Genomic DNA, 53,637 nt, shown 5'->3' on the forward strand with positions numbered 1-53,637 from the left:
GGACACCAGACCATACCTTTTCAAAACTCTTTCCCGTTTTGCGAGTGCAAATGTATAACTCTTTTTTAATTCGGCAAGACTTATTTAAAAATAATTTTACAAAAAATTAAATTTAAGATTTATCGGTTTAAATTTCAGATATTTACAAAAACAAAAAAATCTATCTATGTCTTGGCATTTTATCGTAATGGCTGTTTTATATATGCTTGCTGGAATCTATCATTTTATAAACCCTAAGTTTTACACCCGTATCATGCCCAGATTCCTTCCTTATCATAAAACATTGGTTTTATTATCAGGAATAGCTGAAATTGTTTTAGGCATTGGTTTGTTTTTTACAGCAACTCAGAAACTTGCCCTTTACGGAATAATATTTATGCTATTTATTTTCTTTATAGTACATGTAAACATGTTGACTTCTAAAAAAGCTGGCTTAGGGATACCAAAATGGGTCTTAACATTAAGACTTCTATTACAGTTTGTGCTAATCTATTGGGCGTATAGTTACCTCTAAAATGATTTCATTTGAAATTAAAATTTCAAGAAATAATAAAGTAATTATATTTGCGAAAACTTTTTGATGGATAAATCTGCTTTAATTACAAACGACGCTATTGTTTTTGGAATTCTAATGCTTTTATTGGCATTGGTTTTCTTCACCTCATCTCAAAAATCTGGGTTTTGGTATAAATTCTACAAAATCATACCTGCTTTATTGATGTGCTATTTACTTCCTGCTATTCTAAGCACTTTGGGAGTTTTTAATGCGGAAGAATCACAATTATACTTTGTAGCAAGTAGGTATTTGCTTCCTGCATCGTTAGTTTTGATGACACTTAGCATCGACTTAAAAGCAGTTTACAACCTTGGGCCAAAAGCCCTAATAATGTTTTTTACAGGAACCGTAGGAATTATTATTGGTGGACCTTTAGCCATATTATTGATTTCTGTTTTTTCTCCTGAAACAGTTGGTGGTGCTGGTCCAGATGCAATATGGAGAGGTCTTGCTACACTCGCTGGAAGTTGGATTGGTGGCGGAGCTAATCAAGCAGCGATGCTGGAAATTTTTAAATACAACCCTGAAAAATACGGCGGAATGGTATTCGTTGATATCGTAGTTGCTAATATTTGGATGGCCATTATTTTAATGGGTATTGACAAAACCAATAAAATAGACAAATGGCTTAAAGCAGATTCTTCTGCCATATCAGAATTAAAACAAAAAGTAATCAACTTTACAGAAAGTATTACCAAAAACCCAACTTTATCCGATTACATGGTGATGCTAGGACTGGCTTTTGGTGCCGTAGGGATTGCTCATTTTAGTGCCGATGAAATCTCTCTATTTTTACAAAATAACTTTGAGATTTTTAACGACAAGAGCTCTGCTTTTTCATCTTTCACCTCTACTTTCTTCTGGATGATTACCATTGCAACCTTTATCGGAATTATCCTTTCGTTTACAAAAGCCAGAAATTATGAAGGTGCTGGCGCAAGTAAAATAGGTAGTATATTTATCTATATTTTGGTCGCTACTATTGGTATGAAAATGGACTTATTAATGATTTTTGACAATCCTGGTTTAATTGCAATTGGTTTGGTCTGGATGAGCATTCATGCAATTTTATTAATAGTGGTTGCCAAACTCATCAAAGCTCCTTACTTTTTCTTAGCAGTTGGCAGCCAAGCGAACGTTGGTGGAGCCGCTTCTGCACCAGTTGTTGCAGCAGCTTTTCACCCGTCATTGGCGACGGTTGGCGTGCTATTAGCCGTTTTGGGTTATGTGGTCGGAACTTGGGCCGCTTATCTTTGTGCCGTTTTAATGGAAATGGCTTCTTAAAAATTCAATTTAAAATGAAAAAAATACTTGTCGCAATAGCGATTTTCTCGGTGGTTGCTTGTCAACATAAAGAAGTAAATCTTACCGTTTCCGGAAATATCAAAGGTTTGAAAAAAGGAAAACTTTTCCTTCAAAAAGTGGTCGATACAGCTTTGGTAGACATAGACTCTATTGATGTTTATGGCGATGAAAACTATACGTTAGAAGCCTATATCAAAGAGCCCGAACTCATGTTTTTATACCTCGACAAAATAGATGGTCAGCGCAATGACGATGTGATTAGCTTTTTCGCTGAAAGCGGAATGATGACCATCAACTCTAAAGTTGATAATTTTACACAAAACGCTAAAATCACAGGGTCAAAAAATCAAGAGCTTTTAGAAGAATACACTAAAATGATGAGACGCTTTAACGATGCAAATCTCGATTTGTTTAAGGAAAATTTCGATGCTCAGAAATCTGGTAGTGAAGATAGTATTTTAGCGGTTGAAAAAAAGTACGAAAACAACCTTCGTCGCAAGTATTTATATTCGGTAAATTTTGCGATCCAGCACAAAGACAAAGAAGTTGCCCCTTTTATTATTCTTTCGGAAGTTTTTGATGCAAACATCAAATATTTAGATACCGTTTATAAATCTTTAGATAAGAACATTCAGAAATCTAAATACGGTAAAGAATTAAAAGATTTAATAAAAGAGCAGAAAAAGCTCCATAAATTAGACGAAAAAGTAAGTGAATAAAAAAAGCTCGGAAAATTTCCGAGCTTTTTTGTTTATAGGATAAAGTGATCTTACTTCACTTCTTCGAAATCGACGTCTTCGACATCATTTCCTTCTTTGCTATCTCCTGAAGATTGACCTGCATCTTGCCCATTTGCTCCTGCTTGTTGTGCATCGGCTTGAGCTTTATACATTTCTTCAGAAACTGTTTTCCAAGTTTCGTTTAGCTTTTCCAAAGCTGGTTCAATCTTTTCTATTTCCTTGGTTTCGTATGCTTTTTTCAATTCTTCTAAAGCATCTTCTACTGGTTTTTTCTTATCGTCAGAAAGCTTATCTCCAAACTCTTTTAGTTGCTTTTCGGTTTGGAAAATCATCGCATCAGCTTCATTAAGCTTATCAACTTTTTCTTTTGCTTTTTTATCTGCGTCTGCATTTGCTTCCGCTTCAGCTTTCATTTTGTTGATTTCTTCTTCGGTTAAACCGGAAGAAGCTTCAATTCTGATATCCTGGGATTTTCCTGTTGCTTTGTCTGTAGCGCTTACTTTAATGATTCCGTTGGCATCGATATCAAAAGTCACTTCAATTTGCGGCGTTCCTCTTTGTGCTGGCGGAATACCATCTAAGTGGAATCTACCAATCGTTTTGTTATCTGCCGCCATCGGACGTTCTCCTTGCAACACGTGTATTTCTACCGAAGGCTGATTGTCTGCCGCTGTCGAGAAAATCTGTGATTTCTTGGTAGGAATTGTTGTATTTGCTTCAATCAGTTTGGTATTTACACCACCCATGGTTTCAATTCCTAACGAAAGTGGTGTTACATCCAACAACAATACATCTTTAACATCACCGGTTAAAACACCCCCTTGAATTGCAGCTCCAAGCGAAACTACCTCATCTGGATTTACACCTTTACTCGGTTTTTTATTGAAGAATTTCTCTACCGCTTCTTGCACTGCAGGAATACGTGTAGAACCTCCTACTAAAATCACCTCGTCGATATCACTTTTACTCAATCCGGCAGCTTTTAGTGCTTTTTCACAAGGAGCAATCGTTCTTTTTACCAAATCAGCTATCAATTGCTCAAATTTTGCTCTTGATAAAGAACGCACCAAGTGTTTTGGCCCTGTTGCCGTCGCTGTGATATACGGCAAGTTAATTTCTGTATTGGTAGAAGATGACAACTCGATTTTTGCTTTTTCAGCAGCTTCTTTTAGACGTTGTAAAGCTAAAGGATCTTTTCTTAAATCGATATCCTCTTCTCCTTTAAACTCTTCTGCTAACCAATCGATGATTTTCTCATCGACATCGTCACCACCCAAATGCGTATCACCATCGGTAGCTAAAACTTCAAACACACCATCTCCTAATTCTAAGATAGAAACGTCGTGTGTACCACCACCAAAGTCAAACACGACAATCTTTTGGTCTTGACTTTTCTTATCCAAACCATAAGCCAAAGCTGCTGCAGTTGGCTCGTTGATAATTCTTCTTACCTTCAAACCAGCAATTTCACCAGCTTCTTTGGTTGCTTGACGCTGAGAATCGTTAAAATATGCAGGAACGGTAATCACCGCCTCTGTCACATCTTGACCTAAATAATCTTCTGCTGTTTTCTTCATTTTCTGAAGAATCATTGCCGAAATTTCTTGTGGTGTATATAAACGTCCATCGATATCTACTCTTGGCGTGTCGTTGTCTCCTTTTACCACTTTGTAAGCAACTCTACCTGCTTCTCTTTCAGATTCAGAGAATTTGTTCCCCATAAATCTTTTGATAGACGAAATCGTCTTTTGCGGATTGGTTACTGCTTGTCTTTTTGCAGGATCACCAACTTTCATTTCGCCACCTTCTACAAATGCTACTACAGAAGGCGTTGTGCGTTTTCCTTCGGCGTTTGGAATTACTACAGGCTCGTTTCCTTCCATCACAGAAACACAAGAGTTGGTTGTTCCTAAATCTATACCTATAATCTTACTCATAATTTATATTTTGTTTTTATTTTTTTATTTTCGATTAGAAATAGTCAATGATTGTGCCAGTAGAATGAATATGACAGGTTGTCAGAATTATTTACGAAAAATAAATTATGTCTTGTAGAGATATCCCGATTTTTCTTAGATATTTGTGTAAAATTGCTTCTGTATGGATAATAAAGAAATGATTAGTGTTTTTGATATGCTCAAAATTGGAGTTGGGCCTTCCAGTTCGCATACTTTAGGACCTTGGAAAGCTGCTTTACGATGGATTGACGAGCTCAAAGGTACTAGTCGTTTTGAGACGATTGTTGGTTTAAAAGTAGACCTTTACGGTTCGCTTTCCCTTACAGGAAAAGGTCACGCCACCGATATTGCTTCAGTATTAGGCCTGTGCGGTTTTGACCCTGTTACGTTTGATGTTTCGATTATCGACAGTACAATAGATTACATTAAAAACGAAAATAAACTTCACCTCAATCAAGAAAAGGAGGTCAAGTTTGATTTTCAAGAAGATATTACCTTCCATAAAAAGTTTTTACCTTTTCATCCGAATGGAATTAAATTTAAAGCACTGTTAAATGACGGAAAAACCACCTCTTCTACTTTCTATTCTATTGGTGGTGGTTTTGTGGTAAAAGAAGAAAGAAAAAATGCCAAAAAGAAAAACAAAGCTTTTCAATCGTTTCCTTACAGCATAGAAAAAGCAACTGATTTGGTAGAATTTTGTTTGGAAAACGATAAATCGATTCCCGAAATAGTCCTGGAAAATGAACGAACACTTCGCACCGATGAAGAAATCGATAACGGACTCAAAGCTATTTGGCAAGTTATGTTAGAATCGGCTTACGAAGGTTGTCACACTGATGGTATTTTACCTGGTGGGCTGAAAGTACAACGCCGCGCCAAAGGAATGCATGATAACTTAATGGCAAATAGCCAACAAGCTTATAATAACCCTGAAGAATGGATTGACGCCATCAGGAATACGGAAGTAAAATTTAGACAGATTTTAAAGTGGGTAAGTTGTTTTGGTATAAGTGTAAACGAAGTGAATGCCGCTTTAGGAAGAGTAGTTACCGCTCCAACTAACGGAAGCGCAGGAACAGTTCCTGCGGTGATGTTGTATTATATGACCATCGAAAATCACAATGCGGGTTTTAAAGAGCTTAAAGAGTTTATGCTTGTTGCCGGAATTATAGGAAGTCTCTTTAAAAAAGGGGCTACGATTTCTGCTGCGATGGGAGGTTGCCAAGCAGAAATAGGAGTTTCTTCTGCTATGGCTGCCGGCGGATTAGCCCATTTGTTAGGCGGTTCTGTAGAGCAAATTTTAGTTGCTAGCGAAATCGCCATGGAACACCATTTAGGTTTAACCTGTGACCCTATTGCTGGTTTGGTGCAGGTACCTTGTATCGAAAGAAATGCGATGGGAGCTATCAAGGCCATCAATGCTGCAGAAATAGCTTTAGAAACTGACGTTACTAAAGTTAAAGTCCCTTTGGATAAAGTTATTGAAACCATGTGGGAAACTGCTAAAGACATGAACACCAAGTACAAAGAAACTTCTGAAGGCGGCTTAGCTGTTCAAGTGAATATGAGTGATTGCTAAATTAGTCAAATCTTTAATACCTCTTTGCCTCCTCCCAAAAAATATCCATTTCTGTGAGGGTCATTTCACTTAGTGGCTTATTGATTTCTTGTGATTTTTGCTCTAAATACTGAAAACGTTTGATGAACTTTTTGTTGGTTTTCTCTAAAGCATTTTCTGGATTGACTTTTAAGAATCGAGCGTAGTTGATCATGCTGAACAATACATCGCCAAACTCATTTTCGATATTTTCTTGATGACCGTTTTTTATTTCGGCATCTAATTCTAAAAGCTCTTCTTTTACTTTTTCAAAAACTTGGTGTGGCTCTTCCCAATCAAAACCAACGCCAGCCACTTTATCTTGTATCCTATTGGCTTTTACCATTGCCGGTAGTGATCTCGGCACACCCTGCAATACACTTTTCTTCCCTTCTTTGAGTTTTAACTTTTCCCAATTTTGTTTCACTTCTTCTTCATCAGCCACAACCACATCGCCATAAATGTGCGGATGCCTATCTATGAGTTTGTCACAAATACTATTGGCAACATCTGCTACATCAAAATTTTGGGTTTCGCTTCCTATTTTGGCATAAAACACAATGTGCAACAACAAATCTCCCAATTCTTTTTTCACTTCTTCTAAGTCATTATCAAGAATGGCATCTCCCAGTTCGTAGGTTTCTTCTATGGTAAGATGACGTAAACTTTGTAAGGTTTGCTTTCTGTCCCACGGGCATTTTTCCCGCAATTCATCCATAATGGTAAGTAAGCGATCAAAAGCTTGTAATTGTTGCTGGCGAGTATTCATAAATTTATGATTTTGACACCACAAAGGTAATGGCTTTGTATAAAAAAATCCGAAACTCTAGTCTCGGATTTTTGTTTTATTTCGCTTTAAGTGGAATTATTTACCTAACATATCTTCTTTGAGGTCATCGTCGGCTGGTTTTGGACAAAACCAAATTCCGAAAAGTGCTTTTTTAAACTCCATCCCTTCGATCACACCTTCTTCTTTACCATTTTTATAAGCAACGGTCCCTCTACCTGGTTGATAAGTGATATCAAATACGTCTCCCTTTTTTATTTCTTCTTCAAAAAACGCCAGGAACTTGTTGAGTTCATTTCGAATTGGTTCAATATTGCCCTTGGTAGATTTCTCTAATCCTTCCAATACGGCATCTGTCATCTTTTCGCTGGTCACCATACCTGATACAATTTGTAAACGAACTGCCATGGCCTGATCGCTGTTTATCACTTCATCTGCGTTTGAAGTTTTTGTGGTTAAATACAAGCCTGCAGCGTATAAGTCTATCCAAAACTTTTCGCGCATTCCTGCTCCGTTCAAATCCATTTTGTGCTTTCCGAAAGTTAATGAATTTGGTAAAGTAACGTCACCTACTTTAGTCTGCCCGTAGGAAAAAGGTATCATTCCTATCAAGGCAATCATCATTGCTAATTTTTTCATAATCTTCATAATTTGATGTTCTAAGATATTAATTTTTTTGTTTCAATCGATATAAGGTTGCATTTAATTCAAACCCCAACAGTAAAATATTTGCATTTAACCAAATATATAACAAGAATATTAAAAGTGCCCCTATCGATCCGTAAAGCTCGTTGTACTGACTGAAATTTTCGATGTAAATCGAAAATAAAAACGAAGTCAATAAAATCAATAATGTCGTAAATATTGCTCCTACAGAAAAATATCTCGATTCTTTCCCTTCTTTTGTTCCAAAATAGTATAAAACACAAACCGAATTGAATATCATCATAATAAAAACGACATATCTTCCTATGTTCACCCATGTTATAGTATCAGAAAATATGCCAATATTTTTTAGGTCTTCTATGATATAGGTAAAATAGAAAATGAGGATAACCGAAACGAAGAGCATTGCCGTAATAATGAGTGACACACCAAGTGCTACTAAATATTGCCGTATGATAGATCTGTTGATGTATGTGTGGTAAGAAAACTCAAAGCCTGTGAAAATTGCATTTACTCCATTTGCCATCAAAAACATCGATAAGAAAAACACAAAAGAAAGTAAGCCCGCTCTTGGTGTAGCAACGATATCTCTAAAAATCCCTCCAATATATGAGGTCTGTGGTGGCAAAAAAGATTCAATAAAAAGCATGACTTTTAACTGAAAGTCATCGATAAACCAAACGAATGGAATCAGGTTAAGCATAAATAACAAAAACGGAAAAATCGCTACAAAAAAACTATAGGCAATCGAACTCGCTCTTGTAGAAAATGTGCCTTCGACAATTCCTACGGCATATAATTTGATCAAATCGAAAAAAGACAAACCTTCTAAACCTGGTAGCTTCCAGCTTTGTGCTTTTTGTCTTAATTTGACTAAAAAGCGTTTAAAAGAAGTTTTATTTTTTCTGGTTTTAGCCATTAATCAACCGCTTTTAGGCTTAAATCTAAATTGGAAACCGAATGTGTTAAAGCACCACTCGAGATATAATCTACCCCGCATTCTGCATAACTCCTTGCTCTTTCTAAAGTGATTCCTCCACTCGATTCGGTTTGACATTGGTTACCAATAAGCTTTACTGCTTCCCGTGTTTGTTCAGGTGTAAAATTATCGATTAGGATTCTGTGAATGCCATCACTTTGCAGTATTTCCCTAATTTCATCAAGATTTCTAGCTTCTACAATTATTTTTAAATCTAAATTGTTTTCCTTCAAATAATTTTGAGTTTTTTCAATCGCTTTAGTAATTCCACCGGCAAAATCGATATGGTTATCTTTGAGCATCACCATATCATAGAGCGCAAAACGATGGTTTTCGCCTCCTCCTATTTTTACTGCCCATTTTTCTAGAGCTCTAATTCCAGGAGTGGTTTTACGAGTATCCAGCACTTTGGTTTTGGTACCTTCCAACAATTTAGCAAATTCGTTAGCCTTGGTAGCAATTGCACTCATACGTTGCATGGCATTGAGTACCAACCGCTCTGCTTTTAAAATCGATTGGCTACTTCCCGAAACATAAAAAACGATATCGCCATACTTTACGGTATCACCTTCGTTGAGCAAGGTTTCTACCTGTAAATTTTTATCCACGTAAGTGAAGACTTTTTGGGCAAATTCTATCCCAGCGATGATGCCCGCTTCTTTTACGAGTAGTTTTGCTTTTCCCTTCGCTTCCGCTGGAATGCAAGCCAACGAACTGTGATCCCCATCGCCCACATCTTCACGAATGGCATTTTGTATGATTATTTTTATTTCTTTATCGAATTGTTCTTGAGTAATCATTATTTTCGTATATATTTCTTACACTAAAGTATAATTTTTATAGAAATATCAGTCAATTTATTTACAATTCATGCAAATCAAACTCCTTGCTGTCGGTAAAACAGACCATAAAGCCTTAAAAAGCCTGATTGAAGATTACGTAAAACGTCTTTCGCACTATTGTCGTTTTGAGTTTGAAATTTTACCTGACCTCAAAAACACCAAAAATCTCGATCAAAACACCCAAAAAATAAAAGAAGGCGAATTGATTTTAAGCAAAATCAACACGTCTTCTACCCTGATTCTATTAGACGAAAAAGGAAAAAGTTTTACTTCCGTGAAATTTTCTCAATTTATCCAAAAACAACTCAACACGGGGATGAAAGAGCTCGTTTTTGTCATTGGCGGACCTTACGGTTTTTCAGAAGTAGTTTACCAACGTGCCAAGCAAAAAATCGCTTTAAGCGAAATGACCTTTTCGCACCAGATGATTCGCCTCTTTTTTGTCGAACAATTATACCGCGCTTTTACCATTTTAAAAAACGAACCTTATCACCATGAATAAAATCAAACTGGTCTTTGCAACCCATAATCTTAATAAACTTAAAGAAATCAAATCATTGCTTCCTGCAAATTTTGAAGTGATGTCACTCGAAGATATCAATTGTCACGAAGATATCGCCGAAACCGAAAATACCATAGAAGGAAATGCCTTACTCAAAGCCAACTACATCAAAGAAAATTATGGTTATGACTGTTTTGCCGATGATTCTGGGTTAGAAATTGACGCGCTTAACGGTGAACCAGGCGTTTATTCTGCTCGGTATGCCGGTGAACCAAAAAACGACCAAGCCAATATCGATAAGGTTTTGCAAAAATTAGCCAACGAAAGAAACACCCGAGCCAATTTTAAAACCGTGATTGCCTATGTGACCAATAAAGAGCAACAACTCTTTACGGGAATTTGTGAAGGGAATATCATCAAAAACCAAAAAGGGGAAAACGGTTTTGGCTACGACCCTATTTTTGTGCCAGAAGGAGAAAACAAAACCTTTGCGGAAATGACACTGGAAGAAAAAAACCAATTTAGTCATCGGAAAAAAGCTTTTGCTAAATTTCTTAACCACTTTAAAAAATAACTTTTTGAGGTAAAAATAATAAGTGATTAATTATCACGCTATCAACAAACTATTACGTACCTTTGCCGACTTATTTTAAAGATATATGAATAATTTTGAGCAGTTAGGTTTAAGTCCTAAATTATTAAACGCTATTTTAGATTTAGGATTTGAAAATCCGAGTGAGGTACAGCAACAAGCCATCCCCATTTTGTTAGAAAACGAAACCGATTTGGTGGCACTTGCCCAAACCGGAACTGGAAAAACCGCTGCCTTTGGTTTTCCGATTATCCAGAAGATAGATACCGAAAGTAAACAAACCCAAGCCCTTATTTTATCGCCTACGCGCGAACTTTGCTTGCAAATCACCAACGAACTGCAACTTTACGGAAAGTATGAGAAATCGTTGAATGTAGTGGCGGTTTACGGTGGCGCAAGCATTACCGAACAAGAAAGACAAATCAAACGAGGTGCGCAAATTATTGTCGCTACTCCAGGAAGAATGAAAGATATGTTGGGTCGTAAAATGATAAACATTAGCGAAATCAAGTATTGTGTGCTCGATGAAGCCGACGAAATGTTGAATATGGGTTTTTACGAAGATATTACCGATATTCTTTCACATTCCAACAAAAACAAAAAAACATGGCTCTTTTCTGCAACAATGCCCAAAGAAGTGGCGTCTATTGCTAAAGAGTTTATGAAAAAACCTATCGAAATTACGGTAGGCTCAAAAAATGAAGGTTCTAAAAATGTTGTTCACGAATATTATACGGTCAATGGCCGAGATCGCTACAACGCTTTAAAACGTTTGGCAGATGCGCATCCCGATATTTTTTCGGTGATTTTTTGTCGCACCAAAAGAGACACCCAAAAAGTGGCCGAAAAACTCATCGAAGACGGTTATAACGCAAGTGCTTTGCATGGTGATTTAAGCCAAAACCAACGTGATTTGGTGATGAAAAGTTTTAGAACACGCCAAATACAAATGTTGGTAGCTACCGATGTCGCTGCCCGCGGAATTGATGTCGATGATATTACCCACGTGATCAATTACCAGTTGCCTGACGAAGTAGAAACCTACACACACCGAAGCGGAAGAACGGGAAGAGCTGGAAAACACGGGATTTCGATGGTCATCATTACCAAAAGTGAACAGCGAAAAATAAAACAGATCGAAAAAATCATCAATAAATCTTTTACACAAAAAGAAATTCCGAGTGGTGAAGAGATCTGTCAGGTACAATTATTGCATTTAGCAAAAAGCATCAAAAACACTGAAGTCAATCATGATATCGATCAATACCTTCCGCAGATTGAAAATATGTTGGAGGATTTCGATAAAGAGGAATTGATTAAAAAATTGTTTAGTGTAGAATTTACAAGGTTTCACAACTATTATAAAGGAGCCAACAAAATTGAAAGTTCTTCGCATTCTGGCGATTATAGTGATGATAGCGGAAGCACAAGATTCTTTATCAATGTAGGTTCTAAAGACGGCTTTAGCTGGATGAGCTTAAAAGATTTGCTTAAGGCAGAACTGGATTTAGGTCGTGATGCTGTAAATAAAGTAGATGTCAAAGCAAGTTTTTCGTTTTTTAATGTCGATGAAAGCCAAACCGATAAAGTTTTAAAAGTATTTGAAGATTACGAATACCAAGGAAGACAGGTAAATGTAGAGGTAACCAAAGGTAAAACTGGCGGTGGCTCGAGAAAAAGAAGAGACAGAAAAAAAGGCGGAAGAAAATCCAACGAAAGTTTTAAAACCAAGTCTAACGCAAAGAGAAGAGACTCTAACAAAGGAAAAAGTAGCAGAAAGGCGAATATCAAGAGTTCGATTAACCGCCGTAAAAAGAAAAAATAATATCTTTAAACCCTTGAGCATTGCCCCAAATGAAGAAATTTTTAGTCAGCTTTTTTATTTTTTTCATCGGATTTGCAGCTTTTTCGCAAGAAGAAGAGCTGCAAACCATCAAGGGTTTTGTCTTGAATGCAGCTAATGATTTGCCCTTGAAAGATGTGCATATCGTCAACCTCAACACCGTTAAAGGAACGGTTTCTGGAGAAAAAGGGAATTTTGAATTGCAAGCGAGAATCAATGATACCTTATATTTTTCTTACCTGGGGTTTAAATCGATACAAGTACGGGTAACCAATGACTGGACCAAGTATGGTGATGTGAAGGTTAAAATGACCGAAATCGGAATTGCGCTCGAAGAAGTAGTGGTCACTCCGCTAAAGCTTACGGGCTACCTTGAAATTGACGCCAAAAACATTCCGATTTACGACAACTCGCGTTACAGCATTTCTGGGTTGGATATTGGCGTAGAAGCAGGTGACAGAAAACCCGGAGCTTTCTCCAGAACGATGTCTGCTATTTTTAATCCGGTTGATTTGTTGTACAATACTTTTGGAAAAAAACCTCGGCAGATGAAAAAACTGCGCCAGATGAAAGAGGATGATGAAATTAGAAATCTGCTTCAGCAAAAGTATAACCGAGAAACTCTAGTGGCTGTTTTACAAGTTGATAAAGTAGATTTGGATGAGATTTTATCGAAATGCAACTACTCCAAACAGTTTATACAAACCGCCAACGATTTACAGATTTTGGATGCGTTGAGTAGCTGTTATGAAGAATATCGGGTACTGAATAGGGATTGAGTTTAAATTGTTATAAATATAAAAACGTTTTCCTTTTACAGAATTTGTAATTTTCTATATTGTTTTTAAATAAACTTCTTCAAAAATTGGATCTTCTACTACTCTGTCCATCATGACATTTATCTCTTTAATCGTCTTTAATTTATTTTTTATTACTCCTAAAGACTTTCCTTTTGTGCTAATAATGTTTACCAGAAAACCCACTACAGGTCCTGCTACAACCGTCAATAAACTTTTCTCTCCTTTTACATCAGCAATGTAATACTCTAGTTCCGTTTTAGTAATACTAGGATACTCTAATATTTTCTTTTGAATAAAATCTGAATTTCTCTCTTCAGCTAGAACTGCCAACATTTTCAAATTTCTTCCGTGTATTTTTAAGAATTCATCTACATTATGAAGAGATTCGATATTCTCAATCATGTTTGTAATTAAAAATAACGACTTACGCAATATTATAGTTTTTGTATTTTTCATAAAATAAATGTTTAAGAAAATAAAAAGGCTCAAAATCCTAATAAGAAATTTCAAGCCTTTTCTCAATCAATAAATTATGTAAATTTTAATTTTCACAAAGTGTCAAGGTAAAATTCCCGTTTATAGAACTACCTTGTTGCCCTTCAGCAATCACTCGTCCGCTTACTGTTGTATCTGTACTCGAAAGAATTTCTAGTTTACCGCAAGTAGCCAATTCTACTTCTGTTGTAGTCCCTACTACACTATTAAAATTAAGGGTCTGACTACCGCTTACATCCGAAAAGTTTACAGTTTGCGGGTCAAGGTTTGGTAATCTAAACAATATCTTTTTGTTTCCTTCTTCAAACTCAGGGAAAAAACAACTACCTCCTGTTTGCTCAAAAATAAAGATTTGGCAATAGTACTCTTCAAATTGATAGGTGTAAGCACCTCCTTGAACTGTAAAGTCTTCACCCCTAAAATTTCCCTCAGCAGTTTGATCTGCAATAGTTCCACAATTTGACTGTTGACCTCCATCATCATCGGAAGTATCATCAGAACTACAAGCTGAGACTAAAAAACATACAAGCGTAATAAGGTAAAAAGTTTTAAGTGTTTCATTTTATTTATGTTAAAAGTTAATTTTGGGCAATATAGGTAAAATCATAAAAACAAGAAGTTCATTTTAAATGATTAATCTTTCTCCAAAAACCGCTTAATAATCTTATCACTACTTTTTATTGAGTTTCTTGCCCATTGGTAACGTGTTTTGAGTAATTCTTTTTCAGAAAGTTTCCAATCTATCGTTGATTTTTTCAGTTTTGTGGTCACCGATTGCAGTATAATCGCTGCACAGACAGAAATGTTTAAACTTTCGGTAAAACCTACCATGGGTATTTTTAAAAATTCGTCGGCTTCGTCAAAAACTTCTTCCGAAAGTCCCTCACTCTCTTTTCCAAAGAAAAAAGCAGCAGGTTTTGTCACATCAAAATCCTCGATAAACTGTGCGTTCTCATGAGGTGTTGTTGCCACAATACGATAGCCTTTTTGCTTTAAGGTTTTGATGCTGTCCTTTACAGTATGGTAACGATTGATTGTCACCCATTTCTGCGAACCCATCGCAATTTCACGGTCTATTTTACGCAAGTTTCTTTCTTCGATGATATGAACATTTTGTATCCCAAATACATCACAACTTCTAATAACTGCACTTGTATTATGCAATTGGTAAACATCTTCGGTAGCAACCGTAAAATGATTGGTGCGTTCTGCCAAAACTTTTTTGAATAATGTTCTTCGTCTATCGGTCAAGTACGACTCTAAATAATTTAGTAGTTCTAAATTTACCATAAACCAAAAATAATAATTAAGTTTATTTTCTAAACAGAATTTATAGTAAACCCAAATTTGTGCATAGAAAAAAATTTATTAAAAATAGCTTATTAGGAACTCTTGGTTTGGGGTTAATTTCTAGTGTTTACTCATGGCAAATAGAACCATTCTGGTTAGAGTTTGTTAAGCTTAAAATGCCTGTCAAAAATCTTCCAGATCATTTAGTAGGTAAAACCTTAATGCAGATTAGTGATATTCACATAGGAAACAGGTTTGATTATCAATACATCATAGATTCATTTAAAAGAGCCCAACAGCTCAATCCAGATTTTGTGGTTTATACGGGTGATTATATAAGTTATGAAGATAAAGCACAACTTAGCCAATTATCAGAAGTTTTAAAATATGCTGTACGCGGTAAATTAGGAACACTAGGCATTTTAGGCAATCACGATTACGGGCACAATTGGTCTCAACAAGAAGTAGCAAATAAAATAACAGAACTATTAGAAGAAGCTGGAATAACTGTTTTGAATAACAAGCAAGAACAAATAAACGGATTAAACATTATAGGATTTGATGATTATTGGGGATTAAATTTTAAGCCTGAAAAAGTGATGAAAGATTATGATGAAACCAAAGCCAATATTGTTCTATGTCACAATCCTGATGTTTGTGATATAGATGTTTGGAAAAATCATAAAGGTTGGATTTTGTCTGGACATACCCATGGCGGACAGTTTAAATCTCCTTTTTTACCTCCACCAATTGTCCCTGTGAAAAATAAAAAATACACTTCAGGAATTATTAATTTAGAGGATGGAAGAACGCTTTATATCAATCGTGCTTTAGGTCACTTGTGGCAAGTAAGGTTTAACGTGAGGCCTGAAATCACTATTTTCGAATTACAAAAACAAGATTTCGTTTAATTTATGAAAAACATTGTGGTATTAACCGGAGCAGGAATTAGTGCTGAAAGCGGACTCAAAACTTTTCGTGACGAAAACGGACTTTGGGAAGGTCACGATATTTACGAAGTGGCTTCGCCTCAAGGTTTTGAGCAAAACCCAACTTTGGTACTCGATTTCTATAACCAACGCAGACGACAACTACTCGAAGTAAAACCCAATGCAGCACATTTGGCACTTCAACAACTGGAAGAAAAATACAACGTACATACTATCACGCAAAACGTAGATGATTTACACGAACGTGCGGGCAGCAAAAATGTAATTCATCTGCATGGTGAGCTACTAAAAGCAAGAAGTACTGCAAATGAAAACTCGGTTATAGATTGGAAAGAAGATATTATGCTTGGTGATTTATGTGCAAATCAGCATCAATTAAGACCACATATCGTTTGGTTTGGTGAAGCAGTTCCGATGCTACCCATCGCTGCAGAAATTGTTGAAAAAGCCGATATTTTATTGATTATAGGCACTTCGATGCAAGTTTACCCCGCGGCTGGGTTGGTCGATTTCGCTTCACGCCAATGCCAAATCTATTTTATCGACCCAAAACCTGCCATGCAAAGTAATCATCAGGTAAAAGTGATTGCCGAAAAAGCAACAATTGGCGTTCCTGCTTTAGTTGAAGAATTATTGAGTCATGAATAAACAAGAACACATCGAAGCTTTACTTCGCATCAACACCAACAAAACCAATCGACACCTATTCGCCCAAAAACTTTATGAAAATGAATCTTTAATCAAGAAAACTTTAGAAATTGCGAAAGCAGGCAATGCCCAACTTGCACCAAAAGCTGCTAGAGCTATTGAAATACTGGCTTTAAAAGAACTGATTGTTATTTTTCCTCATCTCGATGAGGTAATTGAAATTGCAAAAGACGCCAAATTTGATGGTGTCATTAGACCATTGGCAAAAATCTTTGAAGTGGTGATGATCGCTCATCACAAGCACACACTTGAGTTTCCATTAAATGAAATTCAAAAAGAAAAAATGACCAACATTTGTTTTGATTGGATGATTACTGACCAAAAAATAGCTCCTCAAGCTCACGCCATGCAAACTTTATATCTCCTCGGAAAAGAATTTGCTTGGATTCATCCAGAACTAAAAGAAATCCTAGAGCGTAATTTTTTCCACGGAAGTGCTGGTTATAAAGCACGCGCCAAAAAGATTATAAATAAAATATCTTAAGGTTTTTTTGAAAAAGTGATAAGCCGTATCTTTGCCGTTTAATTTTGAAAACAAAATTTATGACTGCTTTACAGGCAATTTCCCCTATAGACGGAAGGTATCACAGCAAAACCAAAAAATTGGCAAATTATTTTAGCGAAGAAGCTTTAATAAAATATCGCGTAAAAGTTGAAATCGAGTATTTTATCGCATTGATTAAACATGATTTACCGCAACTTAAAAATATAGATTCCAATATTTTCAATCAGTTACGAGCCATATACCAAGACTTCTCGACAGATGATGCTTTGGCAGTAAAAGAAACCGAAAAAGTAACCAATCACGACGTTAAGGCGGTTGAATATTTTATCAAGGAAAAGTTTGATGCTCTAGGTTTAGATGAGTCGAAAGAGTTTATCCATTTTGGATTGACCTCACAAGACATCAACAACACGGCAGTTCCGTTAAGTTTAAAAGAAGCCCTAGAGGAAGTTTACTACCCAGAAATTCAAAACTTAATTGATAAGTTAAAAGAACTTGCCGAAAACTGGAAAGATATTCCGATGTTGGCAAGAACTCACGGTCAGCCCGCTTCTCCTACTCGACTAGGTAAAGAAATTGAGGTTTTCGTAGTTCGTATCGAAGAACAGTTACAAATTTTAAAAAATACACCCGCTGCCGCTAAATTTGGTGGTGCGACAGGTAATTTTAATGCGCACAAAGTGGCTTACCCTGACAGAGACTGGAAGGCATTTGGTACCACTTTCGTGGAAAAGGATTTGGGTTTAAAACATTCTTTCCCAACCACACAAATCGAACATTACGATTATATGGCTGCTTGTTTTGATGCTCTAAAACGCATCAATACCATCTTAATAGACCTTAACCGTGATTTTTGGAGTTATATTTCTATCGATTATTTCAAACAGAAAATCAAAGAAGGAGAAATAGGTTCATCAGCAATGCCACATAAAGTCAACCCGATAGATTTTGAAAACTCAGAAGGAAATCTGGGTATTGCCAATGCTATTTTTGAACATCTTTCTGCCAAATTGCCCATAAGCCGTTTACAACGAGACTTGACCGACAGTACGGTTTTGAGGAATATTGGAGTTCCCATCGGCCATACTATAATTGGTCTAACTTCTACCTTAAAAGGCTTAAACAAATTATTGCTTAACGAAAGTAAATTACACCAAGACCTCGAAGATAATTGGGCAGTAGTTGCCGAAGCGATCCAAACGATCTTAAGAAGAGAAGGCTACCCAAAGCCTTATGAAGCTCTAAAAGGTCTCACACGTACCAACGAAAAAATAACCGCTGTAAGTATCGCAGATTTTATTGAAACTTTAGACGTCAATGAAGACATCAAAAAAGAATTGAAAGTAATTACCCCGCAAAACTATACGGGGATCTAGAAAACAAAAAGGAGGCTGGAAAATTCAACCTCCTTTTTTATTTAAACAATTCGAAAAAAATTACTGTTTTATAAGCTTAACTGTTTTGTAGTTTCCTTCTACTTTTATTTGTGCCAAATAAACACTACTCGAAAGTTGAGCTAAATCTACTACCATTTCAGAAGACTGATTTCCTGGGAAACTCATAATTCTTTTTCCCTGTAAATTAAAGAAGGTGAGTTGCTCGATAGTATTTTCACTGGTTTTTACATAAAACCGATTGTTATTGGTATAATAAACTAAGTTTGAAAATACTTGGCTATCTGTAATTAAACTTTGAGTAGTAAATTCCCAAACTGGAGCTGTATTGCCTAAAGTTGTTTGTGAACTTTTTGGAATTACTTGCCAGTAATAAGTCGTATTGGCATTTACTTGAACCGTAAAAGTTGTTGCAGTAATATCTGCCTGAACCAGATTTAATTGTGAAAGAGATGCTCCCATCATCAAATCAAACATTTCATCATCTATACAATAATTTGAGCCTGATTCCCAAGACAAATCAACTTCCAGATTTGAACCATTTGCATTTACAATCACATTGTTTTCTTGATCTGTTGGAATTGGGTTAATAGCCGATAATAATTCTGGTACATCTATGATCAAGTTGACCGGAACAATATTTTCGCAACCTGCGTAGGTATCTTTCAGTTTTACATAAATGGTTTGCGTGTAAGCCACCACATTGGTATACATGGTGGGTAAAGCATTAACTTCTGCTTGTGCATCTGCCATTGTTTCAAAGTAATATACATCTATCATCGGATAATTAGCAGTGATTTGTGCTGTAGGAATGCTTAAGTCAAATTGGTAAAAACCATCGCCATCATCATCACAAACTTCTACCTCAATAGGAGTAGCAATATTAAACATTGGATGTATTCCAAAATTTAAGGCTACCAAATCATAGCAATTTGCGATAGGACTTATTCCTAGAGCTATATAGTTGTAATCTAATCGCGCATAAGCTAAACTTGGTGCGCTTGCAGGTGTATAACTAGTTGGGTTTGCGATCAGAAAGTTAGGGTCTTCATTTTCTGCACCACTTTGATCTGTATAATATGTTATGCTATAGTCTCCTTGGTTTGCTATAGGTATATTAGCCAGTATTTCTATCTCCTTAGCCGTTAGATCGTATACCGCTGGTGAACTTGTCGAACATGTAAAAACCGTTGTAGGGCATGCGGCCACTGGGCAGTTTTTAAATGCTTCTGTGTTTAAATTCACATTTAAACTTCCATTTATAGAGTTACACTGTTTAGAAAATTCGGCTTCTGCCTCTATAAAAATAGTACCATAGGCATTGGGAATATCTCCTTGACTGAGCGTTACGCAAAAACTTCCTGGTGAGGTAACAACTACATTATTTGTACTGTAGGTAACATTGTTAGTAGAAGTAAAATTAAGTGCAATATTTTGTAAGGTAGCTCCAGTAGGGACAGTATAAGTTCCACAAACAGTTAATGGATAAGTAGGATTTACTACAGACGCTATTGTAGAGCAATTCAATCCAGTACCAATAGGACTAAGTAATGAACAATTTTCATAAGAACTACCTGCTTGTGTCACTGCATCTAAATTTACGTCCCCAAAAACTGTATTTGTACAACTACTTGAGTTATCTTCTCCTACATATAGATTATCCATATACAAAGTACCATAATGTCCAGCCAAACCACAATCGGTAACCATTACTTCAACAGTAAGACCCTTACCCTGGTATGCTTCTGTATTAAATTTTGCACATGACCACTCACTAAAACTGGTCTGACAGACATTTGGTAAAATACATTCACTGATTATCATTTTATCATTATCGTCAAAAACTTTAACCAAAATTGAAGGTTGTTCACTTAACATGTGGTTTGTATTAAGACTACCAATAAAAGCAAAATCAAAAGAAAAAACTTCCCCAGCAATAAACTCTTTTACTAATGTGGTTTTACCTATATTTCCTTGATAGTCATTTAAACGTATTGCGTTTTCACTATATGCATACGGTGTTGTTCTCGACATATATATATTATAGTTAGCTAATTCAGCTATATCTCCTTGACCTGTTAGGGAAACATTTACCGTAGTATCGTCATTTGTACCCAAAACACTCGTGTATAAATTTGTAGCAGTAGTATAATCAAAATTCTCATCACAAGACGCAACAGTCTGGAATCCATAATTTTCAGAATGAAATGTATAATCAAAATCAGCAGTTTGATTACCATTTGCTTCTATTTCTGGGTTTTTAATACACCCACAGGTGGTTTCCAACATATTTACGGGTATCAATTCGCTCTCACAACCATTTACCGTTTGAGAAACATAATAAGTATCGTTATCACTTAAAGTTACTGCGCTTGGATCTGAAATCACTTGTGTTCCAGCCGCATCACTATACCAAGTAATATTTTCTCCTACAACGTGTACTTCATTTAAATTATCTCCTTGCTTATTGAAACCTGCAGCTTGCCAGGTAGCTTGAGAGCAAAATTTTTCTATTGCCTCAACTTCAGGAGAATCTGTCTGATGTTTTACTTTTAATGGTATTAAGCTACAGTTATTACCAAAAGTAACATAAAAAGTATCATGAAAAGAAATTGATGTATTTGCTGTTACTGGGATTGTGCCTGCCTGATCACTATAAAATGAAATTTGGCCATTGGAATAATTTAAAAAAGTAATATCCGCTAAGGTTTGTTGGCTAACGTCACAAGACTCATAAAAAACACCTTCTGTGTAAATATAAATATAGGAAGTTATCACTTGTGAACATCCAGGTAAATTATAATTCGCTTGGTAATTATATTGTTCAAAAGAATCTTCACCCATAAAATAGACTTCTGTGACCGCTCCGCCATTATAAGATGTTGTCATATTTGCGTCGAGCCATAAATTGTTTGGTGTAGACCAAACTACGGAAACATTATTATTGTTTCCATCTTTAACGGTCAGTTGCGTTGCTACACTTTGATCTGAAATCAAATATGGTTCATCATAACATATACTGCTGTTTACCGATACTGGTAATGGTAAACACTGAGCATATGAATGGAAAATAAATAAGAAGCTACAAAAAAGAAAGACGTAGTTTTTCATCATATAAGTTTTTTAGTTTAAATAAGGTTATTCATTACTAAAACAACTACACCGCTAATTCTCCTACCTTAAAATTGAATTATTTACAAAAAAAATTAAATTATTTTGACAAATTCTCACCAAACTATAAGATAACAACCCTTATTATTACAAGTCTCGTATTCTCACTTTGCTCAATCAAGGTTTTCCATCTCACATACCTATTTTTCTGTATATATCTTGAATCCTAATTTTCGAGGTTTCACTTAAGTTCTTCTATATTTATCCGTGATTTCAAAAACATGTTCTAAAATTGCTTTTTCTTCTTCGGTAAAATCCACTTTACGGCGTTGCATCACTTTTTCGGCTACTTCAAAAGCTTTTCTCGTTTGGTAAGTCGTGGTTCCACTGCTTCCTCCCCAACTAAAACTTGGTATAAAATTACGCGGAAAACCTGCTCCAAAAATATTGGCACTAACTCCTACCACAGTTCCTGTATTGAACATGGTATTGATCCCGCATTTAGAATGATCGCCCATCATCAAACCGCAAAATTGTAACCCTGTTGGTGCAAATCTTTCGGTTTGGTAATCCCAAAGTCGCACTTCTGCATAATTATTTTTCAGGTTCGAGTTATTACTGTCTGCACCGATATTACACCATTCACCCAAAACAGAATTCCCCAGAAAACCATCGTGACCTTTATTGGAATAGCCAAAAATGACAGAATTATTGACTTCTCCACCAACTTTACTATGCGGACCAATCGTAGTGCCGGTGTAAATTTTTGCTCCCATTTTTATGGATGAACTTTCACATAATGCAAATGGTCCACGAATAGCAGCCATTTCCATCACTTCGGCATCTTTTCCGATGTAAATAGGACCTTCACTTGCATTAAGTGTACAGAAATTGATTTTTGCTCCTTCTTCTACAAAAATGTTTTCTTTATGCACACAATGCACAAAATCTGGAATAGGCTGTGATGTTCTATCTTTGGTCAACAATTCAAAATCTTGTTGTATTGCTTCGTGATTTTTAGAAAAAATATCCCAAGTATGATTGATTTTTAAAGGAGCTTCTTTTAATTCTATTTGTTCAAAATCTTCTAAATTAACTTCGATATCTTCCTCTGCTTTGAAAGCAATATATTCTTCTTCAAAAACCAGCACTTGATTAAAATCTAAAGTTTGTATTTGTTCTACCAAACTCTCGTGTGGACAAACCGAGGCGTTAATTAACACATTTTCTTCCATTTCTACCATGGGCCATTTTTCAGACAAGTAATCTTCGGTAATCGTTGTGGTGGTTGAATTGAGATATCTCTCCCACTTCTCACGGATGGTTAAAATACCAATTCTAATGTCGGCAACTGGTCTGGTATAGGTAAACGGTAACAAACTGTTTCTTGTGTTTCCGTCGAATAAAATGTAGTTCATTTTTGAAAATTTTTATCGAAAATACGACTTCTGTAAATTTATATCCTTCAAAAAAATAAATATTTAATCAACCCAAAAACAGCAATTCCTATTATTAATATAATCAAAACTGCAAATTCAAATCTCACATAATTAGAAAGTACTTTCCACCAATACAGATCGTCATTTTTCTTCATTTTTACTTTTCTGTTTTACAATTATTTCTATTTCTTGTGTCAGTTAGTGAAACGATCTTCCAGTCACCGTCATCTTTCATTAAAACAAAATTATTGGTACCACAATGGCTAAAACTTCCTTTAAAGTAAAACTCGTAGGGTGTCCAAACATTGGCCATCATTTTGTCTTCTTGTACCACAAAACCCAGTAGTTTTTCTTCAAAATGAATATCATGGGGTATCGAGGCGATGTTTTTTATAAATTCATCGTAAGACTCTCTCACCAACTGATTTTGCCCTTCTTGGTTTTTGGTAATGGTCGATAGTGCCGCATCTGGCATGGCCATTTTCTTTAACAACACAGTATCTTTTTGATGAAAGGCTTCAAAAAAGTCTTCGATAGCTTTTTGTGGTGTCTGTTGAGCTTTCGCGAAAGCAAAAGAAAACAGTAGTGTATATAAAACAACGATTCTCATGAGCAAGATTTTATGATGAACGACTAATTTAGTATTTTTATGCCAATTTTAAACCACAAAAAATGTCTGTAGCCAAAAAAGAATATAAAAGAGTTACCGTAAAATCACTTGTCGATATGAAAGCCCTCGGCGAAAAGATCTCGATGCTTACTGCTTACGATTATACGATGGCAAAAATTGTTGATAGTGCAGGAATCGATGTGATCCTGGTAGGTGATTCTGCTTCTAATGTGATGGCAGGTCACGAGACTACTTTGCCGATTACACTTGACCAAATGATTTATCACGCTTCTTCGGTGGTGCGAGCTATAGAAAGAGCTTTGGTCGTAGTCGATTTGCCTTTCGGAAGCTACCAAAGTGATCCGAAAGAAGCACTTCGTTCTTCGATTAGAATTATGAAAGAAAGTGGTGGGCACGCTGTAAAACTCGAAGGCGGAAAAGAAGTAAAAGACTCCATCAAACGTATTTTGGCCGCAGGAATTCCTGTAATGGGACATTTGGGCTTAACTCCGCAATCTATCTATAAATTCGGAACCTATACCGTTAGAGCCAAAGAGGAAGAAGAGGCTGAAAAACTAAAAGAAGATGCTAAAATGTTAGAAAAAATAGGTTGCTTTGCTGTTGTTTTAGAAAAAGTGCCTGCCAAACTCGCAAAAGAAGTGGCTGATAGCATTAGTATTCCTGTAATTGGAATTGGTGCTGGAAATGGTGTCGACGGTCAAGTCTTGGTGGTTCACGATATGATTGGAATGACCCATGAATTCAACCCACGTTTTTTACGTCGTTACCTTGATTTATATGCCGATATGACCCAAGCGTTTAAACAATATAACGATGATGTAAAATCGGGTGATTTTCCGAATGAAAAAGAGCAGTATTGATTTAGATCGGTTAGACTTATTAGATTATTAGACCTTTTAGATATGCATCGTTATAAGGATTTAGATATTTGGAAAAGAAGCAGAGCCTTTTGCACACATATCTATAACTTGACAAGTTCTTTTCCTGAAACAGAAAAGTTTGGTTTAACAAATCAATTACGAAGAGCTTCTGTTTCTTTAGCTTCAAACATTGCCGAAGGTTCATCACGAAGTAGCAACAAAGACTTTAAAAGATTTCTGGAAATCACATTAGGCTCCGCTTATGAAATCGAAACTCAACTTATTATCTCAAATGATTTAGGTTTTATTTCTAATCAAAAATTAAATAAATCGACTGAAGAATTAAACGAAATCATCAAAATGATTTCAAAATTTAAAACTCAACTAAAATTCTAATTCTCTACCATTCTAACTTTCTAAAAATCTAACAATCTAAATGTCTAAATCCAATAAAGATAATCTTCAGGTAATTTACGAAGACAACCATTTGATTATCGTTAATAAACGACCTGGTGATATTGTACAAGGTGATAAAACTGGTGATAAACCCCTTAGCGAAGTAGTAAAATCGTATCTCAAAGACAAATATAACAAGCCAGGAAATGTTTATTTAGGTGTGGTACATCGCTTAGATCGACCTACCAGCGGAATTGTTTTATTTGCAAAGACCTCAAAAGCGCTTTCGCGGATGAACAAAATGTTCGTAAATAAAGAAGTAAAAAAAACTTATCTGGCGATTGTAAAAGGGACTCCACAAAAAGAAAAAGAAACACTTATTCACTTCTTAAAACGAAATCAAAAACAGAATAAATCTTATGCCAATCTGAAAGAAGTTGAAGGTTCAAAAAAAGGAATTTTACACTACGAACTTTTAAAAAAATTAGACAATTATTCCACCGTAAAAATCAATTTAGAAACCGGGAGGCACCATCAAATTAGAAGTCAATTATCGGCCATTGGTTTTCCTATAAAAGGAGATTTAAAATATGGTTTTGACAGAAGTAATCCTGATGCAAGTATAAGTTTGCATGCTTGGCAAATCGAATTTATTCATCCGGTGCAAAAAGAAAAAATTTTGGTAAAAGCGTCACCACCTAAAAATGTACTTTGGGACAAAATTTAACTAAAAAACCACTATAAATAATTCTTATAGTGGTTTTTTAAAATAAATAAAATCAATTATTTAAGGTTTTTATCTAAACTTATTCTTTAAGGATGTGTTTTGCTCGCTCATTTAGTGCATAAATCGCAAAAGTTGTCAACCAATGCCCTCCTTCGTAAGAATCATTTTTCAAATTTTTGAACGAATAAGCCACATGTTGATCTCCTAATTTTCGGAGATGTTCTAACTTTTTATACTTGTTGGCAAGCTCAAATAAAGTAGCCGCACGTGAAAAATTTAAGCCATCAATATGCACTAATTTTGCATCGGTTCTATCGGTCACTTCTTTTGCCTCAAGGGTGAAATCTGTTTCCAAAATTTGAGGCATAAAATCTTTCATCCAAAGTAAAAAAGTATGCTCTTCAAGGATCCGATGCATCAGTCCGATTTCAGCTAAGCAAGGTGATAAAAAATCAAATCCGTTTGGCTCCCAACCTATCGGACAATTGTCATCTGCTAGATAATAATTTTTTGCCCTGGTAGAAATCAAATTTTTAAGCTTTTCGTTTTCTAAAGCAAGTGCATAATCATAAGCAAAAGTCAATCCGAAAGCTGTGTTTTCGTGTTCCCCTACTCTAATCGGGTAATTTAGCTTCGGTAAAAACTGATGGTAATTCTCAACAATTCTATCAGTAAGCGGCTGTAAATTGGCTTCTAGTGTTTTCGCAGCAGCATCGTCCCAATGATGTATTTCAGTAACTAACTTGAGGTACCAAGCCCAACCATAAGTCCGCTCAAAATTGCCATTGTTCTCCATATCAAAATAAGCAACTTCTTTCTGGATATTCTCTTTGGTAAATTTCTCAATCAATTTTTCTTTAATTGCTTGAGCATTTTCCATATTCGGGAATTGTTTCAGTAAACTCACCAAACTCCAATACCCATGAACCGAAGAATGCCAGTCGTAACAACCATAAAACACAGGGTGCAATTCTTTAGGCGTTTTTAGATCATCTTCTGAGTTTAAAACCTGTCCTAATTTGTTCGGATATTCTTTTTCGATACAACTAAAAGGGGTTTTTGCCAACCTGCTGGCTTCTTCTAAGCTTAGAACCACAGCTTCAACATCGGCCATTTCGTTGGCCATTTCTTCCACGACAGTGGTGTCATTTTCTTTAGACAAACTCTCTTCTTGGGCTTTTTTATTTTTGCAAGCCACTAAAGCCACGATGCAAATTGCTATAATCTCTTTCTTCATAATTTTTTATCCTAACCAGCCTTCTCTATCCAAACTTCGGTATTGTATAGCTTCACTGATGTGTTCTGGGTTTATACTCTCTTTTTCTTCTAAATCGGCAATAGTCCTTGCCACTTTCAAAATTCTATCATACGCTCTTGCGGAAAGATTTAAACGTTCCATAGCGGTTTTTAGCAAGTCTTTTGAATTGTCGTCTAATTTACAATATTCTCTGATTTGTTTTACACCCATTTGAGCATTGTAGTGCAAATTTTTAAATTCGCTAAAGCGAATACTTTGCCGTTCACGAGCTTTTTTTACTCGTTCTCTAATGAGCTTACTCGCTTCACCTTTGCGTTCTTCACTTAGTTTCTCAAACGGAACAGGCGTAACTTCTATGTGAATATCGATACGATCTAAAAGCGGACCACTAATTTTACCCATATAACGCTGCATTTCTGCAGGCGAAGAAGTTACGGGAGATTCGGCATCATTAAAATAACCACTCGGACTCGGATTCATACTCGCCACCAACATAAAGCTCGATGGATAAGTGACCGTAAATTTAGCCCTCGAAATAGTTACTTCTCGATCTTCTAAAGGCTGTCGCATCACTTCGAGCACACTTCTTTTAAATTCGGGTAACTCGTCTAAAAACAAAACTCCATTATGTGAAAGTGAAATTTCTCCTGGTTGTGGATAGGTTCCTCCGCCAACTAATGCGACATCAGAAATCGTATGGTGTGGGCTCCGAAACGGTCGTTGTGCCATCAAACCGCTATTTTCTTTAACGCGACCAACTACACTATGTATTTTTGTGGTTTCCAAAGCTTCTTTTAAAGTCATGGGTGGTAAAATACTTGGTAGTCTTTTGGCAAGCATTGTTTTTCCTGAACCTGGTGGACCAATCAAAATAATGTTGTGACCTCCCGCAGCGGCAATCTCCATACATCTTTTGATAGATTCTTGTCCTTTGACATCCGAAAAATCAAGATCGGTTTGTTCTAAATTTTCATAAAAAACTTTTCGGGTATCTATTTCTGTTCGCTCCAGCGGAATTCCTTTATCAAAAAAATCGATGACTTGTTTGATATTATTGATGCCGTAAACTTCTAATTTATTAACAATTGCGGCTTCGTTTGCATTTTGTTCCGGTAAAATAAAACCTTTAAAGCCTTCTTCTTGAGCTTTAATAGCAATGGGCAAAACTCCTTTTATAGGTTGCAAGCTTCCGTCTAACGAAAGTTCGCCCATAATTAAATACTTATCGATTTCATGAGCTTTTATTTGACCCGATGAAGCTAAAATTCCCATAGCAATGGTCAAATCGTAAGCCGAGCCTTCTTTACGCATATCGGCTGGAGCCATGTTGATAGTAATCTTTTTCCCGGGAAGTTTATAGGCGTTGTTAGCAAGAGCCGCAGCAATTCGATAGCTGCTTTCTTTGATAGCGTTGTCGGGCAAACCTACCAAATGGTAACCAATGCCTTTAGCAGTATTGACTTCAACGGTAATCGTTGTCGCTTCAACTCCAAAAACAGCACTTCCATAAACTTTTACTAACATCTAAAGATTTCTTTCTTTAAAAATAAGAATATTTTAAGAAAGAAAGTGATGAAGTAAATTTTTAGTGGATTTATCTCGATTTTCAGTAACTTCTTTAGTCTCTATTTGCTTTTGAATAGATGTAGAAAGTTGTTTCCCTAACTCAACACCCCACTGATCAAAACTGAAAATATTCCAGATTACACCTTCCACAAACGTTTTATGCTCGTAAATAGCTATTAGACTACCTAAGTTTTTCGGAGTGAGTTGATCAATAAGAATAGTAGTCGACGGTTTATTACCTTCAAAAATTCGGTACGGAAATTTAAATTCATTTTCGGAAGTTTCTTTTAAAACCGCTTCTCTACTCTTCCCTTGCAAGAGGGCTTGGGTTTGTGCGAAAAAATTTGCCATTAATTCAGTATGTAAAGCATCTTTTTTACTTAAGGGTTTTTTAAAGCCTATAAAATCTACCGGAATAAGTTTTGTCCCTTGGTGTAATAACTGAAAGAAGGCATGCTGTGCATTTGAGCCCACATCACCCCAAACAAGACTTCCGGTTTGATAATTGACTTTTTCTTGATTTCTATCGACACTTTTACCATTACTTTCCATAAAAGTTTGTTGTAAATAAGGCACAAACTCACTTAAATACTGCGAATAAGGAACAACTGCATGACTTTCTGCTTGGTAAAAATTGTTATACCAAATACTTAACAAAGCCATTACTGTAGGAATATTTTTTGAATATTTCTCGTTCAGAAAATGATCGTCGACTTCTGAAGCACCGTTTAAAAGTTCTTTGAAATTATTGAAACCTAAAGTCAATGAAATGCTCAACCCTACAGCACTGCACAATGAAAAACGACCGCCAACCCAATCCCAAATAGGCAGAATATTCTTACCTGTGATTCCAAATTCAACGGCTTTATCTTTTTGTGTGGTAATCGCTATAAAGTGTTTTTTTAGTACATTTTCTTGAGTACACTCTTTCTGAAATCTTTTGATAATTAGCTTTGCATTTCCTAAGGTTTCTTTCGTACCAAAACTTTTAGAAACTACAATAAAAAGGCTTTCTTCGAAATCGATTTCAGAAAGTAATTGCTGATTATAGGTGTCGTCTATGTTCGAAATAAAGTAAGAATTGAGATGATTCTTGTAATACTTTAAACCCTCCACTACCATTTTCGGACCGAGATCACTTCCGCCAATTCCGATATTTACAATATTTTTTATTGGTTTTCCTGTACAGCCTTTCCAATTTCCAGAAGTTACATTTTCTGTAATCTCTTCTATTTGATCTAGCGCTTTTTGAATTTCATTATTCGGATTTGGTTGACGAAGTGCAGTATGCAAAACCGCTCTGCTTTCGGTTTTATTGAGAATTTCTCCACGATATTGCTTTTCGACAGCATCTTTTATATCGAGCTCTTTAGCTAACTCAATCAACAAATCAAAGCCTTTTTGATCGATTCTGTTTTTGGAGAAATCTATAAAAAATGTGTTCCAGTCGATGCTAAAACCTTCTACTCGATTCGGTTCCTGTTCGAAGAAATCGAGTATTCGCTCATCTTTTATTTTCTCATAATGAGCTTGTAACTTCTTCCAAGTTTGTGTTGTTGTAGGGTTTATGCTCTTTAAACTCATTTAGGTTTTCGATTGGTGATAGCTTACTAATTGGTCGATAGGCCTTCTGATAATATGGCCCAAAATTAAGTTTTTTTCTTGAAAACATTGTTCAATTACTGACTTGCAATAATAGGCAACCGAACCCACAAAGTGAACCGGCAACTCATTTATTTCCTTAAAATAATAAAGTCTATTTTCTATAAAATCTTCAATTCCTGATTTTAAAAGCTCAAAAATATAGGCTTCTTTTACATTTTCTTCAAACAAAAAAGCACTTAAATTTGCCAAATAAGCATTAGGGTTTTCTTTTTTATATAGGTTTTCTTTGACAAAATCGGGCGAAAGATTATTGACAGTTTCAAACTTTTTTGCAATGTGCTTTGGCATCTTTTTGTAAAAATAATCCCGTAAAAGTTGTTTTCCGAAATAGTTCCCGCTAGCTTCATCCATCACCGAATAACCCAAAGAAGCGATTGGCGTTTCGATAGTTTTACCATCAAAAATACAGCAATTAGAACCCGTACCGAGAATACAAACAAGCCCAGGATCTTGCGTTACGGCGTAAACCGCTGCGGCAAGGTCTTCTTTTATTTCTGCAGTAGCTTTTATAAAAAACTCTTTAAAAACCTTACGGAGTAAAGCCACCGGCTTTTCAGTTCCGCAACCGGCTCCGTAAAAATAGATTTGGGTAACCGCAGTTTTAATTTCACTTAAAGTGGAATTAGATGAAAGTCGCTCGCGAAGTATTTCTTCCGTAAAAACAGTAGGATTTAAACCTCTGGTTTGGGTTTGTCCTATTTCGTTTTTATGGTCGTCTAAAATTACCCAATCACATTTTGTCGAACCGCCGTCTGCAATTAAAATCATTTAAGAAACTGTTGAAAGATGCTTTGCCAAATCTACTAATTTTGCAGCATAACTGTACTCATTATCATACCAAGCCACCAATTTAAAGAAATTATCGTTGAGTCCGATACTCGCTTTGCTGTCAAAAATACAGGTTCGCGGGTCCGAAACAAAATCTTGGGAAACGACTTCTTCGTTGGTCACCGTAAGTATTCCGTCAAGTTCTTTTTGAGAAGCCTCTTGTAAGATTTTAGTGATTTCCTCTAACGAAGTTTTTTTCTTTAAACGCACCGTTAAATCAACCACCGAAACATCGAGTGTTGGTACACGAAATGCCATTCCGGTAAGCTTTCCGTCGAGAGCAGGAATCACTTTTCCTACGGCAATTGCCGCGCCGGTTGATGTCGGAATGATATTTGCCAAAGCACTTCTTCCTAATCTATAATTTTTCTTAGAAGGTGAGTCAACCGTATGCTGCGAAGCTGTCGCGGAATGAACGGTTGTCATCAAACCTTCAACAATTTCAAAATTATCGTGAATCACCTTGGAAAGCACGGCTAAACAGTTGGTGGTGCAAGAAGCGTTAGAAATGATGGTGTCATCAGCAGTGACTTTATCGTGATTAACCCCCATCACAAACATTGGTGCATCTTTAGAAGGTGCCGAAATCACAACTTTTTTTGCTCCTGCTTCGATATGCTGCTGAGCAGACTCTAATTCTTTAAAAATTCCCGTACAGTCTAAAACGATGTCTGTTTTTATTTCACCCCACTTGAGGTTTCTAGGATCTTTTTCTGCGGTTACCCTTATTTCCTTACCATTAACTATTAAATTTCCCTTTTTGATATGTACTTCACCATCAAACTTACCGTGCACAGAATCATATTTTAGTAAATAAGCCAAATGTTCGACACCCAATAAATCATTTATTCCAACTATATTTATATCCTTTTGTTTGAGGGCGTTTCTAAAAGCAATTCTACCAATTCGCCCAAAACCATTTATTCCTATATTCATATTTGTTTTTTTTTAAATTGAAATTATATCGGCAATTCTCAAAAGCTCTAAATCGAGTTCGTTTTCACCTGAAATTGCTTCTTTAAAAGGAACTTCTGCAATTTTATTGCTTTGTACTCCTATCATCAAATCTTTTTTTCCTTCCAGCAAGGCTTCCACTGCTTTTACACCTAATCGGCTTGCCAACACTCGATCGTAGCAACTTGGTGAACCACCCCTTTGTAAATGTCCTAACACAGTTACCTTTACTTCGTAAGCATCTAAGTTTTCACGAATATAATCTGCTAATTCTAAAATATTTTTGCCAATCTGATCGCCTTCGGAAACTACAACTATACTTGATGTTTTCCCTGACTGTTTGCTTTTTGCCAAAGATTTTATCAAACGCTCTTTTCCGAGATCTTCTTCTGGAATCAAGATTTCTTCTGCTCCCGCTCCGATTCCGGCGTTGAGTGCAATATCACCCGCATTTCTCCCCATGACTTCTACTAAAAATAATCGGTTATGCGAATTTGCAGTATCTCTTATTTTATCTATCGCTTCAACGACGGTATTTAAAGCCGTGTCGTAACCTATCGTATAATCGGTTCCGGAAATATCATTATCTATCGTTCCGGGGATTCCTATAATTGGAAAATTATATTCTTGATAAAAAACGTTAGCTCCTGTAAAAGTCCCATCGCCACCAATCACGACCATGGCATCAATATTTCCGTTTTTTAAATTGTCATACGCTTTTTGACGGCCTTCTTTGGTTTCGAATTCTTTAGAGCGGGCAGATTTTAAAAAAGTACCGCCTTTATTGATTATATTCTTAACCGAACGTGCATCTAGGTGTATAAAATCACCTTCGATAAGACCTTGATAACCTCTATAGATTCCTACACTAGTACAATTATAAAACACACAACTACGTACCACGGCACGTATTGCTGCATTCATTCCTGGCGAATCACCACCAGAAGTCATTACCGCAATATTTTGTATTTTTTTATTCATCACCTAAAAATATTTCTTTTTAAAAGAATTGCTTTCAAAGAAACGTTAAAAATATTTCTCTTTTTAAAAAAAGCTATTTTAAAAATACCCTGAATTGGGTATTACATATACCAATAACAATAGTTAATTTTATACTATCAATTTTTAACCATTTTTTATTATGAAATCAAAACTATTTTTACCCATCACGGCTTTGTTTTTAATTTTTAGTTGTGCACCACACGTTCAGAGAATGTCTGAAGATTCTGTCACCGATTTGAGTGGTCGATGGAACGAAACCGATTCTAGATTAACAGCAGAAGAAATTACTAACGAGCTCATGGCTCATTCTTGGTATAATACTTTTACAGCTAACAATGGTGGCGATTCACCTGTAATAATTGTAGGAATGATTACCAACAAGTCGCATGAGCATATTGCTACTGAAACTTTTTCTAAAGATATCGAAAAAGAAATCATTAATAGCAACAGAATGAGACTAGTACAAGCTGGATCGATGAGAGAAGAATTGAGAGCAGAAAGAGCAGATCAGCAGAATTATTCTTCTGCATCGACAATGAAGAAGTTTGGTTTAGAAAACGGAGCTGACTTCATGCTGCAAGGAACCATCAATTCTATTGTTGACCAGTACAGTAATGAAAAAACCATCTACTATCAAATCAATTTAGAGCTTTCTAATCTTGAAACCAATGAAAAAGTTTGGATTGGAGACAAAAAGATAAAGAAATACTTAGGTAAGAAAAAAGTATAATAGGTCTACTGCTAAGTAATCAAAAAACCACATCATGAAAACTATAACTAACCATCTAAAAACTTTGATGGCAGGGCTTCTTTTAGCCCTGCTTTTTCAAAGCTGTGCAGTATATACTCCAACAGCAGCTTCAGAAAATCAAAATTCTGTAGAAGAAACTCTATTTGCGCGAGATTTTGATAGAGCTATTGCTGAAATAGATAATACCAAGCTTTATAAGAAAAAAAGAAATCGTCTATTGTACCTTATGGAAAAAGGCAAAATAGAACATATGAGTGGTAATTATGAAGCTAGTAATCAACATTTTGAAGAAGCCTACATGATGATTGATGATGGCATCAAAACTTCTGTTGGTCAAAAAGCTGCTGCTGTTCTTACCAATCCATTAAACGAACCTTATAAAGGAGAAGATTTTGAAAAAGTAACCATTCACTACTATAAAGCGCTTAATTTTTTTAAATTGGGCTTCCCTGATAAAGCATTGGTAGAAGCAAAACGTATCAATATCAAACTTCAAGAACTCAACCAACGTTATAAAAAAAACAAAAACAAATATACCGAAGATGCTTTTGCACAAATTCTACAAGGTATTTTGTATGAAGCTACCGGTGATATCAACAATGCATTTATTGCTTACCGTAATGCTTATGAATTGTATGCTGCCAATAGCAATAGTTATTTTGGAGTTCCCGCACCGTTACAGCTAAAAAAAGATTTGTTACGCACTTCAAAACAATTGGGTTTCACAGAAGAATACAATACCTATCAAAAAGAGTTTAAAATTCCTGAAAGTGAAATCAACAATTCTACTGATAATGCAATCGTCTTTTGGGAAAATGGATTAGGCCCTATAAAAGATCAAATAAAACTTACCGCTTCTGGTGTTGGAGGTGCTTTTGTAGGCACTTATGGCGATAATGACGAAACAATCGTCATTCCTATTCCCGCAGGGGTAAACATAGGCATTAATGCTATTGCCATACCAAAATACAAGCAACGTCAAAGCTATTACAATAGTGCAGGCATTGTTTGTGAAGGTGAAGAAACCCCATTGGAAATGGTAGAAAACTACTACCCTATTGCCAAACAATGTTTAAAAGACCGTATGCTTAGAGAAGTAGTAGATATGGCTGTAAGATTTGGTGCCAAAAAAGGAGTCTCTAAAGGTCTAGGTGCTTTAGCGAGAAATCTTGGAGGCGATTTAGCTGGTGATTTAGTAGAGTTGGGAGCTGATGCTGCTAACGCCATTACCGAAAAAGCAGATACCAGAAACTGGCAAACTTTACCTGCAACCATTAGTTATGCTCGTATTCCCGTAAAAGAAGATTATCAAAGCATAATCATTAAAAAATATGCTGCTGGAGCAAGTGTAGATTATGACACAATTCCTGTATCTTATAAAAAAGGATTGCAACTCATCAACTATTTTGATGTTGGAAAAGCGACTTCTAATTATGTTTCTTACTCAGACATAAATGTTGCTTCCGCGGAAGATGAATCCGTACCTTCAACTAGTTTATCTGGAAACTCTTCTTCGACATCGGTAAATTACACGCCAACGAGACTTAATGTAGATTTAGCTTCTGTAGAACTAAATAAATATGATAAAAAAGCAATAGAGCCCAGTTTAAATTCACTTTACCAACAATTTGAAGACTTATATGGAAGACCCGTAAGTAATGAAGAAAAACAAATTATTGAGGATTTCTTTATGACAGAATTCAAAATCAATAAAGTTTTGCTCAAAAACCAACATTATTTGAACAGCATGGCGAAAGCGAGCCCTGATGAAGCTGTAGAAATTGCCAAAATCCAAACAGAATCAAACAATCAGGAATATCCAGAAAGAAAAAAGGCTTACGATAGGCTTCAGAAAATGCATTTTGTAAATGCTTACATCAAGGAAAATGGTCAAGAACCAAGTGAAGAAATTCTTAATCAGAACGGCTATGGAAACATAGAAACCTATACGAATTCTTCTCTAAGTAATAATTCAACCACTTCCAATATTGTTAGCTTAAACGATTCTAAAAATATAGATGGTGTTGCTAATATTTATTTTATTCGGGAAAAGAAATTTGTTGGCTCTGCGGTAAAAACGCGTATTCATTATAATGATCAGTTTATTACCAAGCTAAAAAACAAGTCTTGGCAAAAAATACAAACGACACCTGGTAAAGCAAAGATAAGTGTAAGTATAAATGATCATGGTGGTGATTATGCGACACCTCTTGACCTAAATATAGAAGCCAACCAAGATTATTATGTTCACTTTGAAGCTTTTATGGGTAAATTTGAAATTACTTTAATGAATGAATCTGAAGCTAAGTCTTATATGAGTGATTACGAACAAGCTGATATCTCAGAAATAAGTGAAAGTGATTTAACTCCTTTCACTCTAAAGGCTACAACTACAAAGGTTACGAAAACCAATAAGGTAAATAATAGCAATGTATCTTCAGAACAAGCACAGGAAATCAATCAGTTTTTAAACGGTGAAATCTCTATACATAACTTACAATACAACCAAAAATCATGGGTAATTGAAAATTATGACGAAAATGCGGCTAAAGTATACATCATGCATTTAGACAACGAATCTAAAAACGGTAAAAAACCAAATGCGGTTTATTTCAATGAACTTCAAACCTTGGAAAGATTAGAGCCTTATGAATATATCGAAAGGTATGTGACTCCAGGCCTGTTGAAAGTTGAGGACTTATTAAACACTACTGCTCAATCCGCTTATTTACATATAGAAGCCGGAAAGACTTATTATGTACACTCCAGAACAGAAAAAACAGGAAGAGAAGTCTCTACCTATTTTTATGTAGAAAGCAGCAGTAATTCAACAGCACTAGTAGACACATATGTACACATTAAAAAATAGTTATGAAGACTAAAATCCTACACCTAGTGTTAATTGGTTTGATAGGGGTAAATTATAGTTTTTTTGCCCCTAGCCAAACCACCACCAAATGGAAGCAATCAAATTGCTATGAAAACCTTTACTATACGATAAAATCGACACCAGAAAAAAACAATTGTAAGCGTATGGCGTGGGAGATCGTTTTTAAAAATAGCTATGAGGATCTCATTACTTTTAATTATGCGATTACGGAAGATAAAAACGATCTACTGACCAATCACAGAAAAACTTTACAAGCAGGTGAAATGAGTAAACCCATAGGCTTTTACACCAAAATTAAAGATTTTTATGTGCTCATCGATCAACTTAGTTTTTCTATTGATGGTAGCAATACTATAGACTGCGATTACTAAGCTTCGAAGTTATCGATACCCGTTTGTAACCATTTGGCAAACTCATCTACATCGGGCATATAACTTGCTGGTTTATGCAACATTTCTTCGTTGTGATCTAATAAAATATAATACGGCTGAGCATTCACGCCGTATTTTTTTATCTGAAAATCACTCCATTTATTTCCTATGGTTCTTATTCTCTTTCCGGTAGTTTCGCTGGTGTATTGTTCTTCTTTTGGAAGGTTTTCTTTGGCATCTACATAAAGCGAAATCAATACCACTTCATTTTTTAAGTTACCTAAAACCTGTGGTTCGCTCCAAACCCTTTCTTCCATTTTACGGCAATTAATACACGCATAACCCGTAAAATCAAGCATGATGGGCTTTCCTACTTTTTTCGCGTAAGCTACCCCTGCGTCATAATCATGAAAAGCCAAAATATCGTGTGGTCCTAGTTTTGCTTGTTCCGGAAACTCTTGTGTTTCACTATTGGTCACAAAACCACTACTGATTTTGGTAAAGCCTACTCCGTAAGGCGATTCGCTATAGTTTAATGGCGGCGTAAAACCGCTTAAAATTTTAAGTGGTGCGCCCCAAAGTCCAGGAATCATATAAATGGTAAAACTTAACACCAGTAAACCTAAACCAAGTCTTCCTACGGAAATTCTTGTGAGTGGCGAATCATGCGGTAATTGTATTTTCCCGAAAAGGTATAGAGCCAACACTGCAAAAATAGCTACCCAAATGGCGATAAACACTTCTCTTTCCAACAAATGTGCTTGTAAAACCAAGTCGGCATTCGATAAAAATTTGAAAGCTAAAGCCAACTCCAAAAATCCAAGTACCACTTTTACGGTGTTTAACCAACCGCCAGATTTTGGAAGCGAATTCATCCAACCCGGGAACATCGCAAATAACGCAAATGGAATAGCAATCGCCATTGAAAATCCGAGCATTCCCACGATTGGTGCAATTCCTCCTTTAGAAGCAGCTTCTACTAATAAGGTTCCTACAATTGGCCCTGTACAACTAAAGGACACGATCGCCAATGCCAATGCCATAAAGAAAATTCCGATAATTCCGCCTCGATCAGCCTGACGATCTACTTTATTGGCCCAAGAATTAGGTAACATGATTTCGAAAGCACCTAAAAATGAGGCTGCAAAAACGACCAATAAAATAAAGAAAACAATATTAAAAGTCACGTTAGTCGAAAGTGCATTAAGCGAATCGGCTCCAAAAATTGCGGTGACTAATGAACCTAATAACACATAGATAACGATGATAAAAAATCCGTAAAGTAACGCATTTTTAATACCTTTTGACTTTGATTTGCTTTGTTTGGTAAAGAAACCAACCGTCATCGGAATCATAGGGAAAACACAAGGCGTTAACAAAGCGGCAAAGCCCGACAAAAATGCTAAAAAGAAAATCGTTAACAAGCCTTTATCTACTTTTTCTTCCTCTTCTGCAATTTCTGCTGAAACCTCAACTTCTTTATGTTCTGAATTTTCTTTCTTGGCTACTTGATAGGCTTCAAACTCATCGAAATTGGTAAAAACCTTACCTTCTTCTTTCTTCAGGTCGAAAGCAAAATAAAACTCCTCATTGATACACACCTCTTTACAAACTTGGTAAAAGAGCATTACTTTTACCACATCTACTTTTTCGTCTACCAAGGTCACCGATTGGGTAAGTGTAGCATTTTTAGAAAAGTATACCTCATCTACACCAAAAATTTCGCTGTATGCCCTTGCAGTTTCGCTTTCTTTGGCTGGACCGTTTACTTTATATGCCACACTCAATGTGTCTTGATACTCAAAAGTTAATGGCAAGGGCCCATTCTCTGGTGTAAACTGCGAATAGATATGCCATTCATCTTCAATTTCGGCTTTGTAGATTAGCTCATAATCTTTGTCTGAGATTTTATTGACTTCTGCTGTCCATTCTACTGGGGTTACTAAGTTTTGCTGTTGCGCTTGAAACTGTGCAGTAGCTTTTCCTGTAATAAAAAGTAATAATAGGAGACTTAAAATTTGTTTCATTTCTCGTAGGTAAATTTTATAATTTCTTGCGTGTTTTCTGTTATTCTATAACGATTGTCTGTACGGTAACCCACAACCCAAATCACATCTTCACCATTGCACAACAACCAGATTTTTTCTTTTTCGATTTTAGAAACCTTTTGATCAGTAAAAAAATCGCTTATCTTCTTTTTTCCTTGCATCCCAAAAGGATAAAAAAAGTCGCCAAGCTTCCATTTTCTAAGGGTTAACGGAAATCTAAGCTTCTCTTCAGGGAAATAAGCCCTAAATTTATCAACATCTTTTAATATATTGACATTTTCCTGTACTATTTTTTCGTTTCCAAGCACAAAATCTTCTCCTTGATGAATCAAATATTCACTTTCGTGGTTATTTTCTCTGGTGCTTAACAACAATTCATCTCTGTTTTTGAGCAATTGATGCGTTTTGGAATATACTGCCTTTCCCGTTTGAGCTTCCATAAGATGATAAACGTCATTCCATTCGGTAAAACCAAACTCGTTGAGCAGTTGGTATAAAATGGCTTTTGGGTTGGGCATTTCTTTGAGTTGAAGAATAGAAATTTTATACAACTCTCCTTCTTTTTTCACTGCTTTAGAAAAAACTATGCTGAGGTAATCGTCTATCAAATCTTGCGATTGCTGCAAATACTCCTGACTTTTTTGAAAACTCTCCAACCAACTTTCATTGATTTTTTCTAATTGCGGGATGACATGATGTCGAATTTGATTCCGTACGTATTTATCACTCTTGTTACTACTATCTTCCCGCCAAGAGAGATTATTTGCTTTTGCAAAAGTTTCAATTTCTTCTTTTGTAAACACCAAAAGTGGTCGTCTAATTTGTTGGTTTTGTATCGGAATACCTGTCAATCCTTTTAAACCCGAACCTCTCATGAAATTGATAAAAAAAGTTTCGGCATTGTCGTTAGCGTGATGTGCCGTGAGTAAAAAATCATACTTTTCTTTATCCAACAATTCCTCAAACCAAGCATAACGCAATTCACGCGCTGCCAACTGGGTATTTAACTGATAATCTGATGCGAATTTTTGGGTGTCAAAATTCTTGGTAAATACCTCAACATCTAGTGCTTTAGCTAAGTTTTTTACAAAAACCGCATCGGTGTCGCTTTCTTTTCCGCGTAAGCTAAAATTACAATGTGCCAAGGCAAAATCCAATTGTGATTTTTTGAGCAGATGAGCCAATACCACACTATCGATTCCGCCACTAATGGCAAGTAAAGATTTGCCCGAGATGATTTCTGGGAAATTCTTTTGTACATGTGCTAAAAACCTCTGCTGCATCGAGAATTCAATTTTGCGTATAAATATAAGGTTTTAAAAGTGTTTACAAATTTGCTCTCAAGGCTTTTTTAAGCGCGTCTATTTTAGTAAGGCACTCTTCGTATTCGTTTACTGGAACAGAAAGGCTGGTAATTGCTCCACCAACTGAACATGAAGTGTATTTGGTAATGGAATTATACAAAATGGTGCGAATCACTACATTAAAATCAAAATCGGAATCGGGCGTAAAGTAACCAATGCTTCCGCTGTAAAGACCACGCTTGGTTTCTTCTAACTTCTCGATGATCTTCATCGCCGAAATTTTGGGAGCTCCAGTCATACTTCCCATCGGAAAAGTAGTTTTAAGCACATCGACGGCTGAAAATTCTTCTTTTAAGCGTGAACTCACTGTTGAAATGAGTTGATGCACTTGTTTAAAACTGTGCAAACCGCATAATTCTTCTACTTCTACACTTCCTTTTTGCGCTGTACGCGAAAGATCGTTACGCACCAAATCGACAATCATTACATTTTCTGATATTTCTTTGGCATCGTTTTGTAATTTTTCCGCAAGTGCTAAATCTTTTTGTTTGTCGACAAGCCTTTTTGCTGTTCCTTTGATGGGCTGCGAAATGATTTTATCACCTTCTTTCTGCAAATACCTTTCTGGGCTGGCACATAAAGCATACTTTTTGTCTAATTTGAGAAAAGACGCAAAAGGCGGTGTTGAAATTTCGTTTAAACGAAAATAGCTTTCTAAAGGATTGATTTTGGTGTTTTCGAGGTAAAACTCTTGGCAAAAATTGGCTTCATAAATATCTCCTCTTTGGATGTGATTTTTCATCACTTCTACTTTTTGTAAGTAGTCTTTTTTTGAAATACGAGATTTTAGCTTTGGGTGAACTAGCTTTTTTGGAGTTTTGTAGGTTTGCTTTTTTATTTTCTCAAAATCAGTCTCAATTTCATCGTCTACCATTTTTAAATAATGAAACTTAATTTTGTCGTCTTGTAAAAATATAAGTTTCTGTGGTTGAAAAAAGTAGAGGTCAGGAAAATTAATTCCGTCGTAATTGTTTGATGAAAGCTGCTCGGTGTCTTCTTTGAGGTCGTAGGTAAGATAACCAAAAATCCAATCTTTTGTTGTGCTTTGATATTCGTGTAATTTCGCGAAAGCGTTTTCAACATCAGTTTTTATTGCTGTAAAAGCACTTACCGCAAGAATAGCTTCATATTTTTTTTTGGAGTAATAATCGTTAGAATCTAACCAAACCACCTCGTCAAACTGTTGTGCCCAAGTGAGCAACTGCTGTTTGATGGTTGGGTTAGACGCTAACGCATAGTTTTTTTTTACTCTCAATTACGATTCTATTTCGTTTAAAAAGTTAGATAGGGTATCTCGTATGCCTAAATGCAAGGTTTCATCAGTCACGGTTTGATTTTCTCTGTCGAAATTGTCATTAAACGAAGGAAAGCTAAAACTTGCCACGATTTCGCCACCATACCTTGGAACGGCCATTTCTGAATATTCCAAAGATCTTTTTCCGCCACCTTGTCCTGTAGATGTACTCATGAGCAATACTTTTTTACCTTCAAGAAATTTACGGTCGACACGCGAACACCAATCTAAAATGTTTTTATAAAAAGCAGATGGACCTCCGTTATGTTCATTCACCGAAATCAACAAAGCATCGTATTGTTGTATTTTATCGATGAGTTTTTTTGTGTTTTCAGGCTGACCTTCTCGCTGTTCTAAATCGTGATCATAAAGTGGCACTTCATAATCGGTTAATCGAATGATATCAACATGATGATTAATAACCTGATTAGCAACAAAGCTCACCAACTCATGGTTGATCGAAACACTACTATTTGATCCAGCGTAAGCTAAAATATTCTTCATCTTAAATATGAATTGGAATATTATCGGTTGCTGCCAATGCAGCTTCTTTTACAGCTTCTGCATAAGTTGGGTGTGCGTGACTCATTCTCGAAATATCTTCGGCACTTGCTCTATATTCCATCGCAACGACAGCTTCAGCAATTAAATCGGCAACTCTAGCTCCAACCATATGAATACCTAAAACTTCGTCTGTGTTTTTATCGGCTAGAATTTTTACAAAACCATCGATATCACCACTTGCTCGCGAACGCCCTAAAGCTCTCATTGGGAACTGCCCAGATTTATACTCTACTTTTGCTTCTTTCAGTTGCTCTTCGGTTTTACCCACAGAAGCAACTTCTGGCCAAGTATAAACCACACCAGGAATAAGGTTATAATTGATGTGCGGTTTTTGACCGGCAATGGTTTCTGCTACCAAAACACCTTCTTCAGATGCTTTGTGTGCCAACATGGCTCCTTTAACAACGTCGCCTATCGCATAGATATTTTCGACATTGGTTTGTAAATGCTCGTTGACTTCTACTTGGCCTCTGTCGTTAAGTTTTACACCTGCAGCATCAGCGTTTAAACCTTCTGTGTAAGGTTTTCTACCTACTGCCACTAAACAATAATCACCTTTAAACTCTACTTCCTTACCTTTTTTGTCTTCTGCTTTGATGATAACTTCTTTACCTGTATTTTCTACCGAAGTAACTTTATGTGATACGGCAAGATTCATTTTTTTCTTTTTGAAAACTTTAGTTAACTCTTTACTTTGAGCACCATCCATCGTTGGAAGAATTCTATCCATATACTCAATTACCGTTACTTCTGCTCCTAATCGTTGGTATACTTGCCCTAATTCCAGACCGATTACGCCACCACCAATCACCAAAAGATGTTTAGGCACTTCTTTTAGTTTTAAGGCTTCGGTAGAAGTAATGATTCTTTCTTTATCGATTTCGATAAATGGCAATGAAGCAGGTTTACTTCCTGTGGCAATAATGGTGTGTTTTGCCTCGATTGTTTCTGATTTTCCTTCCGCGGAAGTGATATTAATCTCGGTCTTGCTTTTAAAAGAACCCACACCTTCGTAGGTATCGATTTTGTTTTTACTCATTAAAAACTCAATACCTTTGGTAGTTTGCTCGACTACAGATGCTTTACGCTCAATCATTTTTTTGAGGTTGACTTTAACGTCGCCCGAAATTTCAATCCCGTGTTCTTCAAAATGGTGAATTGCATCTTCGTAATGGTGTGAAGAATCTAACAGTGCTTTTGAAGGAATACAACCTACATTAAGGCAAGTTCCGCCCATGGTGCTATATTTTTCTATAATAGCTGTTTTTAAGCCAAGTTGTGCACAACGAATAGCGGCCACGTAACCACCTGGTCCTGAACCAATCACTGCAACGTCGTAAGTATTCATAAGGTAAATGTATTTTTTATATTTTGTAAAACGATTACAAAAATACGATATCTCTTGCAATGCACAAGTACGGAACGATAAAGGATTGTTAAAAACTTATCGGTTTTATTCGGAATCATCTTTTTGATAACTTCCATTCGCTTATTTAACAAATTATCACTACAATCATTTGATATTCGCTATAAAAACAAGATATTTAGAACCTCAAAAATTTAATCATAACTCAATGAAACATAAACCAGCAGATAAAATACAAGATTTACAATACTTTGGAGAGTTTGGCGGCGTAAACCCATCAATTTCAGATTCAAGCACTTACACCTTTCTTTCAGCAAAAACGATGTTTGACACCTTTGAAGGAAACACTGAAGGTTGTTATTTATACTCGAGGCATTCGAGCCCAAGTAATTTATATTTAGGTCAAGCGCTTGCCGCCATGGAAAATACCGAGGCCGCAGCAGTTACCGCCAGCGGAATGGGTGCGATTACGCCTGTAATTTTACAACTATGCGATGCTGGCGAACATATTGTAACCAGCAGGACCATTTACGGAGGAACTTATGCATTTATGAAAAATTTCCTTCCGAAACTAAACATTAGCACTTCGTTTGTCGATATCACCAACCTCGAAGCTGTGGAAGCAGCCATTACCGATAAGACCAAGATTTTATACTGCGAAGCGGTTAGCAATCCGCTTTTGGAGGTAGCCGATTTAAAAGCCCTTTCCGCTTTATCGAAAAAGCACAACTTAAAATTGGTGGTCGACAACACTTTTACCCCACTTTCGGTTACACCAAGAGATTTTGGTGCCGATGTGGTGATTCACTCGCTTACCAAATTTATCAACGGAAGCAGCGATACCGTTGGTGGTGTAATTTGCGCTGATGCGGAATTTATTAACGCTCTCAAAGACGTAAACGATGGAGCTTGTATGTTACTTGGCTCTACGATGGATAGTATGCGTGCAGCTTCTATTCTTAAAAACTTGAGAACCCTTCATATTCGCATCAAAAAGCACAGTGAAAACGCTAATCATTTAGCCCAAAAGTTTGAGGAATTAGGTTTACGCGTTTGTTATCCTGGCTTAAACTCTCACAAAGGAAAAGACATTTTTAAAGATTATATGAACGAAGAATACGGTTTTGGCGGAATGCTCACCGTAGATGTAGGTTCACTTGCCAAAGCCAACGAAGTGATGGAATTGATGCAGGAAAGAAATTTAGGTTACCTTGCGGTGAGCCTCGGTTTTTACAAAACCTTATTCAGTGCTCCAGGAACTTCAACTTCGTCTGAAATCTCAGAAGAAGAACAAGCAGAAATGGGCTTAACCGATGGCTTGATTCGTTTCTCTATTGGTCTTGATAACGACATCAGCCGCACTTTTGAAGCCATGAAACAATGCATGCAAGACGTTGGTGTTTTGTAAAATTTAAAAGAAAAGCATGAGTAAAAATTCTCTTTCACCGCACCCCGAAAACGAGCATATTTCAGAAAACAAAGATTTAAATATGTTAGAAGCTTTAATTCCTATCATCATTCTGATGGGACTTTTGGCTTACAATATCTTTTTTGCCGACGGGGTTTGGTTGGGAGATTATTCCAATCAATATATTTTACTTCTTGGTGGATTAACCGCATTGATTGTAGGTCTTTATAATAAAACTTCTTTGATAACTATGTTCGCTGAAGTAAAGGAAAACCTCAACAGTGTCTTTATACCGATTATGATTTTATTTTTGGTAGGAGCTCTTGCCGGAACTTGGTTGGTGAGCGGTGTTATTCCGGCAATGGTATATTATGGACTTCAAGTCCTTAATCCTACCATATTCTTACCAGCCTCTGTAATTATTACTGCTATTATTTCTATTGCCACAGGTAGCTCTTGGACGACTTCTGCAACGGTTGGGATTGCTTTAATTGGTATTGGAAGTGCCTTAGGAATTCCCGTAGGCATGATTGCTGGAGCCGTGATTTCCGGGGCTTATTTTGGTGATAAAATGTCTCCGTTGAGTGACACCACCAATCTCGCTCCAGCGATGGCAGGAACAGATTTGTTTACACACATTCGCTACATGATGTTTACCACTGTTCCTACTTTTACGATTACGCTTATAGTCTTCGGGATTTTAAGTGCAACCATCGACATTAGCGGAAATACTGATCTCAGTAACCTTCTGCAAACTATTGATAAAACCTTTCATATTACACCTTGGTTATTTGCAGTACCCCTTTGTGTCATTGCCCTTATTCTCTTAAAAACGAAGCCTCTTATTGCGCTTGGAAGCGGAATTATACTTGCAATTATTTTTGCTTTCATTCTTCAGTCAAACATTTTATTGCAAATATCCGAAACAGAAGTAACCGCTATTTTAAACGCTATTTTTACCGATACACAAATCAGTACCGATGTTGCCGCATTAAACGAACTCTTTTCAGCAGGCGGAATGCAAGGCATGTTATGGACCATATTTCTTATTATCTGCGCCATGATTTTTGGTGGAATTATGGATGGCATTGGCGCTTTAGCAAAAATCACAAAAGCTTTGTTGTCTTTAGCTTCTTCTATTTTCGGACTTTTTGCTAGCACAGTTATCAGTTGTCTTGGTTTAAACGTGGTCGCTTCCGACCAATATTTGGCAATTGTGATTCCCGGAAAAATGTTTAAAAAAGCTTATGAAGATAAAGGCTTGGCTCCCGAAAACCTATCGAGAACCCTTGAAGATTCCGGTACGGTAACTTCGGTTTTAATTCCTTGGAATACCTGCGGAGCTTACCAAAGTGGTGTGCTTGGCGTGAGCGTAGCAGACTATTTTGTGTATGCGATATTCAATTGGTTAAGTCCTTTTATGACCTTGATTTATGCAGCTTTCAAGATAAAAATTAGAATGATCAGTCAAAATCTTAAAAATTCATGAAACTAGATATATTGGGCATTGGTGCTCATCCAGACGACGTTGAACTAGGCTGTGGCGGAACACTCGCCAAAGAGATTAGTCGTGGTAAAAAAGTAGGTATTTTAGATTTAACCCGAGGCGAATTAGGAACGCGTGGCTCAGCAGAAATAAGAGACCAAGAAGCGAATACTGCAGCGGGAATTCTCGGGGTTAAAATGAGAATGAATTTAGAGTTTAGCGACGGTTTTTTTATCAATAATGCCTCGCATCAATTAGAAATTATAAAAGTATTACGAAAATACAGGCCTACAATCGTATTGTGTAATGCTGTTCACGACCGACATATCGATCACGGAAAAGGAGCAAAACTCACAGCCGATGCTTGTTTTTTGAGTGGTTTAAGAAAAATAGAGACGACTTACGAAGGCAATAAACAAGAAGCCTGGCGACCCAAACAAGTCTTGCATTACATACAATGGTACGATCTCGAACCAGACATCATTGTTGATATTTCTGGTTTTATGGATAAAAAATTGGCTTCTGTAAAAGCCTATGCTTCGCAATTTTATAAAGAAAATACTGATGAACCCAGTACGCCTATTTCGAGCAACAACTTTTTAGAAAGTGTAACTTATCGTGCACAGAACCTGGGAAGACTTATCGGAACCGATGCTGCCGAAGGCTTTACTACTGGACGATGTCCTGCAGTTGATTCTGTTTTTGACTTAATTTAAGCAAGATTTTTCTTTGTAATATCTAAATAAAAAATTAAATTTGCATCCGATTTACAAATGGTGGTTGTAGCTCAGTTGGTTAGAGCGCCTGATTGTGGTTCAGGAGGTCGTCGGTTCGAGACCGATCTTCCACCCTTTTCAAACCTCGTCTTTATGACGGGGTTTTTTTGTACAAAAAAGCCGCCTGTTTCCAGGCGACTTTTTTAATCAACTAACTATAGAACTCATCCTAACTTTTTCTGTTTCCTAAAAATAAATAGTTATAACAATTTATTATTCAAACAATTATAAAATTTCAATCATTCGTTTTGTTTGTTCTTTTGCTTCTTCTTTTTTAGGAATTTCTATTTTCAAAACTCCATTTTCATAAGCTGCCGTTATTTTTTGGCTATCGACCATATCCGGTAAGCTAAATGCTCTCTTAAAAGTGTGGTAGTTAAACTCTTTTCTGGTGTAGTTTGACTTTTCTTCTACTTTTTCATCTTTCGCTTCCGCGGAAATGGTTAACACATCTTTTTCTAATTCGATGTGGAAATCTTCTTTGTTTTTACCCGGTGCAGCCACTTCTACTTTAAAACTGTTTTCATTTTCAGAAATGTTTACCGCAGGTATGGTTACACCAATGTTATTGACGGTTGAGGTTCCGCCAAGCCAATCTGTTTTAAACATATCGTCAAAAATAGATGGCAACCAATTGTCTGTTCTTTTTACTAAACTCATAACTTTATGTTTTTATGTTGTTTTTATGTTTCGCACATTCAAATAAACAAATTGGATACCAATAGATTTAAAAGGATTTTTTAAGACATTTTGGCATATATTTTATTTAATTTAATGTCATTTTGTCTTGAAACAGAGGTTAAAGAATGGTTAAAGCGATAATTGTAAATGAAAATATTTATAAATTAGAAACACTAATCCAATTTTAATGAAATCCTTTTTTAATAAACTCCTTAGTTTCTTTAATACCATAGAAGGGAAAATAGCATTTTATCCTGCTCTATTTGCTTTTGGCGGTCTCATTCTTGCAATTATTTCGCTTTCACTGGAAGCTACTGGAATATCGAAATGGCTCACTTCTTTGCATACCGCTTTTGAGATTGATAATGGCGACACCGCAAGAACTATTTTAAGTTACCTTACTGCTGGTTTGATCTCTATCATGGTTTTTAGTTTTTCGATGGTGATGGTCTTGCTTAACCAGGCATCCTCCAATTATTCACCACGCGTTTTACCAGGGCTCATCTCCAATAAAAGCCATCAATACGTTTTGGGAGTGTACCTAGGCACAATTATCTACAATATTTTTATCACCATTTCCATTAAATCTAATGAAGGAAATGGAAACCATTTACCTAGTTTTTCCATCTTGATCACAGTACTACTAACCATTTTATGTTTGTGCGCTTTTATTTATTTCATCCATTCTATTTCGCAATCTATACAAGTAAACAATATACTTCATAGCGAATACCGGAAAGCAAAAGAAAGGTTAAAGGAGATTATCGACATACAAAAACAAAAGCCTACGCAAGAATTTCCCGATACCCAAGATTGGGAAGTTCACAAAAGTAACCGCACCGGTTATTATCAAAACCTATCGTTAAACAATCTGTTGGAAATCTGTACGGAGGAAAATATCCTATTGCACATTGTACCGATAAAAGGAAGTTTTATCACGGAAAATGCTCCTCTTTTTAAAACAAATAGAAAAGTCGGCAAGGTTGTCGCAAAAAAGATAGCAGACAATTTTAATTTTGCCGATGGTGAATTTGTAGAAGACAATTATGCCTTAGGTATTAAACACATTACCGAGATAGGTATTCGCGCGATTTCCCCTGCCGTTAATGATCCGTCAACAACTATTACCACCATCAATTTCCTAACGGATTTGTTTGCGCTACGCTTACAAAAAGAAGAGCTGGAAATAGTGCTCAATAAAAAAAATGAACCTAAACTACTGCTTACCAGTATACCTTTTGACGAATTGCTCTATCAAGTAATGTTGCCTTACCGAACATACTGTAAACAGGATTTTAGCTGTATTCAGAAACTATTTTTTATGTTACATTTTCTCTTAAAACAAAAAACAAGTAATCCCACTTACTACGAGCCGATTTACAAAGAGATAAAAAACCTGTATGAAGACACGAAACAAAGCCTTCTAAATAGCGAAGACCTCAAACGATTAGATCAGCTTTATCATGCCGTAAACCCAAGTTAATAATATTTATTAAATTTGAACCTTTGCTTAAATTCTTAGTCAAAGATATAAGCCGTTCTTAAAAGGATGTTTTCAGCCTTTTTTTCACCACAAGAAAACAAATAACATGCAAGAAGACTTAAGTACCGTAAAAAAGCTTTTCAGCGAAAGCGATATACAGTCACTCAACAAAAAATACAAACCCCTTACTGTAAAACAAAGAATAAAACAGCTTTATCAGGATTTTGATGTAGAAGAGATTATGCTCACCAGTTCGTTTGCAGCGACTTCTGTTTTTTTGTTAAAACTTTTTTCAGGTATCAACCAGAAACAACCTATTTATTTTATCGACACCGGTTATCATTTTGAGGAAACCCTTCGATATAAAAAACAAATTACCGAAAGATTTGGATTAAACGTAAAATCGGTAAGGGCGATAAAAGAAGAGCACAACTTTACCACTTTTGATGAAACATGGCGAAAAAACCCAGATTTCTGCTGTTCCATCAATAAAGTAAAACCGCTTGAAGCCATCAAGGAGAATTACAACGTCTGGATTTCCGGCTTGATGGAGTGGCAAAGTGATCATCGCTCTACACTGGATATTTTTGAAATGCGCGGTGATATTCTAAAATTTTACCCACTTCTGGATGTCACCAAAGAACAGCGTGATTCCTATATCGAAAAGCACAACTTACCATTCCACCCGTTGGTCGCAAAAGGCTATCAGTCGATTGGTTGTACCCATTGTACTGTTCCTGGTGAAGACCGTTCCGGAAGATGGAACAACAACCCAAAAACCGAATGTGGGTTGCATTTGTAAGAAAATTTAATTCATCAAAAAAGCCTGCAAAATTTGCAGGCTTTTTTGATTTTATTTCGCTTTAGCTTAAGCTAAAACTTTCTGAACCTTATCGGCTGCTTCTTTAAACTCGACAGCACTTTCTACATTCAGGCCACTATTGTCAATCATTTCTTTAGCCACATCTGCGTTGGTACCTTGTAATCTTACGATAATAGGTACTTTTATCTCGTCGCCCATATTTTTATAAGCATCGATAATACCTTGTGCCACACGGTCACAACGTACAATTCCTCCAAAAATATTTACTAAAATTGCTTCTACATTCGGGTCTCTCAAAATCAAACGGAAAGCCTCTTCTACTCTTTTGGCATCAGCTGTACCACCAACATCTAAGAAGTTGGCTGGTTCACCACCTGCAAATTTAATTAAATCCATCGTTGCCATCGCCAAACCTGCTCCGTTTACCATACAACCTACGTTTCCGTCAAGATCGACATAGCTCAAACCTGCTTTTTTAGCTTCCACTTCTGTTGGGTTTTCTTCTCTTTCGTCACGCATTGCCTCATAATCTTTATGACGAAATAAGGCATTGTCGTCTAAAGTTACTTTGGCATCTACTGCCATAATTTTATCATCACTAGTCTTTAAAACCGGATTGATTTCGAACAAAGAAGAATCTGATTTTACATAAGCAGTATATAATGCGGTAACGAACTTGGTCATTTCTTTAAAAGCATTCCCTGAAAGACCTAAGTTAAAAGCTACTTTTCTTGCTTGAAAAGGCAACAAACCTAAAGCGGGATCTACCTCTTCGGTAAAAATTAAATGTGGTGTTTCTTCTGCTACTGTTTCGATATCCATACCTCCTTCGGTAGAATACATAATCATATTTTTACCTGTCGCCCTGTTTAACAAAACAGACATGTAAAATTCGTTTGGCTCACTATCTCCAGGATAGTAAACATCTTCTGCAATTAAAACCTGGTGAACTTTTTTTCCTTCAGCGCTAGTTTGTGGCGTGACCAATTGCATCCCGATGATATCGTCAGCAATTTGCTCTACCTCCTTCAGGTTTTTAGCTAATTTTACTCCACCACCTTTTCCTCGACCACCAGCGTGAACTTGAGCCTTAACCACGTGCCAACCTGTTCCTGTTTCTTCGGTAAGTTTTTTAGCAGCATCTACTGCTTCTTGAGGAGTTGAAGCAACAATACCGCGTTGTATTCTTACGCCAAAACTATTTAATATTTCTTTTCCTTGATATTCGTGTAAATTCATAATCAGGTTTTTCTTGATATTTTATTATGGATGACAAAAGTAACAAATGAAACGATTAGTAGCAATATTTTTATTTATGAATGTGTAGAAGATTGTTTTTTAGCCAAACGTTCTTGTTTTAACGCTATTTTCTTTTTGATTTCTTCTGGCCAATGGGTATTATCTTCAGCTTCTAAAATGGTAAGCTTTTGATTTTCTTTTTCTTCTAATAATTCTTCTGGTCTTACCCCTAAAACTTTTGCTGCGGTATTTACCCCCGAATGAGCTGCACCTACAACACCGTGAGCAACAATGCTTGCTCCTGTAAGGTAAAGGTTCTTGATTTCGGTTTTAGGCCTAAAAGAAAACGGACCAATTTGTTTTAAAATCTTTTCGGTTCCGTAAATATTACCTTCTGTTGTATTGATATAATATTTGTTTGTCAATGGAGTTCCCAATTCTTGGTGCACGATATGATTTTTAATTCCAGGAAATTCTTTTTCTAGTGACACCATAAAAATACTTATCAGCTTTTCTTTGAAAGCAAAGTAAGCCTCACCCCTATCTTTATCTAGACCTTCGAAAGCTTTAAAATGCTCATAACTGACCAAAGTTACGACTTCAAAATTATGATGTTTCCCATCGAAACTTGTTGGATCTTTTAGTGTCGTACAGCTAATAAATATTCCTGGGAATTCCTCTAGTTCGGTAAGCGGTTTCTCCAAGTCATTAGTCAGTGCTTTGGTAATATCCGCTTTAGCGAAACGCCAAATATTACCACTGTGCATTCCATATTTTTTCAAGTCGCAATCTACCGTCAAAAAAAGAATGAGCGAAGTCAAAGAGTAACTTGTTTTAGATAGTTTTTTACACAAGCGTTTACTGATGTGGTTTTTTCCAACCAACTTCAAAAATGTGGTGTTTGGATCGGCATTACTAATAATGGTTTTAGCAAAAATTTTATCTCCATTTACTAATTTTACTCCAGCAGCGTTTTTATTCTCAACAAGAATCTTTTCAACTTTAGTTGAAGTTTTAATTTCACCTCCAAGTTGTTTTAATCTTTTCGTTTTGGCTTTTACCAGAGCTGCTCCGCCACCCATCGGATAAAAACCGCCGTATTCGTAATGTCCCATCAACACACAATGAAAAGGGAAAGGGATTTTATTAGGAGGACTTGCGTGATCACCACATTGCACATAGAAAATCTGCTGCAAAATAGGGTCTTTAATAAACTTCTTTACCACTCTCTCTAAACTCGACAAGCCATATTTACCCATTTCTTTGGTTCGGAAAGGCACAGTCACAAAATCCCAAAAAGTTTTTAGTTTAGGAATGAGCAGTACTTGATGATTTACTTTTTTTATTAAATCAAATAGCTTTATAATTCCTTTTTCTTCATTAGGAAATAATTTTATTAGTTTGTGCCTGAATACCTGATAAGAATTTGGAATTCCGAACTTAAAACTTCCTATGTGACAACGCTCATAGGCTTCGGGATGCATTCTAAAAAAAGTTAGATCGTTAGCAATTCCCAAATCTTTGTATAATTGATTACTTGATTGCCCTTCGTCCAGAAGTCCAACATAATGTAAACCTGGACTATGTCTTTGACCATCAATATAAAAGCTATGACACCAACCACCAGGCACTTCATGTTGCTCAAGAACCAATACTTTTTTTCCTTTTTCTGCTAAGCAAATAGCACTCGCTAAACCTCCTGCTCCAGAACCAATAATTATAACATCGTACACGCTAATAATTTTGGGAAAAGATACGAGAATAAATTATTTTTTTTAATAGATTTTATTTAATAATAACCAAAAAACCCCACTCAATCGAGTGGGGTTTTGTCTATCTAAATTATCAAATTATTGGTTATCGCTTCAGAGTGATGTTGTCCACCAGTTCCTTTCTCACCAATTGTCCGGTGTTTACATCCAGTTCCTGGTATTCCACCTTGAACCAGTAGTCGCCACTTGGCATCTGCGTGCCGTTGTAGCTTCCATCCCATCCTTCTCCCATAGGGCTGATCTGCTTCAGGAGCTTGCCGTACCTGTCGAAGATATAGATCTTCGCCGAGGGATCGCTCTCCGCCAGTCCGTAGATGTTCCAGGTGTCGTTGTAGCCATCGTTGTTCGGAGTGAAGAACGCCGGGTAGTCCA

At 36.2% G+C, this 53,637-nt stretch carries 49 protein-coding genes and 1 tRNA gene; 24 read left to right on the forward strand and 26 right to left on the reverse strand.

Going from position 1 to position 53,637, the window contains the following annotated elements; genetic code table 11:
- Nucleotides 1-166 precede the first annotated feature (166 nt).
- The 3 genes from DNG35_RS10395 (at nucleotide 167) to DNG35_RS10405 (ending at nucleotide 2,580) form a co-directional block, all read left to right on the forward strand.
- Nucleotides 167-514 carry a MauE/DoxX family redox-associated membrane protein gene (locus tag DNG35_RS10395; protein WP_111128871.1) on the forward strand — a complete coding sequence of 116 codons (348 nt, stop codon included), beginning with the start codon at nucleotides 167-169 and terminating at the stop codon, nucleotides 512-514.
- 66 nt (nucleotides 515-580) lie between these two features.
- Nucleotides 581-1,840, forward strand: coding sequence for a DUF819 domain-containing protein (locus DNG35_RS10400; RefSeq protein ID WP_111128873.1), 1,260 nt, complete (start codon nucleotides 581-583; stop codon nucleotides 1,838-1,840).
- 14 nt (nucleotides 1,841-1,854) lie between these two features.
- Nucleotides 1,855-2,580 (forward strand): DUF4369 domain-containing protein, encoded by a 726-nt coding sequence (locus DNG35_RS10405; protein ID WP_111128875.1) that lies wholly within the window; start codon nucleotides 1,855-1,857, stop codon nucleotides 2,578-2,580.
- Nucleotides 2,581-2,630: 50 nt separating this feature from the next.
- On the opposite strand, the gene dnaK is transcribed toward DNG35_RS10405, so the two are convergent.
- Nucleotides 2,631-4,538 (reverse strand): molecular chaperone DnaK, encoded by a 1,908-nt coding sequence (gene dnaK, locus DNG35_RS10410; RefSeq protein WP_111128877.1) that lies wholly within the window; start codon nucleotides 4,536-4,538, stop codon nucleotides 2,631-2,633.
- Nucleotides 4,539-4,701: 163 nt separating this feature from the next.
- On the opposite strand from dnaK, the gene DNG35_RS10415 reads away from it, so the two are divergent.
- The gene (locus DNG35_RS10415; protein ID WP_111128879.1) at nucleotides 4,702-6,141 is read left to right on the forward strand and encodes an L-serine ammonia-lyase; all 1,440 of its coding nucleotides are present in this window, start codon (nucleotides 4,702-4,704) and stop codon (nucleotides 6,139-6,141) included.
- A 13-nt stretch (nucleotides 6,142-6,154) separates the two neighbouring features.
- Here the strand turns inward: DNG35_RS10415 and mazG are convergent, their stop codons facing one another.
- The 4 genes from mazG to nadC form a co-directional block, all read right to left on the reverse strand.
- Entirely contained in the window at nucleotides 6,155-6,928 is a 774-nt protein-coding gene (gene mazG / locus DNG35_RS10420; RefSeq protein WP_111128882.1) for a nucleoside triphosphate pyrophosphohydrolase, read from the reverse strand.
- A 96-nt stretch (nucleotides 6,929-7,024) separates the two neighbouring features.
- On the reverse strand, nucleotides 7,025-7,585 hold the full coding sequence (locus DNG35_RS10425; protein ID WP_111128885.1) for a chalcone isomerase family protein: 561 nt from the start codon (nucleotides 7,583-7,585) through the stop codon (nucleotides 7,025-7,027).
- 28 nt (nucleotides 7,586-7,613) lie between these two features.
- Nucleotides 7,614-8,531 (reverse strand): YihY/virulence factor BrkB family protein, encoded by a 918-nt coding sequence (locus tag DNG35_RS10430; RefSeq protein WP_111128887.1) that lies wholly within the window; start codon nucleotides 8,529-8,531, stop codon nucleotides 7,614-7,616.
- A complete protein-coding gene (gene nadC, locus DNG35_RS10435; RefSeq protein ID WP_111128889.1) occupies nucleotides 8,531-9,391 on the reverse strand; it encodes a carboxylating nicotinate-nucleotide diphosphorylase in 861 nt (286 codons plus the stop codon). The genes DNG35_RS10430 and nadC overlap by 1 nt, the downstream gene beginning before the upstream one ends.
- 70 nt (nucleotides 9,392-9,461) lie before the next feature.
- Between nadC and rlmH the strand changes: the two genes are divergently transcribed.
- The 4 genes from rlmH to DNG35_RS10455 all read left to right on the forward strand — a co-directional run bounded on the left by rlmH (nucleotide 9,462) and on the right by DNG35_RS10455 (nucleotide 13,149).
- Nucleotides 9,462-9,935, forward strand: a complete 474-nt coding sequence (rlmH, locus tag DNG35_RS10440; RefSeq protein ID WP_111128891.1) for a 23S rRNA (pseudouridine(1915)-N(3))-methyltransferase RlmH — start codon at nucleotides 9,462-9,464, stop codon at nucleotides 9,933-9,935.
- 1 nt (nucleotide 9,936) lies between these two features.
- Nucleotides 9,937-10,509, forward strand: a complete 573-nt coding sequence (locus tag DNG35_RS10445) for a non-canonical purine NTP diphosphatase (protein WP_111128971.1) — start codon at nucleotides 9,937-9,939, stop codon at nucleotides 10,507-10,509.
- Nucleotides 10,510-10,594: 85 nt separating this feature from the next.
- Entirely contained in the window at nucleotides 10,595-12,352 is a 1,758-nt protein-coding gene (locus tag DNG35_RS10450) for a DEAD/DEAH box helicase (protein ID WP_111128893.1), read from the forward strand.
- Nucleotides 12,353-12,381: 29 nt separating this feature from the next.
- On the forward strand, nucleotides 12,382-13,149 hold the full coding sequence (locus DNG35_RS10455) for a carboxypeptidase-like regulatory domain-containing protein (protein ID WP_111128895.1): 768 nt from the start codon (nucleotides 12,382-12,384) through the stop codon (nucleotides 13,147-13,149).
- Nucleotides 13,150-13,203: 54 nt separating this feature from the next.
- On the opposite strand, the gene DNG35_RS10460 is transcribed toward DNG35_RS10455, so the two are convergent.
- The 3 genes from DNG35_RS10460 to DNG35_RS10470 form a co-directional block, all read right to left on the reverse strand.
- Complete coding sequence (locus tag DNG35_RS10460; protein WP_111128897.1) at nucleotides 13,204-13,626, reverse strand: hypothetical protein; 423 nt, start codon at nucleotides 13,624-13,626, stop codon at nucleotides 13,204-13,206.
- Between the two features lie 85 nt (nucleotides 13,627-13,711).
- Nucleotides 13,712-13,948, reverse strand: coding sequence for a hypothetical protein (locus DNG35_RS10465; protein WP_111128899.1), 237 nt, complete (start codon nucleotides 13,946-13,948; stop codon nucleotides 13,712-13,714).
- 350 nt (nucleotides 13,949-14,298) lie between these two features.
- Nucleotides 14,299-14,955: an RNA methyltransferase gene (locus DNG35_RS10470; RefSeq protein ID WP_111128901.1), complete on the reverse strand. Its 657-nt coding sequence runs from the start codon at nucleotides 14,953-14,955 to the stop codon at nucleotides 14,299-14,301.
- A 59-nt stretch (nucleotides 14,956-15,014) separates the two neighbouring features.
- Between DNG35_RS10470 and DNG35_RS10475 the strand changes: the two genes are divergently transcribed.
- Genes DNG35_RS10475 through purB form a run of 4 tightly spaced genes read left to right on the forward strand, consistent with a single transcriptional unit; the run spans nucleotide 15,015 to nucleotide 18,494 of the window.
- The gene (locus DNG35_RS10475; RefSeq protein ID WP_111128903.1) at nucleotides 15,015-15,866 is read left to right on the forward strand and encodes a metallophosphoesterase; all 852 of its coding nucleotides are present in this window, start codon (nucleotides 15,015-15,017) and stop codon (nucleotides 15,864-15,866) included.
- Between the two features lie 3 nt (nucleotides 15,867-15,869).
- The gene (locus tag DNG35_RS10480) at nucleotides 15,870-16,553 is read left to right on the forward strand and encodes an NAD-dependent deacylase (RefSeq protein ID WP_111128905.1); all 684 of its coding nucleotides are present in this window, start codon (nucleotides 15,870-15,872) and stop codon (nucleotides 16,551-16,553) included.
- Entirely contained in the window at nucleotides 16,546-17,097 is a 552-nt protein-coding gene (locus DNG35_RS10485) for an adenylosuccinate lyase (protein WP_111128907.1), read from the forward strand. Before DNG35_RS10480 ends, DNG35_RS10485 begins: the two co-directional genes overlap by 8 nt.
- Nucleotides 17,098-17,156: 59 nt before the next feature.
- Entirely contained in the window at nucleotides 17,157-18,494 is a 1,338-nt protein-coding gene (gene purB, locus DNG35_RS10490; RefSeq protein ID WP_111128909.1) for an adenylosuccinate lyase, read from the forward strand.
- A 60-nt stretch (nucleotides 18,495-18,554) separates the two neighbouring features.
- Here the strand turns inward: purB and DNG35_RS10495 are convergent, their stop codons facing one another.
- The 3 genes from DNG35_RS10495 to DNG35_RS10505 form a co-directional block, all read right to left on the reverse strand.
- Nucleotides 18,555-21,623 carry a T9SS type A sorting domain-containing protein gene (locus DNG35_RS10495; protein ID WP_158524893.1) on the reverse strand — a complete coding sequence of 1,023 codons (3,069 nt, stop codon included), beginning with the start codon at nucleotides 21,621-21,623 and terminating at the stop codon, nucleotides 18,555-18,557.
- 245 nt (nucleotides 21,624-21,868) lie between these two features.
- Entirely contained in the window at nucleotides 21,869-23,041 is a 1,173-nt protein-coding gene (locus DNG35_RS10500; protein WP_111128913.1) for a GlmU family protein, read from the reverse strand.
- 178 nt (nucleotides 23,042-23,219) lie between these two features.
- On the reverse strand, nucleotides 23,220-23,672 hold the full coding sequence (locus tag DNG35_RS10505; protein WP_111128915.1) for a nuclear transport factor 2 family protein: 453 nt from the start codon (nucleotides 23,670-23,672) through the stop codon (nucleotides 23,220-23,222).
- A gap of 62 nt (nucleotides 23,673-23,734) precedes the next feature.
- On the opposite strand from DNG35_RS10505, the gene panB reads away from it, so the two are divergent.
- The 3 genes from panB to DNG35_RS10520 are packed head-to-tail and all read left to right on the forward strand — an operon-like array spanning nucleotide 23,735 to nucleotide 25,676.
- On the forward strand, nucleotides 23,735-24,553 hold the full coding sequence (panB, locus tag DNG35_RS10510) for a 3-methyl-2-oxobutanoate hydroxymethyltransferase (RefSeq protein WP_111128917.1): 819 nt from the start codon (nucleotides 23,735-23,737) through the stop codon (nucleotides 24,551-24,553).
- Nucleotides 24,554-24,595: 42 nt separating this feature from the next.
- On the forward strand, nucleotides 24,596-24,949 hold the full coding sequence (locus DNG35_RS10515; protein WP_111128919.1) for a four helix bundle protein: 354 nt from the start codon (nucleotides 24,596-24,598) through the stop codon (nucleotides 24,947-24,949).
- A 40-nt stretch (nucleotides 24,950-24,989) separates the two neighbouring features.
- Nucleotides 24,990-25,676 carry an RluA family pseudouridine synthase gene (locus DNG35_RS10520; protein WP_111128920.1) on the forward strand — a complete coding sequence of 229 codons (687 nt, stop codon included), beginning with the start codon at nucleotides 24,990-24,992 and terminating at the stop codon, nucleotides 25,674-25,676.
- 79 nt (nucleotides 25,677-25,755) lie between these two features.
- Here DNG35_RS10520 and DNG35_RS10525 read toward each other — a convergent pair whose 3' ends face one another.
- Genes DNG35_RS10525 through pfkA form a run of 6 tightly spaced genes read right to left on the reverse strand, consistent with a single transcriptional unit; the run spans nucleotide 25,756 to nucleotide 32,928 of the window.
- The gene (locus DNG35_RS10525; protein ID WP_111128923.1) at nucleotides 25,756-26,913 is read right to left on the reverse strand and encodes a DUF2891 domain-containing protein; all 1,158 of its coding nucleotides are present in this window, start codon (nucleotides 26,911-26,913) and stop codon (nucleotides 25,756-25,758) included.
- A gap of 6 nt (nucleotides 26,914-26,919) precedes the next feature.
- Complete coding sequence (locus DNG35_RS10530; protein ID WP_111128925.1) at nucleotides 26,920-28,458, reverse strand: YifB family Mg chelatase-like AAA ATPase; 1,539 nt, start codon at nucleotides 28,456-28,458, stop codon at nucleotides 26,920-26,922.
- A gap of 33 nt (nucleotides 28,459-28,491) precedes the next feature.
- A complete protein-coding gene (gene pgi, locus DNG35_RS10535) occupies nucleotides 28,492-30,084 on the reverse strand; it encodes a glucose-6-phosphate isomerase (RefSeq protein WP_111128928.1) in 1,593 nt (530 codons plus the stop codon).
- Nucleotides 30,085-30,933, reverse strand: a complete 849-nt coding sequence (locus DNG35_RS10540; RefSeq protein ID WP_111128930.1) for an N-acetylglucosamine kinase — start codon at nucleotides 30,931-30,933, stop codon at nucleotides 30,085-30,087. It abuts the gene before it with no gap.
- Nucleotides 30,934-31,929, reverse strand: coding sequence for a type I glyceraldehyde-3-phosphate dehydrogenase (gap, locus tag DNG35_RS10545; RefSeq protein ID WP_111128933.1), 996 nt, complete (start codon nucleotides 31,927-31,929; stop codon nucleotides 30,934-30,936).
- A 12-nt stretch (nucleotides 31,930-31,941) separates the two neighbouring features.
- Nucleotides 31,942-32,928, reverse strand: coding sequence for a 6-phosphofructokinase (gene pfkA, locus DNG35_RS10550; protein ID WP_111128936.1), 987 nt, complete (start codon nucleotides 32,926-32,928; stop codon nucleotides 31,942-31,944).
- A gap of 160 nt (nucleotides 32,929-33,088) precedes the next feature.
- Between pfkA and DNG35_RS10555 the strand changes: the two genes are divergently transcribed.
- The 3 genes from DNG35_RS10555 to DNG35_RS10565 are packed head-to-tail and all read left to right on the forward strand — an operon-like array spanning nucleotide 33,089 to nucleotide 36,961.
- Nucleotides 33,089-33,679, forward strand: coding sequence for a penicillin-binding protein activator LpoB (locus tag DNG35_RS10555; protein WP_111128938.1), 591 nt, complete (start codon nucleotides 33,089-33,091; stop codon nucleotides 33,677-33,679).
- 34 nt (nucleotides 33,680-33,713) lie between these two features.
- On the forward strand, nucleotides 33,714-36,569 hold the full coding sequence (locus tag DNG35_RS10560; RefSeq protein WP_146228866.1) for a DUF2846 domain-containing protein: 2,856 nt from the start codon (nucleotides 33,714-33,716) through the stop codon (nucleotides 36,567-36,569).
- A gap of 2 nt (nucleotides 36,570-36,571) precedes the next feature.
- On the forward strand, nucleotides 36,572-36,961 hold the full coding sequence (locus DNG35_RS10565; protein WP_111128943.1) for a hypothetical protein: 390 nt from the start codon (nucleotides 36,572-36,574) through the stop codon (nucleotides 36,959-36,961).
- On the opposite strand, the gene DNG35_RS10570 is transcribed toward DNG35_RS10565, so the two are convergent.
- The 5 genes from DNG35_RS10570 to lpdA are packed head-to-tail and all read right to left on the reverse strand — an operon-like array spanning nucleotide 36,958 to nucleotide 43,579.
- A complete protein-coding gene (locus DNG35_RS10570) occupies nucleotides 36,958-38,988 on the reverse strand; it encodes a protein-disulfide reductase DsbD (RefSeq protein ID WP_111128945.1) in 2,031 nt (676 codons plus the stop codon). The genes DNG35_RS10565 and DNG35_RS10570 overlap by 4 nt on opposite strands.
- On the reverse strand, nucleotides 38,985-40,292 hold the full coding sequence (gene tilS / locus DNG35_RS10575; protein WP_111128947.1) for a tRNA lysidine(34) synthetase TilS: 1,308 nt from the start codon (nucleotides 40,290-40,292) through the stop codon (nucleotides 38,985-38,987). The genes DNG35_RS10570 and tilS overlap by 4 nt, the downstream gene beginning before the upstream one ends.
- A 43-nt stretch (nucleotides 40,293-40,335) precedes the next feature.
- Nucleotides 40,336-41,628 (reverse strand): anthranilate synthase component I family protein, encoded by a 1,293-nt coding sequence (locus tag DNG35_RS10580; protein WP_111128949.1) that lies wholly within the window; start codon nucleotides 41,626-41,628, stop codon nucleotides 40,336-40,338.
- A complete protein-coding gene (locus DNG35_RS10585; protein WP_111128951.1) occupies nucleotides 41,629-42,171 on the reverse strand; it encodes an NADPH-dependent FMN reductase in 543 nt (180 codons plus the stop codon).
- Nucleotide 42,172: 1 nt separating this feature from the next.
- Nucleotides 42,173-43,579 (reverse strand): dihydrolipoyl dehydrogenase, encoded by a 1,407-nt coding sequence (gene lpdA, locus DNG35_RS10590; RefSeq protein WP_111128953.1) that lies wholly within the window; start codon nucleotides 43,577-43,579, stop codon nucleotides 42,173-42,175.
- A 226-nt stretch (nucleotides 43,580-43,805) separates the two neighbouring features.
- Here lpdA and DNG35_RS10595 point away from each other — a divergent pair, with 226 nt between their 5' ends.
- From DNG35_RS10595 to DNG35_RS10610, 4 genes are all read left to right on the forward strand, one after another.
- On the forward strand, nucleotides 43,806-45,005 hold the full coding sequence (locus DNG35_RS10595; protein WP_111128954.1) for an aminotransferase class I/II-fold pyridoxal phosphate-dependent enzyme: 1,200 nt from the start codon (nucleotides 43,806-43,808) through the stop codon (nucleotides 45,003-45,005).
- Between the two features lie 16 nt (nucleotides 45,006-45,021).
- Nucleotides 45,022-46,494 (forward strand): Na+/H+ antiporter NhaC, encoded by a 1,473-nt coding sequence (gene nhaC / locus DNG35_RS10600; RefSeq protein WP_111128956.1) that lies wholly within the window; start codon nucleotides 45,022-45,024, stop codon nucleotides 46,492-46,494.
- Nucleotides 46,491-47,207, forward strand: a complete 717-nt coding sequence (gene bshB1 / locus DNG35_RS10605) for a bacillithiol biosynthesis deacetylase BshB1 (RefSeq protein WP_111128958.1) — start codon at nucleotides 46,491-46,493, stop codon at nucleotides 47,205-47,207. Before nhaC ends, bshB1 begins: the two co-directional genes overlap by 4 nt.
- Nucleotides 47,208-47,266: 59 nt before the next feature.
- Nucleotides 47,267-47,342 (forward strand) — tRNA-His (locus DNG35_RS10610).
- 150 nt (nucleotides 47,343-47,492) lie between these two features.
- Here DNG35_RS10610 and DNG35_RS10615 read toward each other — a convergent pair.
- Nucleotides 47,493-47,927 carry an Hsp20/alpha crystallin family protein gene (locus tag DNG35_RS10615; protein ID WP_111128960.1) on the reverse strand — a complete coding sequence of 145 codons (435 nt, stop codon included), beginning with the start codon at nucleotides 47,925-47,927 and terminating at the stop codon, nucleotides 47,493-47,495.
- A gap of 208 nt (nucleotides 47,928-48,135) precedes the next feature.
- On the opposite strand from DNG35_RS10615, the gene DNG35_RS10620 reads away from it, so the two are divergent.
- Entirely contained in the window at nucleotides 48,136-49,431 is a 1,296-nt protein-coding gene (locus tag DNG35_RS10620; protein WP_111128962.1) for a DUF2254 domain-containing protein, read from the forward strand.
- Nucleotides 49,432-49,537: 106 nt separating this feature from the next.
- The gene (locus DNG35_RS10625; RefSeq protein WP_111128964.1) at nucleotides 49,538-50,233 is read left to right on the forward strand and encodes a phosphoadenylyl-sulfate reductase; all 696 of its coding nucleotides are present in this window, start codon (nucleotides 49,538-49,540) and stop codon (nucleotides 50,231-50,233) included.
- 66 nt (nucleotides 50,234-50,299) lie between these two features.
- Here the strand turns inward: DNG35_RS10625 and sucC are convergent, their stop codons facing one another.
- The 3 genes from sucC to DNG35_RS10640 all read right to left on the reverse strand — a co-directional run.
- Nucleotides 50,300-51,493: an ADP-forming succinate--CoA ligase subunit beta gene (gene sucC, locus DNG35_RS10630; protein WP_111128966.1), complete on the reverse strand. Its 1,194-nt coding sequence runs from the start codon at nucleotides 51,491-51,493 to the stop codon at nucleotides 50,300-50,302.
- Between the two features lie 74 nt (nucleotides 51,494-51,567).
- A complete protein-coding gene (locus tag DNG35_RS10635) occupies nucleotides 51,568-53,226 on the reverse strand; it encodes an NAD(P)/FAD-dependent oxidoreductase (RefSeq protein WP_233494483.1) in 1,659 nt (552 codons plus the stop codon).
- 124 nt (nucleotides 53,227-53,350) lie between these two features.
- Nucleotides 53,351-53,637, reverse strand: a 287-nt coding sequence (locus DNG35_RS10640; protein WP_146228867.1) for a T9SS type B sorting domain-containing protein, incomplete at its 5' end; no start/stop codon positions are given.

Origin of the sequence: Mesonia sp. K7 (assembly GCF_003233725.1) — a bacterium.
Taxonomy (GTDB): domain Bacteria; phylum Bacteroidota; class Bacteroidia; order Flavobacteriales; family Flavobacteriaceae; genus Mesonia.

Coding starts and splice junctions, on each gene's coding strand:
- DNG35_RS10415 (WP_111128879.1), top strand. CDS start 4,702: ATGGATAATAAAGAAATGATTAGTGTTTTTGATATGCTCAAAATTGGA.
- DNG35_RS10615 (WP_111128960.1), bottom strand. CDS start 47,927: ATGAGTTTAGTAAAAAGAACAGACAATTGGTTGCCATCTATTTTTGAC.
- dnaK (WP_111128877.1), bottom strand. CDS start 4,538: ATGAGTAAGATTATAGGTATAGATTTAGGAACAACCAACTCTTGTGTT.
- DNG35_RS10585 (WP_111128951.1), bottom strand. CDS start 42,171: ATGAAGAATATTTTAGCTTACGCTGGATCAAATAGTAGTGTTTCGATC.
- DNG35_RS10400 (WP_111128873.1), top strand. CDS start 581: ATGGATAAATCTGCTTTAATTACAAACGACGCTATTGTTTTTGGAATT.
- DNG35_RS10495 (WP_158524893.1), bottom strand. CDS start 21,623: ATGAAAAACTACGTCTTTCTTTTTTGTAGCTTCTTATTTATTTTCCAT.
- pfkA (WP_111128936.1), bottom strand. CDS start 32,928: ATGAATAAAAAAATACAAAATATTGCGGTAATGACTTCTGGTGGTGAT.
- DNG35_RS10405 (WP_111128875.1), top strand. CDS start 1,855: ATGAAAAAAATACTTGTCGCAATAGCGATTTTCTCGGTGGTTGCTTGT.
- rlmH (WP_111128891.1), top strand. CDS start 9,462: ATGCAAATCAAACTCCTTGCTGTCGGTAAAACAGACCATAAAGCCTTA.
- DNG35_RS10395 (WP_111128871.1), top strand. CDS start 167: ATGTCTTGGCATTTTATCGTAATGGCTGTTTTATATATGCTTGCTGGA.
- DNG35_RS10530 (WP_111128925.1), bottom strand. CDS start 28,458: ATGTTAGTAAAAGTTTATGGAAGTGCTGTTTTTGGAGTTGAAGCGACA.
- DNG35_RS10450 (WP_111128893.1), top strand. CDS start 10,595: ATGAATAATTTTGAGCAGTTAGGTTTAAGTCCTAAATTATTAAACGCT.
- DNG35_RS10520 (WP_111128920.1), top strand. CDS start 24,990: ATGTCTAAATCCAATAAAGATAATCTTCAGGTAATTTACGAAGACAAC.
- DNG35_RS10500 (WP_111128913.1), bottom strand. CDS start 23,041: ATGAACTACATTTTATTCGACGGAAACACAAGAAACAGTTTGTTACCG.
- DNG35_RS10555 (WP_111128938.1), top strand. CDS start 33,089: ATGAAATCAAAACTATTTTTACCCATCACGGCTTTGTTTTTAATTTTT.
- DNG35_RS10480 (WP_111128905.1), top strand. CDS start 15,870: ATGAAAAACATTGTGGTATTAACCGGAGCAGGAATTAGTGCTGAAAGC.
- DNG35_RS10485 (WP_111128907.1), top strand. CDS start 16,546: ATGAATAAACAAGAACACATCGAAGCTTTACTTCGCATCAACACCAAC.
- DNG35_RS10625 (WP_111128964.1), top strand. CDS start 49,538: ATGCAAGAAGACTTAAGTACCGTAAAAAAGCTTTTCAGCGAAAGCGAT.
- DNG35_RS10525 (WP_111128923.1), bottom strand. CDS start 26,913: ATGAAGAAAGAGATTATAGCAATTTGCATCGTGGCTTTAGTGGCTTGC.
- DNG35_RS10540 (WP_111128930.1), bottom strand. CDS start 30,933: ATGATTTTAATTGCAGACGGCGGTTCGACAAAATGTGATTGGGTAATT.
- tilS (WP_111128947.1), bottom strand. CDS start 40,292: ATGCAGCAGAGGTTTTTAGCACATGTACAAAAGAATTTCCCAGAAATC.
- DNG35_RS10560 (WP_146228866.1), top strand. CDS start 33,714: ATGAAAACTATAACTAACCATCTAAAAACTTTGATGGCAGGGCTTCTT.
- DNG35_RS10595 (WP_111128954.1), top strand. CDS start 43,806: ATGAAACATAAACCAGCAGATAAAATACAAGATTTACAATACTTTGGA.
- DNG35_RS10460 (WP_111128897.1), bottom strand. CDS start 13,626: ATGAAAAATACAAAAACTATAATATTGCGTAAGTCGTTATTTTTAATT.
- DNG35_RS10565 (WP_111128943.1), top strand. CDS start 36,572: ATGAAGACTAAAATCCTACACCTAGTGTTAATTGGTTTGATAGGGGTA.
- bshB1 (WP_111128958.1), top strand. CDS start 46,491: ATGAAACTAGATATATTGGGCATTGGTGCTCATCCAGACGACGTTGAA.
- purB (WP_111128909.1), top strand. CDS start 17,157: ATGACTGCTTTACAGGCAATTTCCCCTATAGACGGAAGGTATCACAGC.
- nadC (WP_111128889.1), bottom strand. CDS start 9,391: ATGATTACTCAAGAACAATTCGATAAAGAAATAAAAATAATCATACAA.
- DNG35_RS10570 (WP_111128945.1), bottom strand. CDS start 38,988: ATGAAACAAATTTTAAGTCTCCTATTATTACTTTTTATTACAGGAAAA.
- DNG35_RS10620 (WP_111128962.1), top strand. CDS start 48,136: ATGAAATCCTTTTTTAATAAACTCCTTAGTTTCTTTAATACCATAGAA.
- lpdA (WP_111128953.1), bottom strand. CDS start 43,579: ATGAATACTTACGACGTTGCAGTGATTGGTTCAGGACCAGGTGGTTAC.
- nhaC (WP_111128956.1), top strand. CDS start 45,022: ATGAGTAAAAATTCTCTTTCACCGCACCCCGAAAACGAGCATATTTCA.
- DNG35_RS10430 (WP_111128887.1), bottom strand. CDS start 8,531: ATGGCTAAAACCAGAAAAAATAAAACTTCTTTTAAACGCTTTTTAGTC.
- DNG35_RS10425 (WP_111128885.1), bottom strand. CDS start 7,585: ATGAAAAAATTAGCAATGATGATTGCCTTGATAGGAATGATACCTTTT.
- mazG (WP_111128882.1), bottom strand. CDS start 6,928: ATGAATACTCGCCAGCAACAATTACAAGCTTTTGATCGCTTACTTACC.
- panB (WP_111128917.1), top strand. CDS start 23,735: ATGTCTGTAGCCAAAAAAGAATATAAAAGAGTTACCGTAAAATCACTT.
- DNG35_RS10470 (WP_111128901.1), bottom strand. CDS start 14,955: ATGGTAAATTTAGAACTACTAAATTATTTAGAGTCGTACTTGACCGAT.
- pgi (WP_111128928.1), bottom strand. CDS start 30,084: ATGAGTTTAAAGAGCATAAACCCTACAACAACACAAACTTGGAAGAAG.
- DNG35_RS10505 (WP_111128915.1), bottom strand. CDS start 23,672: ATGAGAATCGTTGTTTTATATACACTACTGTTTTCTTTTGCTTTCGCG.
- sucC (WP_111128966.1), bottom strand. CDS start 51,493: ATGAATTTACACGAATATCAAGGAAAAGAAATATTAAATAGTTTTGGC.
- gap (WP_111128933.1), bottom strand. CDS start 31,929: ATGAATATAGGAATAAATGGTTTTGGGCGAATTGGTAGAATTGCTTTT.
- DNG35_RS10455 (WP_111128895.1), top strand. CDS start 12,382: ATGAAGAAATTTTTAGTCAGCTTTTTTATTTTTTTCATCGGATTTGCA.
- DNG35_RS10515 (WP_111128919.1), top strand. CDS start 24,596: ATGCATCGTTATAAGGATTTAGATATTTGGAAAAGAAGCAGAGCCTTT.